This is a genomic window from Variovorax sp. Root434 (genome assembly GCF_001426595.1).
Lineage (GTDB): Bacteria > Pseudomonadota > Gammaproteobacteria > Burkholderiales > Burkholderiaceae_C > Variovorax.
This window is the reverse complement of record NZ_LMEK01000026.1, coordinates 111,627-167,601: the sequence shown is the minus strand read 5'-3', so window position 1 is coordinate 167,601 and position 55,975 is coordinate 111,627. Positions and strand designations below refer to the sequence as shown.

Below are 55,975 nucleotides of genomic sequence, written 5' to 3'. Positions count from 1 at the left end.
GCCGGCTCGCAGACCAGTGTCGCTGCCGAGACTCCCTATTGCACACGGCGCGTGACGCCAGCAGCTCGGCACCCTTCCAACCAAATCAATCAGGAATCTGGACATGAAAGAGAGTTACGGAAGATTTGTTGTTCGCAAGCCCGGCGCACCGGAGGTCTTGGAGTGGATCCAAGAGCCTTTGCGCGAAATCGCGGCCAATGAAGTGCGCATTCAAAACGAAGCCGTTGGCGTGGATTTCATTGACACGATGATCCGGTCCGGCCAAGTGCCCGCGACCCTGCCTACCGGAATCGGCTACGCCGGCGTCGGCATCGTCAAGGCGACCGGTGCAGACGCTAGCGGATTCGCGAACGGCGACCGAGTTGCCTACATGTACTTCGTGCCGGGCAGCTATGCGGAGCAACGCTACGTTCCGGTCGATCGCGTCTTCAAGTTGCCCAATCAATCAATGGCGCCCGACGTCGCGGCGGGCGCCCTCTTTCGCGGACTGACCGCTTGGTATCTCGCAACGCGACTGCATCAGTTCAAGCCGGGCGATACGGCCTTGGTCCACGCTGCCGCAGGCGGCGTGGGATTGCTGCTGGTGCAATGGTTGTTGAGCCTCGGCGTGCAGGTGGTCGGCACGGTCGCGACGCCGGAAAAAGCGGAGATTCTGAGGCAGTACGGCTGCAAGCACGCCGTTGTGCTGCCGTCGGAGGATTTTGTTGCAAAGGTGAAGGAAGTCTCCGGCGACGCAGGTGCGGCCGTGGTGTACGACAGTGTGGGCGAAGCAACCTTCGCTGGCTCTCTGGACAGCGCGCGCAAATTCGGCCTCATCGTGTCCTTCGGCTGGCCGTCGGGTGATCCCGATCTGTCATTGATGACGCTGCGGGCCAAGGGGTCGCTGTTCATCACGCGTCCGACAGTGACACACTACACGGGCGACTCTGCGGACTTCCTCGAGGGTGCGAGGGCCTTGTTTGACTTGGTCGGCAAGGGCACGCTTCGCGTTCGGGTGGACGATGCCTATCCGCTGGCGAAAGCGGCTCAGGCCCACTCGGACATCGCCGCCCGCAAGACCACCGGATCTGTCGTCCTGGTTGCCTGATGGCTCGGCTAGGCCCGCCGTCCGGTGGGCAGAGTTCCTGTGGCCCGGCCTGCCTACCGAGGGCGGCGCAGGACCCGCGAGGTATAGCGCTCCGGCGATTCCATTCAGCTGGCTGTGACGTCACCCGTCGTCGCGACGCCTGCGGCCAGGTAGCCGCCATCAACCGGCAGCCTCGCGCGCTTTGCACAGCCGTGTTGCGACTTCTCGCAGATGTTTCAGGGCGGCGAGTGAAGCACGCGTGGGGTCGCTGCCCACGGCCGACTGTGCCCGAAGCTAGAACAGGTTGCCCTGCCCTGCCCTACCCTGCCGCGCTGGATGGCCGGAACGATGAGGTCCCGCGCAATGCGCGCGCGGTTGTAGCCGAGGCGGCTGGCCTGTCCGCGCCGAAACAGAAGTGAGCCACCGGGGGCGCGGCGGCAACATTGATGTGTGTATCGAGTGCATCTCATCCCCCTTCTGCCCACGACATGCTATCCGCCCGACCTTACCCCGATGTGTTGTCTTTTGTCTCAGGGATACCAGGCCAAGCCCTTGGGCGCACTGGAAAACCCGATGGCACGAAGCGCGGCGCACAGAGGGCTCTTATGAGGCGTTTGATCATCCACGCGCTCCAGGGTGAAGGTCGCGAGCTTTTCGCGCTTCAGTGCGGCAGCCAGTGCCGTGAGGCCGATGGCTAGCGGCCTAGCCATGGCAACGGCGTCTGCATCGCCGTAGCTGAGCAGGTGGCGCCCGCCCTGGGCGAGATAGAACATCAGACGCCCGTCGACCAGAACAACGAAGGATCCGGCACGGCGAACTGGGCGCGCGCTCGATGGATGAGACGGCCAAGGCATGAACGTTCCGAAGGGATTCGCAGGGTCTGCGGCTGACAAGGACACCGCGACAGGCTCGGCCGGCGGCGCACCAGCAAGTTCGCGCAACCGGTCGACTGTCACGCGCTCGGCGAACTGAGCCGCCCCCAGGCCTTCGACGAAGCGCCCGCGTAGCACCCGGCCCACGTCCTCCATGCCGCGGAACACCGGCCGCAAAGCCGGAAAGCCGCCAGGGATGTCCTCGGTCACTGCCGCGCTGCGGGTGACCACTCCGTAGCGGTCGAGAAGGCCCTCAACGCGTGCCAGCGCCCGGGCGGTGTCGGTCACCGGCTCGGGGTGCAGTAGCGACCAGCGGCCTGCGAGTGTCGGATCGCTGAGTGTCGGGTCAGAAGCCGTGGACATGCGCTCGTCGGAGGACAAACCGCGAAGACCTCTACGCCGCCGTGAGACGTGGACGGGGCGGGAGCGCCGCGTCGGGCGCCCGCCGTAGTAGGCCCGCAGGGGCGACCAGGTATCGGCGGTGACATAGCCGCTCCAGGCGAGCGCCCAGAGTGCGGCGTGGATGTCCGAGGGCGTAGGCGCTGGCTCTCCGGCCTGCAGACCGGACACCGCCAGCGCCGCGAGTTGGCGCACGAAATAGGCGCCGCCATTGGCCAGGCTACTGAGGATCTGCTGTTGCAGGACCGACAGATTGGCTGCCGAATCGTTGCCGGGTAGAGGCGACAGCGTCTCCGAGGCGAACTCCTGAAGGTGCAGAGCCACCAGTCCGTCGTCCTCGCCGAGCTGTCCATGGCCGGACCAGAGCACCGTGCCCGTAGCAATCAGTTCGTCGAGCATGCCCGGGGCGTAGTCCCGCACGCGAGCGGGAAGCACCTGGCTTTCCCACAGAGAGGCTGGCAGGGGGACGCCGGCGAGTTGTTCAATGACGCGGGTCACCCCGCCGCCCCCTTCCAGCGTACCGTCGGTCGCGTGTCGGGCAGGAACAGCGGCATTCCCCACGGCTTCGGGTACCAGGCCCTGGCGTTCCAGCAGCAGGCGTGCATAGGCTTGCTGCGGAACCGGCCGGGTCGCCTCGCGCGCGGCCTGCAGGGAGCGCAGCCGCAAGCGCTTGAACACGTCGTCGCCTATCCATTCGTGGCGTGCCACTGGGTAGATGCCGGCATCGGGGGTCTGTGTTTCGATGCGGCGCTCGACGCCGAAATTGCCCTTCAGGAGCTTGCCTTGTTCGCTCAATTGCTCCAGCACCTCGTCCGCCACGGCGACACCGAGGCCAAAGCGGTCGGCCGCTTCGCCGGTACTGAAAGGCGCATGGGTGCGTGCGTAGCGCGCGATCAGATCGCGCAGCGGCGTCTGCGTCGGCTCGAGGAAGACCGCGGGCAGGCCGACTGGTAGCGTGACGCCAAGGGCATCGCGCAGGCGGGCGGCATCCTCGACGGCGGCCCAATGCCCTCTGCCGGCGATCAGCACTCGAATGATGCGTCCCTGGCCCTCCAGGTCGGCAAGGTAGCCCCGGGCCTGTTCCCTGTCGCTGAGCCGCCGGGCCACCTCCTCTGTGGTCAATGGCCCGAGCTGGCGCAGGAAATCTGCCACTCCTTCCAGGCCCTTGGCCTGATGGCTGGGCACGAGCCGCTGCAGTTCGCCCCCTACGCGATCGACGATGACCGGATCGAGAAGTTCTCCCAGGTCGACCTGGCCGAGTAGATCGGCGAGCAAGCCGCTGTCCAGCGAAAGAACCGAGGTGCGCCGCTCGGCCAGCGGTGTGTCGGTCTCGTACATGAACTCCGCCACGTACCCGAACAGAAGGCTCGCGGCGAAAGGAGAAGGTACTTCCGTGGTGACCTCGGCAATCTGCACCGCACCGTCCTGCAGGCGCTGCATCAGTGCATCGAGTGCGGGCAGATCGTAGACATCCTGCAGACACTCGCGCGCGGTTTCGATCAGGATCGGGAAGTCGGGATAGCCCTGCGCAATCTGCAGCAACTGCCCAGCGCGCAACCGTTGCTGCCACAGCGGGGAACGGCGCCCCGGCATACGGCGCGGCAGCAGGAGCGCCCGCGCCGCGCATTCGCGGAAACGCGCGGCGAACAGCGCCGAGCCAGCCACGGCATCGGTAACGGTCTTGCGCAGGGTCTGCGGATCGCAGAGAAACAGTTCGGCGCCGGGCACGCGGCCGGCGGTGTCAGGTATGCGCGCGATGATGCCGTCGTCGCTGGCGACGACCGAAGGATCGACCTTCCAGCGCTGGCGAATGCGCTCGGCGATGGCCAGCGCCCAGGGGTCATGGACGCGCCGTCCATAGGGAGAGTGCAGGATGACTCGCCAGTCACCCGTCTCATCGCGGCAGCGCTCCAACACCAGGGTGCGGTCGGTGGGCAACACGCCGGTCGCCTCGCGCTGTTCGCCGGCCAGCCTGAGCAGATTGTTCATCGCGTGGCGGTCGAGCCCGGCCTTCTCTAGGCGTTCCTTCAGCCCGGGGTCGATGTCCAGGCTGCCGTCGACCCCGGCAGCGTCCTCCAGCAGCGCGAGGAAGGCGCCGATGGCCTCACCCAGCTCGGCCGGCCGGCCCATTCCGTCGCCACGCCAGAACGGCAGCCGGGCCGAACGGCCCGGTGCCGGCGTCACCACCACCTGGTCGTTGGTGATTTGCTGGATGCGCCAAGAAGATGTTCCCAGCGTGATGATGTCGTTGACCCGGGATTCGTAGACCATCTCCTCGTCAAGTTCGCCAACCCGGCGCGAGCCGGCCTGTTCCTCGCCTTCGGGCAGGAGGACGCCGAACATGCCCCGGTCCGGGATGGTGCCGCCGCTGGTGACAGCCAGTTGCTTGGCGCCTGGGCGCGCGGTCAGCTGGCCCGTTTCACGGTGCCATACAAGGCGCGGGCGGAACTCGGCGAAATCGTCGGAGAGATAGCGCCCGGACAGCATGTCGAGCACCGCGTCGAACACGTTGCGCGGCAAGGTATGGAACGGCGCCGCGCGACGCACCGTGGCATACCAGGCGTCAACGTCGACCGCCTCCATGGCGACCGCCGCCACCGTCTGTTGCGCCAGGACGTCGAGCGGATTGCGGGGGGGATCGATGGCCTCGATGCGCCCGGCCAGCATGGCGTCGATGGTGACGGCGGCGTCGACCAGGTCGCGTCGGGTGCGCGGATAGATCAGCCCGGCCGAGGTGCCGCCCACCTGATGACCAGCTCGGCCGACCCGCTGCAAGGCACTCGCCACCGACGGGGGGGCGGCGACCTGGATCACCAGCTCGACCATGCCCATGTCGATGCCCAGTTCCAGGCTGGAGGTCGCCACCACACAGCGCAGTTCGCCCGACTTGAGCGCCTGCTCGATTTCGCCGCGCTGCTCCTTGGAGACCGAGCCGTGGTGGGAGCGGGCGATCAGTGGCGCGACACCCGCGGACCGGGCGTCGGTGCCGCCAACGGACGATGGGTAGTAAATGGCCGTATCGCCGGGCGCTGCCGCTGCGGTGGTGTCCTCCTCAGTCAGGCGCTCGGCATAGAGTTCATTGAGGCGCGCGGTCAACTTCTCGGCCAGGCCGCGCGAGTTGGCGAACACGATCGTCGAATGCTGGCGTAGCACCTGGTCAAGGATGCTGGCTTCGATATGGGGCCAGATCGAGCCTTGCCTGTCTTGGGGGCCTTCGCTGGCAGCAGTACGGTTGCGGGGCGGGATGTCGGCCATGTCCTCCACGGGAACGACGATCTGCAGGTCGAATCGGCGGCTGGAGGGCGGATTCACCACCGTGACCGGCCGTTGGCCTCCCAGGAATTGCGCGATCTTTTCCACCGGACGCACCGTCGCCGACAGGCCGACTCGCTGCGCCGGCTCCGACAGCAAGGCATCAAGGCGCTCCAGGCTGAGCGCCAGATGCGAGCCGCGCTTGCCGCCCGCGACCGCATGGACCTCGTCCACGATCACGGTCCGGACGCCGCGCAGGGTTTCCCGCGCCTTGGACGTGAGCATCAGGTAGAGCGACTCGGGCGTGGTGATGAGGATGTCGGGCGGACGACGCAGCAAACTCGCGCGTTGGGCCGGTGGCGTGTCGCCGGTGCGCATACCGACCTTGATCTCTACGGCGGGATCGCCACGATGCTTGCGCTGCGCGGTGATGCCCTGGAGCGGGTCGCTCAGGTTGCGCTGTACGTCCGTGCCCAGCGCCTTGACCGGCGAGATGTAGAGGATGCGTGTCGCGGCTTTAGCGACGCTAGCCGCGCTCCCGTCTTGCGCCTCGCGTTCCCGAAAGAGCTGGTCGATGGCTTGCATGAACGCCGCCAGCGTTTTGCCCGAGCCAGTAGGCGCGATCACCAGCGCGTTCTGGCCGTCGCCAATAGCCGCCCAGGCCGCCGCCTGTATGGCAGTGAGCGACGGGAACGCGGAGCCGAACCAGGCGCGGGTGGCGGGCGTGAAGTGTTCGAGCGGGTCAGCCTTCGCTGCGTCAGGGAGCACCATCGCCGTGGGTCAGGCCTTTGCGCTCTTGACCGCCGCCTGGTAGGCCCGCTCGGCCCACTGCTGCAGTTGTTCGCGATCCTCGACCACGTCGGCGGGCACTTCCCAGTAGGACTTCAGCGCATGCTCCTCGCCTTCACTTACATACCCCAGTGCATGGGAGCCCGCGGCCTCGTAGTCCTTGCGTGAGTCGTCATCCACCTTGAAGTACAGGCCGCCATGCCAAACCATAGCGAAGACGTGGTCGTGCCGGTAGAGCGCTACGGCACCGAACAGCGGTCGCGTGGTGGTCTTCGCCCAGGGCGAGAGCTGGTCGACGTAGTGATCTGCAAGTGCTTGGGTCTTGCGGGATTGCTGGGTCATGGCTTAGGTCCTTTCCTTGAGATGGTCTTACGGGCCTGTGGCCGGGGGTGGGTCGTCTTCGATGATCCTGTGGCGTCGCGCAGGTAGCGCCCGGTCACCGGTTTGTTCTTGATCACGTTCCTCCTTCCTTCGATCCACCCTCCTTGGGCCGATCATGTGCCGACATCGTCTCGACGACCGACTGGTAGGAAGTCTTGACCAATTCGGTGACTACCTGCCGGGTGATGCCCCGGCCCGCGCCAACGGAGATCCAGTGTCCCTTGTCGAGGTAGCGTCCGGCGGTCACCGTGTCGAAGCGTTCGCGCAGCGCCTGCGCCTGCTGCGGATCGGCTTTCAGGGTGATGATCTGCTCGTTGGGGTCATCGGTGACGATCATGAAAACCTTGTCGGCGACCTTGTAGACGTCCAGCTTCTCCACGAAGGGGCGGCCATGGCTCACGTCCGGCAGCGACAGCGCCACCTTGCGGGCGAGTGGCTGGAACTGCCGCTCAGAGAGCTTCTTCTCACCGGGCTCCTGACCTTGGGCGACGCGTGCCTTCACCGGAAGCCCCTCCTGAACCAGCCGGTAGGACTCACGCACTTCGCTCTCGATCAGCGCCCGGGTGATGGTGTTGCCGGGTGCGATGGAGATCCAGTGGCGCTTGCTCAGCCGGTGTCCGCCCGCAGTGATGTCCGGATGCTGCAGGCGCAGTACTTCCGAGCGAATCGGGTCGACCTTGACGATCACCCGAACATCATTCCCCGGCGCGGCACTCGCCAGCATGAAGACCCGACCACCCACCTTGTAGGCTTGCCAGTCCGCGCCAAACGAGTCATCAACGAGTACCCCAGGCCGTGGCCGGGCGGCCTTGTCGGCCCAATCGAATAGTGCACCGGAGTCCATGCCGCGTCTCCCAGTCGGTTGGCTCCCCATCAAGTGCGACAGGGGGCCGATCCTGCGTTCAGGAGGCCGAGGCCGTCGTCATCGACTGCGTGATGGCCCAGTTCGAATGCACGATGCGCCAAGCACCTGCAATCCTGCGGTAGACCTCTGTCGCATTCCAGGCACGCAGCAGGGTCTCGCCGCCGTGCTCGGCCGCAACATAGGTCCGCAGGTTGTAGCTCAACACGGCCAGGTCGCCGGCATCGCTCGCGAGGACATGGGGATTGAGATATTCGTTGCGCACGATGTGCGGGTTCTTGTAGAGCTTCTGGATGTGCTCGACGACGGCATCGCGCCCAACCAGCAGCCTCTCCAGCGCGGGGTCGAAGTAGCTGATGTCCGCGTGGTAATTGTCCAGGTAGCCGTGGCTGTCGCCGACGCTCCAGCGCTCGTTGAGTGAACGCTCCAACTCAAGCACTTCCTGACTGATGGTTTGAAGGTTGCTGCTCATTACGGATTTCATTCCCTAGCTGAAAATGGTATTTTTCAACAAGCAATCCACGGTATCAAGGCAATATCTGCCTCTATTTGGATACTTTTCGGACAATGCTTAAAAGTTATGGCACATGATTCACCGCTGGCTAGAGGCGAAGCGATGGAAAGATCGGGACGCCCCATACAGGAAATCCGCTATCAGCCCGAAGGTTCGTACCCCTACGACCTGGAGGTCTTCCGGGTCTCGGAACTCCGTCGTAGAACCAGCCCTGAGGGGATGCGCAGAACGTATGGCTATACGTTCTACATGCTGATCCTGGTGACCGAGGGACGGTGCATCCAGTTGCTGGACTTCGAGCCCTGCCCCGGCCAAGCCGGGAGCCTGGTCCTGGTTCGCCCCGGACAGGCCCATAACTTCGGAGAGCGCGAGGATTGGGACGGCTGGATACTGCTGGTGCGCCCGGAGTTTCTCCGGCCCGCGTCATCGCACGAGAGCCTTCGTTCAGAATTCAACATCGAGCGCTTGCCAGCGTGCCTCCAAGTCGATGCCGATGGCCTGGAGCGCGCGATAACCACCATCGAGTGGATGCGTGAGGATGCCGCACGTCATGACTCGCGCGGCCTGGGTCCAGCGCGGCGAAATCCTGACCGGTCTGCGGAATGGGTCGAGGACGTGCAGGCGCATCTGCGCCACGCGTTCTGTGCGCTGGTGTCCTGGCTTGTCTTGGCCTTTGGCCACAAATACCTGGAGGAGCCGCACAAGCGGCCGGCACTCAAACGCTTCCATCTTTTCAAGGACCTGGTTGAGCAACATGTCGCCGAGTGGAAAAGCATCAGCATTTACGCCGCTGAAATGGGCTGCACCGAGAGGAGCCTGACGCGTGCAGTACTCGATGCCGAGGGCATAAGTGCCAAGGAATTCGTTTTGAGGCGGCTGGGTCTGGAGGCCAAGCGTCTGCTCATACACACCGATTGGCCCGTCGGCGTCATTGCCGACAAGCTCGGATTCAAGGAGGCCACGCATTTCAGCAAGTTCTTCCGACGCTTGGCTGGATGCACGCCCTTGCAATTTCGATCCGACAACGGCTATGGGTGAAGTTAAGCCGGGCGTGTCCCCTACTTGAATCCTATTCGCTCGATTCACCAGCCCAGCGTACGTCCGTGGGCACGTACGCGTTGATCCGCATCGACACGTTGTGGTTGTACTCCCAGCCACAGGAAATGCGCTCCGGCGCCGACCGGTTACTCAACATCGCGGTCGTGGCGCATGCACACCACGGCCACCTCTTCGCCGACCTGTGGGGACACGTGCATCAAGTTGCTTGTGCACGACGGCTTCGATGTGTGGTGCGCCACGCGCCGCTTGCACGCGGGAGGCTTCGTCTAGGTGTTTGATCCCAGGGTTTGATGGTGCATTCTTTTCCCCTCAATGGAAGGAGGCACTATGGGCCAGATTCTTCACGGCTGCGCCACCACGACAGAGGCGGTCCGTCGAGCAATACAAGGGAGTCAAGAGAGCCTGAGGGCGTTATCCAAGCGCCATGGGGTCAATCAGAAGACGATCGCGAAGTGGAAGCTGCGTGGGTTTACGGCCGACCTGCAGACTGGCCCAAGGCAGCCCAGATCCACGGTCCTGTCTCCTGAGGAGGAAGCGATCATCGTGGCCTTCCGGCGGCATACGCTGCTTCCCCTGGACGACTGTCTGTACGCGTTGCAGCCGACCATCCGCCATCTGACACGATCGTCACTCCATCGCTGCTTGCAACGTCATGGGATCAGCCGACTGCCTCATGTCGAAGGCGACAAACCGGTGCGCAAGGCGTTCAGGCATTACCCGATCGGCTACTTCCACATCGACATCGCCGAGGTACGCACCGCTGAAGGCAAGCTGTATCTGTTCGTTGCCATCGATCGCACCTCCAAGTTCACCTTCGTGCGCCTGGAAGAGCAAGCCACAGTAGAGACCGCCGCTGCGTTCTTACGGGCCTTGCTCAGCGCCGTGCCCTACAAGATGCACACGGTACTGACCGACAACGGCATCCAATTCTGCGACCTTCCGGCCCGCAGGAATGGGCCGACGGCCAGGCTACGAGTGCACATGTTTGATCGCGCATGTGCTGCCGCTGGCATCGAGCACCGCACGACCAAGCCCAACCATCCCTGGACCAACGGTCAGGTCGAGCGCATGAACAGAACGATCAAGGAGGCCACCGTCAAACGCTACCACTACGACAGTCACGACCAGTTGCGTCAGCACCTGCAGGACTTCATTGACGCCTACAACTTCGCTCGGCGCTTGAAGACACTCAAGGGCCTCACGCCCTATGAGCACATCTGCTCTTGCTGGACTTCACAGCCGGATCGATTCATCATCAATCCGATCCATCAAATGCCGGGACTGAACACCTAGCTCCATCGGGCTAGTGTGCGAGATCGGCGACATCCACCGCTTCGCCAGCGCTCGCCAGCTTATGGGTTACCTGGGACTCGTACCGTCGGAGTATTCCAGCGGCGGCAGCGTACGTCGTGGTTCGATCACCAAGACCGGGAACGCTCACGCGCGACGCCTGCTGACAGAGGCGGCGTGGAACTATCGCTTCCCGGCACGCATGAGCCAGGAATTGCGTGACCGCAGCAAGACGTTGCCGCCAGACATACGCACCCACGCGTGGAAGGCACAGGTGCGCCTGCGCGGACGGTTCGCTCGGCTGTCGAGCCGGGGTGTGCAGGCCAACAAGGTCTGTGTGGCGGTCGCGCGGGAGTTGACTGGCTTCATCTGGGCTATCGCGCAACTGTCCGCAGCCGAATCGACATCGCAGCAATAAGCAATGGGCTACGCAGCAGGCGCCATCGGGTGATGCGTCACGGCATCACGATGGGAAGAATCCTCATTCACACTATCGCCAGAAGGCCTTCGGCAACCTGCGTCACTAGAGCGAGGCAGCTTCCATGACGGATCGATGCACGGTGGTAACCAACCCACGGATATCAGTCTGATCCATCGACGAGGCAGCAAACGCGTGGCGCATCACCCTATGCCGCCTGCATGAACCCAAAAAGGATCCGTTGACGCGAGCGACCATATCAGTGTGATGTCTCAATAGGTTGTTCACCCGAATGGGTCTGGCAAACTGGAGTTACCTCGCTTCAGACAGCCTCGCTACGCAGGTTTTGGACACCACCCCGAGGAAAGCCGTAGAGTCGTTCAGGATTTGATACCAAAATCTTGTCGAGGGTCTCTTGGTCATCTACCCAGGAAAGCAGTTTCCGAATAAAACTGTTCGTATCCGTCGGATTTTTGAGGGATGTATGGGGCCAGTCGCTACCCCAAACAACACGGTCGGGCGCCACGTTGATCCAATGCCGGGCTATCTGATCGACGTCTTGGTAAAAAGATTGTTCGCCAGTTTTGGAGTCTAGATAAGGCGCAGAAACCTTCATCCATGCTCTGCCACTACGCAAGAGCCGCTCGATAATCGCAGCTGCAGGGTGCTGAAGACCTTGTTTCACAGGGAGCCTTCCCAAGTGATCAAAAACGAGTTCGACCGGTAACTCATAGAGCATGCGTTCATACTGTACGATTTGATCAGCAGTCCAATGGAGCTGCAAATGCCAGCCAAACACCTTGATCCGCTCTGCCAACGGGGCAATCATGTCAAAGGAGGTTGGCGCATTTTCCGGCGTATACAGCGTAAACCGTATGCCTCGAATTCCCTGCTTATCCAGCGAAGCCAACGTCGAATCACTCACGTCTGGCCGAAGCACAGCTACCCCGCGGGCGCGGTGAAGGCCCATTTGTGCGATTGCGTCTGCGGTGACAGCATTGTCAACGTCGTAATTCCGCGGCGTGACGATGACAGCCCGGTCCGTCTGCAAAGCTTGTTGAACGGATGTGTATGCGCCAACGGTGCACGGAATAGCATCCATATCGTCAGCGCGCAGAATTTCACGAAAGCGCGGATCGAAAATATGCAAATGTGAATCGCATGCGTTGTAGGGAATCACAAGATCGGAAGCCATTTTAATCTTAATAAAGAAAAGGGATCACTTAAACAGCAGCTTTACGCTGTAGGTATTTGACGCCGGCTGACGCGCAAACGCAGATGACGAGATAAATTGCTGCAGCGAAGACATAGAGTTCTACCACCCTCCCGTCTCGTGCGCCCAGCTCCGATGCGGCGCCGAAAAAATCGGTTAACGACAGCACGTATACAAGTGACGTATCCTGGAATAGGACGATAATCTGCGACAGAATCGTGGGCGCCATGTTTTTGAGAGCTTGCGGCAACACCACCAATGTCATGGCCTGGCGGTAGTTCATGCCGAGCGCGAATGCCGCCTGCACTTGTGGTTTGCGAACAGAGCCTATGCCAGCTCGCATGATTTCGCAGAAATAAGCGCTCTCAAACAAAATGAACGTAACGAAAGCCGACGTGTAGCCACCGACCTGCACAGGCTGAGTCGCTCTCAACACCCACCCCAAGATATACGGCGACAAAAAATAGATCCAGAATATCACCAGCAGTAGCGGTACCGACCGCATGGTGTTGACATAAACCTCTACAACTTTGGAAAGAAAGCGGACATTTGCAATGCGAATAAGTGCCATGCCTGTCCCGATGAGCATCCCCATCACCGCGGACGCCAGGGTCAGCTCGAGGGAGAAACGCATGCCGGTCGCAAAAAGATACTGAAGCTCATTGCCTGAGCTCGCGCTGTCGAAAATATTCATGGTCGATACCGCAAAGATTGTTGTGAACTACATCGCTATCCTTAGCGCTGTAGCACCTCCAGTCGACGCATGCCCCGGACCACAATAATATTTAACAAGAGGTAGATGATCGTGGCCGCACTGAATGCTTCGAAAACGTGAAAGCTAAATTCTTGCATCGATCGAGCCGCACCCGTGAGCTCAATAAGGCCGATCGTCATTGCAACCGATGATGATTTGACCGTCGACATAAACTGTGAGGTCAATGGCGGAATCACCATTCTGAAAGCTTGAGGCAAGATGACATAACGGTACATCTGTACGGCGTTAAACCCCACGGCAGCGGCTGCGTTTTTTTGGCCGCGCGCTACCGACTGAACGCCGGATTTGATGATTTCCGTGACATGCGCGGCTTGATAAAGACTCAAGCACAGCAAAGCCGGAAAAAATTGCGCCCATGGTGCTGGTAAACCTTTGATGGCATTCCCCCAGGCGCTCGGGATTATTTCCGGAAAAACAAAATACCAAAGAAACATCTGAACCAGCAGCGGAATTCCACGAAAGAATTCCACGAAAACGGCCGAGATGCTCCTCATCGCTTTGCTCGGAACCGTTCGGCCTATGCCAAAAACCGACCCCAGGCAAAAGGCAAAAATCCATGCGGAAATGGCCAGGGATAAAGTCCACACAGTTCCGATTAGCAAAGACTCATAAAATGTGTGGACACCATCGAGAGACATTTCGCCAAAAATTGACCAACTCCATTTGTAATTCATGGCAAATATCCTCTCGACGATTATTAATACCCTACGCCAATCTAGACGCGGTTACTCGTAGGCTTTGGGGTCTGGAGAATCGGTCGGATTGGCCAGTGCCTTTTTGAGTTCAGCGCTCATCGGGTATTTCAGATTGATACCGTGCGGCGGTACAGGAGCGTTGAAATATTTGTCATAAATCTTTGCGACTTCACCGCTTTTAATCAGTGACACGATCGCAGCATCGACCGCCTTTTTGAAGCGGAGATCATCCTTCGGTATCACAATTCCGTAAGGCGCGACGACGAGCGCCTTCGTGCCGATGACGTAATCGTCAGGCGCGCCGGACGTGGCGACGAGTGCATATGCCATTCCGTCGTCGGCCACTGTCGCCGCAGCTCGCGACGTTTTCACAGAAAGAAAGGATTCAGGAGCGTCCTTGACCGGAACGACTGACATACCGAGCTTTTGCTCCGCATTGATTTTTTGAATCACCGCGAGGTTCAGCCCGCCCGAAAGACTAGTGACGGTTTTACCCTTGAACGCTTGCACGTCGTTCATATCCAGTTTGCTATCTTTTTTGCCCAAAAGAACAACTTTGGCGACAAAGGTCGTCGGTGCGAAATCGACAAACTGGTGGCGCTCCGCCGTGTTGGTGGTATTTCCACACTCCAGGTCGATGGTTCCATTGGCGAGTAACTGCAGACGAGTGGCCGAGGTCACCGGCACATAGCGGATGTCTACTTTGGGAACGGCGAGAGAAGACTTGATGATGTCCGTCACCCGTTGGCAAATCTCGATCGAATACCCCACCATCTTCTGGTTGCCGTCCATGAACGCGAATGGCAGCGAGCTGGTGGGAGAGCCTATGGAGATGGTTTGCTCAGCCTTGATCTTGTCAAGGCGGCTGGGCGTTTGCGCGTGGGCCGTCACGATAGAAGCAAGGAAACTCGTTGCGACGGCGGCAACTGCATGAAGGCTATTAAGTTTCATCTCATTCTTTCAAGGTTGGAAAAGGAAATTCTCTGGATCGGCTGATTTAAGTTTCAAGCCAAATTGACGCCTGGAGCCAATGCAACTCAGCGGGGCTTCAGACGTTCAATTTCCTTCATTTCGGAAGCAAAAATCGGTTCATATTGTTCGCCCGCGGTACCAAGCGACAGATCGTTCAGATTGTTCTTGTGCACGTATTCGGTGAAAACTGCGCCCGACCGTGCTTTCAACATGCTTTGTTGAAGTTCTTGGTAGGCCTTGGGGTTTTTCTCCGCGAAAGCGGCCGACACCACGTAGACGCCGTACCGCGCCAGAAAATGCGGCGAAGGCATCTTCACTCCATAGCCCGTCAGCAGGCTTTCGAGCGTCGGGGCCTCCGGCCAACGCGGGCTCTTCTTGTCGGAGCCGATGAACAGGGCGGTGGTCTTCGTGCGCATGATCGAACGAACGAAGTCGTCGCCCAAGTTTGCCGTCACGTCGCCGGCGAGCAGCGCGTTGATGGATTCGGACCCGCCTTTGTAGGGGACGATGGTCGCGTCGATCTTGAGGTGCTCGATCAGCCACTGCGCCATGGTTTCCTGGGCCGAGCCTCCGGTGACCGAGATGGACAGCTTGCCGGGCTTGGCTTTGGCCTGCGCAACGAACTTTGCGAAGGTATTGAGCTCTGAATCGTTCTTGACCAAAAACACACGCGGCTCATGCAGGTCGGCCATGATGACGCGGAAGTCGGTTATCTTGAAGTTCGCGCTGCCTCGTGCGACCGCTAGGTTCAGGTCCGGCTGGTTGATGGCCAGCACCGTGGAGCCGTCCGCGCCTTCACGCAGCAACGTGGTCGCGGCGATCTGGCCGCCGGCGCCGGGGACATTTCGCACGAGGATATTGCGACCGTTCAGGGCGGTCGAGAGCGGAACGGAGATCAGCCGTGCGAAGGCGTCAGTGCTGCCGCCAGGGGGATAGCCCACGACGATCGACAGCGGTTTGTCGCCCTGGGCGTGGGCGAGGCGCGGCGCGGCCATCGCCAGAACTGCAGAACCCATTGCCGCGGAAAATTTGCGGCGGCTGACTGAAGCTTCACTCATGACTGCTCTCCTTCAAGAGATTCGACTTAGCCCAGTAGGCGGTCGTCGTAGGGGGTGGTATTGAGTTGCTCGACGCCGGTTGCGGTCACAACAACGACGTCTTCGAGGTGGGCGCCGCCGACGTGCGGTTGGTCCGGTAGGACCACGCGCGGCTCCAGGCACATGACCATGTTTTCTTCGACAACGAAGTCCACGCGGCGGTCCACCAGCGGCTCGCCATGCAGGCCGTAACCCAACTGGTGCCCGGTGTTACCGGTGTAGACGTAATCGCCCCAGCCGTGGTCTGCGATGACTTCACGGGCGCGGGCATCGATGGCCTTGCCGGTCACGCCCGGGCGGATCATCTTTTTGGCTTCCTGCAGCGCCTCGTACGTAGCGCGGTAGATGGCGCGCTGTGTATCGGTCGGCTCGCCGCCGCAGAGGACGGTGCGGCCCAGGTCGGCGGTATAGCCCTTGACCACGGCACCCAGGTCCAGGATCACCATCTCGCCTTCGCGGATGATCTTTTCGGTTGCGATGCGTTCGAACATCGAGGCGTTCGGGCCCGATGCGATCAGCGGAATGAAGGGCTCGAATTCAGAGCCGGCGCGCCGCATCGCGGCCACTGCGGTGGCCGAAACGAAATGCTCGCTCACGCCCGGCTTGATCGCTTCGATGGCGGCCAGCGCGCCCAGGTCCGCAACCTTCAGCGAGTTGCGGATCAGTTCGACTTCGAGCGGGTGCTTGACGGCGGTGAGCTGCAGCCACATCGGCGCGACGTCGCCGATCTGCAGTGCCGGCAGTGCGCGGGTCAGGCCTTGATAGACCATGTGCGGCATGATGTCGGTGCCGATGCGGCCAGTCGAAACGCCATAGTCGCTGAGCATCTTTTCGATGACCTCGTGCCACTTCGAGACATGCGGCAGACGGCGTGCATCTTCGATGTCCGACTTGAACTTGATGCGCAGGTCATCGCTGCCAGAGATGTAGCCAACGATTGGCGACTTGCCCTTGACCACCAGAGCGACATATTCCGGTTCCAGAAAGGGACGGAAACCCTTCACATAGAAATCGGTGACATAGCGCACGGCTTCAGCCTTGAAGAAGAGGAAGGCATCGAAGCCCGACTCTTCCAGCGCCTTCTGCAACTTCTGCTGCTTGATCGAATGCAGTTCGTCGCCGGCGTAAAAGCTCGGGGGTTGCTTTTCGAACTGGATTTCTTTGTTCATGAGAGCCTCTTTGGTTGGATGAAAAACGCGGCGTCTAACTTGGCTATTCAGGCCTCTGCTTTGGCTGCAGTAGCAGTCGCGGCCACAGCGCGGAAAGCCTGAACTGCAGAGTCGACAGATGCAGAATTGATGTGACGGTGGGTCACGCACCGCAGGAGCGCTGGGCCCCAGGGGCGTACCAGCACGTTGCGCACGCGAAGCTCGGCTTCCCACTGCTTCGCGTTCAAACCGGTGCCCGACAGGTCGAGCTGAACGATGTTGGTTTGGGGGTGACGGATGCGCAGTCCCTCGATGGCAAACAGCCCCTCGGCCAGCGCTTTTGCCTGGGTGTGGTCTTCGTGGAGCCGGTCGATCATCGAAGTCAGAGCCGTGACGCCCGCAGCAGCGGCAATGCCGACCTGGCGCTGCGCGCCGCCAATCAGCTTGCGCAGCCAGCGAGCGCGCAGGATGACTTCCTTGGAACCCACCAGGACAGCACCCATCGGCGCGCTGAGCCCCTTGGAGAGGCATACCGAGACCGTGTCGGCATAGGTGCACAGTTCCGCAGCGGGCACGCCGAGGGCCAAGGCCGCATTGAACAGCCGAGCGCCGTCGAGATGCACGTGGACGCCTGCAGCGTGCGCCGCTTCATAGACCTGGCGCATGTGGTCCAGGGATGCGACCGAACCGCCTTCGTTGTTGTGAGACGTTTCCACGCACACAAGGCCCGGTCTGAGGTTTCCCTTGGTCGAGCTCAGCGTTGCCTTCAACACGTTCAGATCCATCGCGCCATTCGGATCAGGGATGGGCTGATAGAAGGTTCCGGTAAAGGTGGCTGCACCGCGTTCAGCGGTGTAGATATGCGAACCACTGCCAGCCAACACCGTATCAGCCCTGTCCACCTGCGCAAGGATCGACAGCAAGTTGGCCATGGTGGCGCTCGGCGCATACATGCCAGCTGCCTTGCCGAGGAGCCCGGCAGTGAAGCGTTCAAGTTGGGCAGCTGTCGGGTCACCGTCCAATCCGTCGTCACCCAACACCGCCCCGCGCATGGATTCGTACATGGCTTCGGTCGGAAGGGTGACGGTATCGCTGCGAAGGTCAACCGTAGAGGTCAGAGTTGAAGGATTCATGATTCGCTGTCTTGTGGTTTGCTGATCGAGGACTGCGTCGTCCCCCTTGTATGGAGCGGATTTTGGCAGTACGTGCCTTATCGAGAATTGATATATTCACATTTCAACTTTGAGTTGAACTCATGAATATCAGCTCCTTGAACACCCTTCGTGCCATCCTGGTGCATGGCACTTTTACCGCCGCTGGTGCGGCGGTCGGCTGCACTCCCAGCGCCGTTAGCCTGCAGGTCCGCCAGTTGGAAGAGTTCTTTGGCCAACCGCTTTTCGATCGCAGCACGCGAGTGGTCAGGCCCACTCCGTTCGCACGAGAAGTCGCGGCAGCTGCTTCCGATTTCAGCAACCGTCTGGATGCCCTGCGGGCCAAGCCGACGATGGTGATCGAGGGGCGGTTCCGGCTCGGCGTCATCACCAGCATGCAGAGCGACCTGATGCCTCCGGCGCTGCAGCTTTTGCGGGCACGTCACCCGGGCCTCGACGTGCGCATTCCGCCCCTCAATGACACCGACGAGCTGCTGACCGAGCTACGCGCCGGGCGGATCGAAGCCGCGCTGCTGGTACGTCCTGGAGCGGGAGGCTCTACGCGGATGGTTTGGCATGACCTGCACAAGCAGCCCTATGTCATGCTGGCTCCGCCCAACGCTACGTCCACCGACCCCCGTCGGCTGTTGGCCGACCACGGATGGATTGGTTACGACACCAGCCTGCCGGGTGGAAAGATCGCCGCCAGGCATGTTCGTGCCCTGGTACCTAACATCGCCTGCAGCATGGAATTGCGTTCGATGGATGCCATCGTGTCGATGGTTTCTCTCGGTATGGGGGTCACGGTGGTACCCCAGCCGCGGCATCAACTCCTGCAGGCATATGAGTTGCAGGAAGTCAGCCTCGGCAAGCAGGCACCGTTTCGTCGTATCTCCTTGGTTTGGAGACGCACGGATGACGGAAACAGAAAGGTGATCGAGGTGGCCAGTGCTTTCGCAGAGGTTCAAAACGCCAGGGTTATCACCGTCTGAATCGGATGGCGCGGTATCACGATTGGGGCACCGCACCCCCACTGGGTCACTTCTGGATGGAATTCAACCCTACGGAGTCAGTTTGTCGCCCAAAATTTCGCGGGCCGGTCCGTCCGAGCTACTGGGAGCGCGACTGACTGAACTGTTGCCGTGGACCAAGGTCATCAGCATCTTCATGAAGTCCGCTTGCTGGTCAGCCGGCAAAGGCGCAAGGAGTCGTTCTTGCGTGCGAAGCAGGCCAGGCTCCACCACCGAGAGTAGGCTTTCGCCTTCGGGCGTGATGGTCAGTAGACGCACCCGCCGGTCATCGGGACTTGCGTTCCGGGTCATCAACCCACGGGCCTCAAGACGGTCGACCACACTGCCAATGGTTGAGGTGTCAATGCCGATCGCACGAGCTAGACCTCGCTGGTCGATTCCCGGCTGAGCCGCAACCGCCGCTAACGCCCCGTATTGAACCGGGGTGATGCCATGCAGCTTTGTCTCCTCGAGAAACAAAGCAACCGCGATTTGGTGCAAGCGCCTGACTTGGTATCCGGGAAGGTGCTCGAATTCGGCAGTCATCGTTTCGGGGAGAACTAAGGGTTAACACGGGGATTTTGCAAGAATTATAAGCCTACACTTATCGTCAGCACACTCATTAACAGTACACTTATCACTATAGAAACCATGGCAGAAGCTCTCACCATCGATGTTTCGCGGTTGATCGACGATCGCCGCATCAATCGCTTCAACGTCAAGCTTTTGGTGATCTCCTTTCTGTTCGTTCTGCTGGACGGCTACGAGCTCACTGCTGCAGCGTTCGCCGCGCCTTACCTTGTGAAGGAATGGCAGATCACGACCTTGGCTGCGCTCGGGCCAGTCTTTAGTGCGAGCCTGGTCGGCGTTGCGCTCGGCGCCCCGTTGTTCGGCTACGTCGGCGATCGATTCGGCCGCAAGGTCGCGATCATTGGCTCGTGCTTGCTATTCGCCGTGTTCACACTTGCCTGCATCAAGGTCAGTTCATCCACTGAGCTGCTCTGTCTGCGCTTCCTCGCCGGGATCGGCATCGGGGGGCTGCTCCCAAATATCACGGCACTGAATGGAGAGTTCGCGCCGCGCCGGGTCCGCGCGACGCTGATCATCATCATGTTTACGGGCCTCACCTTCGGAGGGGCGCTGCCGGGGCTGATTTCCGCGACTCTCGTGCCCGCCTACGGATGGCGGATCCTCTTCCTCATTGGCGGTATTGCACCAATTGCGGTTGCCATCCTGGCGGTCTTTTTCCTGCCTGAATCCCTGAAATTTCTTGTATTGAACGAACGCAGCCGGAAATCAATCGTCGGCATCGTGCGCGCTCTCAACTCGGCCCTTGTGATTGGTCCGAACACGAAATTCGTCGTTCAGGGGGAATCGGGCTATTCGGGATTTCAGCCAAAGCTACTTTTTACTGGCCGACTTGCTTACCTGACTCCCCTCCTCTGGGTCATGTTCATCTGTTGTCAGATGGCCTTCTATTTCACCAACAGCTGGTTACCCACTGTCCTCGCCTCTGCACAAGTGACCGCCTCACACGCGGCTATCGCCACATCAATCTTCCAGATCGGGGGCACCATTGGTGGCCTGGCGCTTGCGCGACCCCTTGATAAGCACGGATTCAAGCCGGTCGCTGTTTTGTTCGCGCTGTCTCTTCCCATTGTCGGTTCGCTGGGATTTCTTACCGGCGAGGTTCCGCTGCTCATGGTGGGAGTTTTCTTCGCGGGTTTCTGCCTCCTCGGTCTCCAACTAGGACTCAACGCTGCATCGGCACTCATTTACCCAACTGCCTTCCGAGCAAACGGCTCCGGTTGGGCCTTCGCTATCGGTCGCGTTGGAGCGGTGAGCGGGCCGATCCTCGGCGGAGCCCTCCTGGCGATGAACTTGCCACTTCACCATGTCTTTCTGATGCTGCTGATCCCGCTCAGCTTTGGGACCGCAGCAAGTGTCGCGATTACCCGGTTGAGCGGCAGCGGCTTTCAGGACGGCACGCGGATACAGGCGACCACGCAATAAAGCCATCGAGAGTACTGGAGCGTGATCGAAGCAGGTCGGTCCACATGGCAGCCGTCCATTTGACGCGGTGCCAATTTTTCAAGCTTGTTATCTAAGGATGGTCATGAAGAACGATATTTCCATTGGGTCCGTGGTCGACGCGGTTGTCGTTGGCGCCGGGTTCGGAGGCCTTTACGCTGTCAAGTCTCTACGCGACGCAGGCTTCAAAGTCCAGGCGTTCGAAGCTGGTGACGGTGTTGGCGGTACCTGGTACTGGAATCGTTATCCAGGTGCGCGCGTTGATCTTGAATGCTGGGACTACTCATACTCGTTCTCCCAGGCGCTGCAGGATGAGTGGAACTGGACCGAGCGCTATCCCACAGCTGGAGAGCTGATGCGCTACCTCAATCATGTAGCTGACCGCTTCAGCCTTCGTGAGTCCTTCCGCTTCAATACGCGGGTGGAGTCGGCCATCTTCGACCAAGAGCGCAATGTTTGGACGATTGCAACTTCGGACGGCAACACCACCACCGCCCGCTTCTTCGTCCCGGCGACCGGCGTGTTGTCCGTCCCAAAGCCCCCGGACATCCCTGGAGCGGAAAGCTTTCGAGGAGAAAGCTTCCATACGGGTCGCTGGCCGCAGCACGACATCGACTTCTCTAACAAGCGAGTGGGCATTATCGGCACCGGTTCTTCGGGTGTGCAAGTCATCCAGGCAATAGCCGGGACGTGCAAGCACCTTACGGTTTTTCAGCGTACGGCAGTATTCGTGCTTCCTGCGAAAAACTACGCCCTCACACCGGCAATGCGAGCGCGGGTGCGCTCGGGCTACAGCGAACGTCGAGCGATCAGCCGGTTGACCCGCTTCGGCAATTCAGTTCCCGCCGCCTACGAGTCCGCGCTGGAGGCGAGCCCTCTTGAGCGCCAGAAGAAGTACGAAAACGCGTGGGAGAACAGCCACCTTCTCGCCTTTCGCGCTTGCTACGGTGACATCCTGTCAAACGAGGAAGCGAACGAAACCGTCGCCGAGTTCGTGCGCGAAAAGATTCGCACGACCGTCAAGAATCCGGAAGTAGCGAAGAAGCTGCTGCCCTATGGGTTTCCCTTTGCCACCAAGCGACCATGCCTCGGGGACACTTACTACGACGTCTACAACCGCGAGAACGTCACGCTCGTTGACCTCCAGTCCACGCCGATCGAGGAGATCGTGCCGAATGGCGTGCGCACTAAGGAATGCGTGCACGAACTCGACGTCCTGATCTACGCTACAGGATACGACGCGCTCACTGGTGCGCTTAACCAAATCGATGTGCGCGGGCTCGGAGGGCGCGCGCTCAGCGACAAGTGGGCGGAAGGCGCAAAGACCTATCTGGGTCTCATGGCCAGCGAATTCCCGAACATGTTTACCGTCACCGGGCCAGGCAGTCCAGGGCCGTTGGCCAACATGTCGATGGGGATCGAGCAGCACGTCGATTGGATAACGCGCTTGATGAAGTACATGCGACAGCACAACTTCGAATGCATTGATGCCAACGCGAACGCTGAGCACGAGTGGATGCAGCATGTGCAGGATCTTGTGTCACGCACGCTTTATCTGAAAGCGAACTCGTGGTACCTCGGCGCCAACGTTCCCGGAAAAGCGCAAGTCTTCCTGCCTTATCTCGGGGGGCATGGAAATTACAGAAAGAAGTGCGACGACGTGGCCGAAGCCGGTTACGAGGGGTTCCATCTGACCCGCTCGAACACATCGACCGCGAAGCAGTTGGCTAGTGCGGGTGCGGCGCAAGAGGCGCAGGCCGGTCTGGCCGGCGGAGGCGTCTAAAAGCGGCGACGGAGTCACGAGCCTTCGATCGCCTCAGATGAAACGTCTTCAGGTGTTCAGCCGAACGCGGCGTAGCTCGATGCGCAATGGCAGCGAAATAAGCCGCCGTTTTGCGGGCGTTGGCCAGGCCGCTTCTTTACTTTTGCCGAGTGAACGCTCGGCCTGCAACGAGGCCAGTAAGTCGCGTTGTTTTTAACCGGTCATCTCCAAGATGACATCCTTCAGGAGAAAACTTGAACCTCGTGGATCAAGACAAACGTGGCCGACGCTCGATCGGACGTGCGGATGAGTCGGCAACCGTAGACATGGTACACATCGAGCATGCCCTTCTAGATGTCGGAGGTGTGCATACCAGCTACTACACTGCCGGCGACCCAAGTTCGACACCGGTCCTCTTGCTACACGATGGCGCCTGGGGCGCCGACGCGATGTTGTCTTGGAGGGACGTCCTGATAGATTTGGCAGCCGATCACCGCGTGGTCGCGCCCGATCTTCCCGGCTTCGGCCAAACCGACAAGGTCGTGATGTTCGGCGCATCGCCCTTTGAGCATCGGTTGCGTCACCTCGCTGGCTTTCTCAAGCTTCTGCAGCTAGGTGGCCCACCGCACGTGGTGGGAACTTCCTTCGGCGGAACGTTGGCACTTCGCGCCGCTGCGGTCTCTGCCTTTCCTATGGCGAGCGCGACAAGTGTCGCAGGCACCGGTGGACCGTGGCGGGTCGAATTTGCCAAGCAACTCCTCGCCGACCTGGAGCCCGGACGTGAGTACATCTCACGAGTCGTGGAGGTGTTGACGAATAGGACCTCAGGACTGGACGAGCATATCGACCGCCGCTACGAAAACTCTTTGGCTCCCGGCCATTACGCGGCCATGGTCTCACTGAGACTCAAACACCCCGCCGCGGCGCCTGCCGTCATCGAGGACAGGTACCCCAACAGTTTGGCTGACGCTGCCGTTCCAGTCTCGGTGATCACGACCGCCCAAGACCAGCTAGTGGAGCCGGACTGGCCGAAGCACGTTCGACCTGTAGCTCCGAATGTGGTTTTCCACCAGATGGACGGCCCCCACTCCCCTAATATCACTCATCCGCAGGAACTAGCTGCGATTTTGAGAGACATCATGCGCAATCAAGGGTGATCGCATACACGTACCGAATAGGCGCCGCTGGGGTCGCCGGTAAGCGTCAGCTCATGGCCCTCTTGACCGCGGCCGTTCGCTCAGATGTCGAAGACCTGGCGCAGCATGTGGAACGGCCCTCGCCATGAATGCCCGTTGCCGGTGTTGACTGTGCCCTCAAAGCCATCGATCGCGTGAATCCTTGCAAGGAGAGCATTGAGATCCTGGGTGTCCCCCGTTCGCACCTTCAGGATCATGGCGGTCTCACCTGCCACCGAGTGAATCTCCTCGACCTCCGGAAATTGCTCTAGAGGCAAAAACTGCTGGGTTACTGCCCAGCTTCGCGTGTTGACGTGGACGAACGCGAGGACTGCCCGCCCCACGGCGGCGCCGTCGATGTCGGCGGTGACAGCTTTGATGACGCCGTCATATTTCAACTTCTTCACGCGCTCGTGCACGGCGGTGGCAGAGAGATTCAGGGCTTTCCCAAGGTCGGCATAGCTGCGAGTCGCATCCTCGGCCAGTGGAGTATTTCCTCTGCGGGCTGCGCCCCTCAGTTAAACGAAGCCGAGCGACGGCTACGAGATCTTCGGTCTACAACAGCTTTGCGAAGTCCGACGCAAACAAGTGCGTCGTCCTTGAAACAAGCGGCGCACCCCTCTATACAGTCGCCAGAAGCGCTTCCTTTTCCTTCAAGTGCGCGCGAAGCCGGCTGGCATAGTCTTGCGTGACGGCGGCCTGGATGCTCGGACGCCGAGCCAAGGCGAGACGCCAGTTTGCCACCCGTTTCAGCCCATCAAACACATGATGGGTTGGCTCGAAGTCGAAGTCGAGAATGTCGAAGTATCGAAAGATCGGAGCCATGACGGCATCCACCATGCTGAAGCTTTTTCCAGCGAAGTAAGGGCCGTCCAACATCTCGCCCTCAAACCGTTCCAGCTTCTTCCTGAAGGCAGCAGCTTTGGCACAGGCTGTCTCGTGGTCGGTGGCGTTCAGAAGGCCCCAGGCATCCGACAACGCAGCAGAAGCGAATTCGATCCACGCACGATGTTGTGCACGAAGCAGCGCATCCTGCGGATGCAATGCCGGACTGGGTTGCAGATCCTCGAAGTATTCGCAGATAGCGACGCTTTCGAATAGAACGGAATCGCGTCCGTCGGCGTGCAAAACCTTGAGCAAAGGAACCTTGCCCATTGGAGAAATGGCGAGAAACCAGTCTGGCTTGTCGTGAAGATCGACATTGACCCGCTCGAAGGCGATCCCTTTTTCGTGCAACACGATGGCGACGCGCTGGACGAAGGGGCAGAGGGGATGACTGATAAGTGTCAACTGCGTTTGTGACATTGGAAGAAGCCCTGTAAAAACAAGGCCCCCACGAATGGGGGCGGTCGCGTGGCGATTCGTTTGGTTTTACGACTTCAAGAACTCTTGGGTCGAAACCGCATTGCCGTAGAAAGGCAAGATATCCGCCAGGAACGAGGCCTGCTGCTCCTGCGTGAAGGCCGCCGACGCGTCGTAGATGACGTTGGTGTGGTAGCCAAGGTCGTGCGCATTGCGCAGCGTCGATTCCACGCACTGGCGCAAGGCATAGCCCATCAGGTAGATATCTTCGATCTTGTTGTTGCGCAAGTAGCTGTCCAGCGTCGTGGCGGCAAAGGCGCTGCTGCCGCCGGTGCGCTCGGTGATCACATGCTCACCGGCAACTGGCTCGAAGCCTGGGAAGAACTCCGTCTGCTCGCCGAGGAAGGATTTGTAGGCGGGGATCATGGTGCGCAGACCGTACCTGCCCTGGCCCATCGCCTTGTAGCTCGGCTCCAACACCATGGCGACGTGAATCACCTCCATGCTGCGGCGCCGGGCCTCGGCAAGCACTTTCCCGGAATTCACGACCGAATCGTCGAACTGCTTGCGATCCTGGAATTGAGGATTGATGCTGCCGGTAGATGCCACCCAGTCGTTTTGATATTCGATGAGGATCAGCGCACTTTTGCGGGATTCGGTGGTCTGCGGGGATGTGGAAGGCGTGTTCATAGGAGAGTTGCCCGTTAAGGATGGTTTGAGTGTGGTTTGCAATCAGCCGTTGAGCGTGCGGCCGCCGTCGACGATGATTTCGGAGCCGACCGTCCACCGGGACTCGTCCGAAGCCAGGTACAGCACCGCCTTGGCGACCTCTTCCGGCGTGCCGAAACGTCCAAACGGAATGGTTGCGGCGATGTCCTTGTTGGCCTGCTCGCGATAGGCATCGGGAATGCCGAGCTTGTCGTACAGCGGCGTTTCGACCGGGCCGGGGCTGACGGCGTTGACGCGAATGCCGCGCCCGAGCAGTTCGCTCGAAAGCGTCTTCGACATGTTCAGAAATGCGGCCTTGGTTGCGGCATAAACCGACGAGCGCACCGCGCCGACGTGCGCATTGATCGATGTATTGAGCACCACCGATGCGGGGCTCGCGAAGACAGGCAGCAAGGCCTGAATCAGGAAATACGGCCCCTTGACATTGATGTCGAACGAGCGATCGAACATTTCTTCTGTCCACTCTTCGATCGGCATCCAGACGGATACGCCAGCGTTGAGGAAAGCGATGTCGAGTTGACCGTAGTGAGCCTGGACGGCTTGTGCCAGCTCCTTCTGCGCGGCCACGCTGGCTGAATCGGCGCGCAGCACCAGAACTTCGCTGCCCAATTCCGACTGGGCCTTGGCGAGGGAATCGGGATTGACGCCGGTGACGATGACACGCGCGCCTTCGGCGAGGAATTGCTTGGCCGTTTCAAGGCCAATGCCGCTGGTGCCGCCGGTGATGAGAGTACGTTTGCCTTGCAAGCGGGACATGAAAATTCTCCTGAGGGGTTGATCGTGGGCAGCCACTTGGCTGCCCTGCCGTGTGAAGAACTATGCACTCATGCCAGAATCTTTATAAGATCGTATCTTTGAATATTATTCATGCTCCACACGCATGAATTGGAGGTTCACTTTGGATCGATTCCTGTTGATGAATTGCTTCGCTCGCGCCGTGGAGACGGGCAGCTTTTCCGCTGCGGGTCGCGACCTGGGCTTGGGACAACCGAATGTCAGCCGGTACGTGGCGGCCCTGGAAGATCATTTGCAAACCAGGCTGCTGCATCGATCAACGCGCAAACTTGCCCTGACACCGGAGGGGGAGCGCTACTACGCGGAAGTCCGGCGGATTCTTGACGCCGTGCACGAATCAGAGTCGTCGTTCAAGGAGAACGTCGATCCGTCCGGATTGCTACGCGTTGCCTGTCCGACCGCGCTGAGCTATGCATTTGTGTTGCCGCATGTGCCCGCATTCCTGGAGCGTTATCCAGGATTGACGCTGGATCTCCAGACCAACGATCGATATGTCAATCTGGTCGATGAAGGGGCTGAACTCGCGATTCGGATCGGACATTTGGCAGACAGCGCACTGCGTGCGCGCCGCATTGGTTTGTTCGACCGCGTGTGCGTTGCCAGTAAAAAATACCTGGCTCAACGCGGAGTCCCCAGTACGCCCGATGACCTGCGCGGACACGATTGCGTGATCTACACCCTGCTGTCGTCCGGTGCCACCTGGCGCTTCCGGGATACCGAAGTTCCGGTCACCGGCAGGCTTCGGGTCAGCTCACCTGAGGCCGCGCGCGAATCTGTTAACGCGGGGCTGGGAGTCGGGTACGGGCCGGAATGGCTGTTCGAGGAAGGGCTGAGGAACGGCAATTTGCAGTTGCTGCTGACGGCATATGCCAATCCGCCCGTGCCTATACAAATCGTTTATGTGGCGAACAGACTTCTTCCGAAGCGGGCCATCGTATTCATGGATTTCATCGCCGAAGAATTTTCGAAGGTTCCAGCATTCAACGTCCGCGATTGATTGCCTCAAATGCAATGAACCTGGTGTCAAGCGACATCAGGATCTGCCCCCCAGGGGGGCAGTTTGTCGTGTCGCCTGACACCTGGTAAATAACTCCGGGTCAGGATTCCATGGAAATCAGTCCTCGTACCTGTTGATTTCCATTACAAGGCACCCCACTGGGTCAGAGGTCCGCCGATCAACATTCCCAGAACCTCGCTTGTGGAAAATCAGCCACATCCGTCAAGGCAGATGGATTCGCCGGTATTTCTGTCGGTATTTCCAAGGACCGAGCGCGGAAAACCAAGTATTCATGCGCCTGCTGACAGAAGATTCGATCCCCTCCGGGGAATGGGCATCCGCATCGCCCCGCTGCGCGGCAGGGCCGCCAAGAACAGCCTACTCCCGCAGCGTGAACACCACTGACAGGTAAGAGACCGGCTGAGTCTGAATGGCCTCGATCCCATGCAGTGCGGTCGCATCGAACAGCAGCGAGTCCCCTTCCCTCACATCCACAGTCCTGCCGCCATAGCTGTACCGGACCTCGCCGGACAGGAAGTACAGGAACTTAAGACCCGGGTGCTGGAAGGTCACGTAGGGATCGGCGCCGGGCAGCAGCGTGACCAGGTAGGGCTCGACGAACAGGTTGCCCGAGAGTAGGTGGCCCAACAGCTCATAGCGGTAGTCCGCCACCGCGCCGATGCGATCGACCAAGACACCATGTCCTGCACGCACATGGCAAAAGTCAGTGCGCCGCGCCTGATCACTGAAGAAGCGTGAGGTCGGCACATGCAGGCCCTGCGCGAGGCGCTCCAAGGTCTCGACCGAAGGCGAGACCAGACCGCGCTCGATGCGAGAAAGCATCGAGGCAGAAATCCCCGAGGTCTTGGCCAGTTCGCCACCAGACATCACGGCCGCCATGCGAAGCGCCTTCACCTGCGCGCCGATGCGAGCCGCGGACAGACTGCGCACGACAGGCGCGGGTTGCCTCGGTCGGACACGCGTCACCGAGACCGGCAGCCGCAACGGGCGAACTGTTGGCAGCGGCGAAGCCCGCTCTCTATCGGCCATCTTGAATCTCGCACATGAGAATGGTCAGTTAGCACCTTGCACAACACATCCGAGAACGACTGCGAAAACGCAATAACTAGTCATATACTTTGTAGCTCTATGCCATTCTATATGCGGCAATTAAGCGGTGCCAAGCCGCCGTGCTCCTCCTGTTCCGCCACCCAACTTTCCGCGTGCCTTTCGGACTGTGCGGGTCGCGGTAGGCATCCCGCAGGAGGCCTTTGACACAGTCTCATCTCGGACCTATGTCAGCATTCTTGAAAGAGGCGTGAACGTCCCCACGCTCACGAAGATCGATGCTCTGGTTCGGGTTCTGGGCCTGCACCCGTTGACCGTGCTCACGCTCGCCTACGCGAGTTCACCGTCGTTCGAAGAAATCAGCAAACTCCAAGAACTGGTGGCGGGAGAAATCGCAGGTCTTGGGTTGTCGGGGTTCTCTCCAAACTCGTTGCCCAGAGGCAAGACTCGCAGCACCACATAAGAGGTTTGGGCTTGAGGTTGTCGGCGTCCACGAGGCGTGAATTCTTCGTCGTGGAAACCCTTGACCCTCAGAGCCCCCAGCCATATACCCGCGTCGCGAGCAGCCGCCGAAGCACTTAGAGCGGCTAACAAAACATGTCATCGCCAAATAACTGTTTGGCGTTTGACGATTCATGGGTCGAAGTAAGAACAGGGAAATCAGCGTTGCGCTTTGGAAGAAGGTCGAGCCACTGCTGCCGCAGGTAGTGCCCTCGCTCAAGGGAGGCCGCCCAAGGGTCAGCGACCAGATGGCACTCAGCGGTATCGTCTTTGTGCTTCGCACCGGCATCCCTTGGGAGGAACTGCCCCAGGAACTCGGCTTTGGCAGTGGCATGACCTACTGGCGGCGTCTGCGCGACTGGCAGGCCACGGGAGTGTGGTTTTCTTCAAGGCGGCCGACGCGCTGGACACCTCTCCGGCCAACGTGACACGCTACGTCAACGAACTGGAAGCCCACTTGCGCACGCGGCTGATCAACCGCACATCGCGCCGCTTGTCGCTCACCGAAGGCGGCGAAGCATTGTTCGACCGGGCGAAGTCGATTCTTGAAGAGGTCGCAGAGACCGAGGCGCTGGCGACCACCGCGTCACTGCAGCCGCGTGGGCGCCTGCGCATCAACGCGCCGCTGAGTTTCGGCAGCCTCGTGCTCGCGCCGCTGTGGCCGAGATTCATGGCGAAGTATCCCGATGTCGAGCTCGACATCGCGCTCATCGACCGCGTGGTCGACATCGTCGAGGAAGGCTACGACCTGGCCATCCGCATCTCGCGGACCACGTCGGGCAACCATATCGCGCGTCGCCTGGGCAGCTCGGAGAACCTCGTCTGTGCCTCGCCCGAATACATTGCGGCCCACGGCATGCCCGAGGTTCCGGCGGACCTTTCGCGGCATCCGTGCCTGGGCTACACGTACGGCGCGACATCCGATGAGTGGCAGTTCGCCGGCCCTGGCGGGACGCTGGAATCCGTGCGGGTTCGCTGGGCGATACGGGCCAACAATGGCAACACCGCCCGCGCCGCAGCAATCGCCGGCGCCGGTGTGATCTGGCAGCCGAGTTTCGTGATCGGCGAGGACGTGCAGGCCGGTCGGCTGGTCGAGGTCATGCCCGGCTATCGCATGCCCCCCATCGACATCCTCGCGATCTACGCAAGCCGCCGCCACCTCAGCGCAAAGGTGCGGGTGATGGTTGACTTTCTGGTGGATGCCTTGCAGCACACAGCGCTGCGGGAGGGCGCGTAGGCACCGGTTTGCAAGAGACCGGCCGTTGTCGCCATCAGGGTTGCCTTGGGTCCGTTCCCGGGCTTTCGGTCCACCGGTCACGGGCAGTACGTCTTCCCCAGCCTTCTCACTGGCGAGCTACCCATGAGTGACGACACCGTGAACACCGCGCTACGACGCATCGGCTTCGACAACACCGAGATGATGGCGCATGGCTTCCGCGTGATGGCGCGCACCATCATGGTCGAACAGATGGACGTCGAGCCCTAGGTGATCGAAGCGCAGCTCGCGCACGGGAAGAGCGGCCCGCTGGGCGCTGCCTACGATCGCGCAGAGTTCGTGGTGAAGCGCCGCAAGATGATGCAGCTGTGGGGCCGACCACCTCGACGAGTTGCACCAGGGTGCAAAGATTTTGGCTTTCAAGGCGGCCTGAAGGCCTCCCTCAAAGTGACGCCCCTTTCGTGCCCTCGCGAACACCAGCAAGAAGTGAGGCGCGATGCGGGGTTGTGGCCGGCTAGCGGGATCTTCCAGCATCCTTGTTCGGATATAGCGACCGAACCGTCGGTTTCAGCGCGCGGCAAGGATCTTTGATGCTTCCTCCGCTTGAATGCGCGCTACCTCTTTGCGCTGCTGGTTGTACTGGCCCCCATGTGATCTTGCCTATGTAAAGGGCCAGCGAAGCCTGATCGAGACGCGCTGAGGCCCCTTCTGCGGAAGTCGCGATGCCCATCCCTTTCGTTCCGCTGTGTGCACGCATGGCCGCGAGCCACTTCGAATTGAATCCAGCGACTTCAGCGCGCCAAGCGGAGAAAAGCGCTTTGTCTTGTGCGGCCAGAAATGATTCGTCAGCGAGTTGCTCAAGCGTGATCTCTTTTGCCTGGCACGCTGACTTCTGCATCATCCGTTGCATTGCAGGGCCAGCGCACATCGCCTCCGACGCTGCTTGCAGAGCCTTTCCGGTCTCTGCCAATGGGCTGCTCGGCGGAAGAGGCACGCCATCTGGGCCAGTTTGAACGCGCGTCAGCGTCCAGCCTTTAGAGTTCATGCACGCGTCGAAAAGACCGCCGTTCATCGCCATTCCACTGGAGGCGGCGCCACCGTCCTGATTGAAGAAAGCCGTTTCGGATTATTGCTGCGCACCTTGCAAGCAGGCGTAGCGGTCGCTCGCGAAATCGTCCTTCGATGCACCCGGCTTGTTCCAAAGATTTTGGGCGCACCCACCGTGCAGCACGACCATGGCGGCCGCGCATAGAAGAATTCTCATGTTCGCTCCTTTTCGTTGTTAGACCGCAAACAGGACGCCCTTCCTACTGCTAGAGGACTTCTACCGAAGTTCAGTGGGCAGTGAAATATACATTCAGCTACATTTATCCGAGGGCATACTCGGCTTTCGAGTTCAGCTGCAGAACAGACTGAACTGAGTTTCCAAGTGGACTACCATCTGCGCGATCACGGGGCCGGCATCGAGCAGTTCGACTGGCGGCACCTTCATCGCCCTCGCCTCCTCTGCAGTGCAACAGTGCATGGCAGCCGGCCAACTTGAGAGCAACTCATGGGACACATTAAATCCATCGGTATCCTCGCAACGGCATTTCTGCTAGTTTCGTGCGGCGGAGGAGGGGACGGCTTCACGGGGTCCGCGTTCCCTGGTGCTGGTAGTGGACAGCCAACAAGCCCACCTACTACACCCACACCACTCCGAGGGTCGCTGATCGAAGCATCGGGCGGAATCGCGCTTCTAACGGGTGACACCATCAACGCTGCAAGCGCCCGGGGCGGGTATCAAGCGGTCGCTGGGAAGGCAAAGTGCAATGTCAAAGTGATGCCGATTTACTACCATACGATCGGGCCCAACGGGGAATCCACAAATGCCTCGGGAGTCCTTCTTCTGCCATATGGACCAGTAGGCAATAACAACAATGTCCCAGAGTGCATGACCGCATCGTCCCTTGTAGCGTATGCCAAGAGCACTGACGTTCAAAAGCCGCGCACCCTGGCGAATCCGCAAGACCCTGAAACCCTTCTCCTGGCCGCCATATATAGCTCGCAAGGGTACGCAGTGGTTGCGACTGATTATTTGGGCTACGCTCGATCAACATTTCCATACCACCCCTACCTCAATGCTGACTCAGAGGCCAGTTCCGTCATCGACTCGATCCGAGCTGCGCGACAAGCTGCCGCCGAGCGAAACTTAGGGGGTTCCCTTTCCGGAAAGGTGATGTTGCTGGGCTATTCTCAAGGCGGTCACTCCTCCATGGCCGCCCAGCGTGTAGGCGAAAGGGATGCCGCGTCGGAACTGAACATAGTGGCTGCCGCACATCTCGCGGGCCCCTATAACGTATCAGGCCAAGTGAAGTCTCCTGATGCGATTCTCGGATACCAGTTCATTGTTCCGTTCATGGTTACCGCCTATCAAAAGGTCTATGGCAACGTCTACTCCGATGTCAATACCGCCTTCAAACCGCCCTACGCATCGAACATCGCGAGTTTGCTGCCAAGCCCGACGCTGAACTACGCCACGCTGGTGAGCACGGGCGCGCTGCCGGGTGCCAATAACGAGACTCCGAACCAGGCGCGCGACGAACTGTTTCAGGGCTCGTTCCTAGCGGACGTGCAAACCAACCCGAGTAATACTCTTTACCTCGATGCAAAAAAGAACGACCTATTTGGCTGGAGCCCCAAAGCCACAACGCTGTTATGCAGTGGCGCTGGCGACCCGACCGTACCTCCAGCGCTGCACCTCATCCCATTGAAGGCGAATTTTGATTCTCGCGGCGTCACCACCGTAAGCACCCTGGATGTCGATGCCCAGGTGCAGGCTACCTACGGCCCTGGCGGCCATGCGCCCACTGACTCCAGCTCTACGGCCTACGCCACCTACTACAGCAACTATCACGGCATATACGAACCTCCCTTCTGTCATCTTGCCGCACGGCAACTATTTGATTCAGTGAAATAGCAGAAGCAATCCCTGCTCCAGCCGGAAGCCGAAACAGGAGACTACTAAGGCAGCGCTGGACGCTACTTCGCGCCAGCCTGCTCCGCGATATTGCGCACCGAGTCACCCGCACGACGCAAGCCTGCGGACGATCCCAGCCAATAATTGCAGACTTGCCCGAAAGCGATGGGGAGAGCGCCGAACATAACATTCAACAACTGGCAGGCGTTAGCGGAAAAATCGGCCTGCACAATGAAGAGCCGGCAGATGCAGAAGAAGTAGCCTGGCACGATGAGCGTGGACACGACAGGTGCACCCCAAGCGACGGATGACTGCTCTTTCGCAAGGTCCACTGTCTGCTAGCGTGCGCTCTGGGTGTCCTGCAGCCATGCCGCTTCGCGCGCCTGGTCGATCCGCGCAAGTTCGACGGTCAGTGCATTCTCGGCTTGCTTGACGGCGACGATCTGCTCCGGACCGAGGCGCCCAGATGCGAGTTCGCCGGCTATGTCGGCTTCGGTGGCGCCCCGGTTGAACGAAATGAACCCAATTGCATCGCTGTCGGCGCGCTCTGTGACCACGGCCAGCAGGTCAGTGCTGAGGTGTGCCCGAGTCAGTTCGACCTGACCTCACCCCACCGCCAAGCGCTGAGTACAGCTCGAGCTTGCCGCCAAGCTCTCGTATGCCGGCCGCCCTGAGCGGTGCAGCGCTCAGCGAACCGATGCCCTCCCCCGACTTCTGGGTCTCGTCGGCCTGGTGCAGCTTGCGTAGTTGCCGCGCCCAGGTTCGCATCCGGGCGCGCTACCAAGTGACGATGTAGACCACGCCCCCGACTTCATCCCGCGGCTCGTCATCGCCTCAGGCATCGGGCGTCACTGCATCCGGGTAGATCGGATCGAGCGGCTTGGTCAGCCCGAGAAACAAAGGGTGGCGACGGCTACGAGGTTCAAGCATGTGCTTTTCTAGCGCGGATCCTCGGAAAGCTTGAACACGGGCTTTTCGGTCGTGTTCTTCATGTCTGGCAGCGAGCGATCTCACGCCAGTCCCCATTTGCCTCGCAGACTAACGTCAGCATGGTATTTGTAGCGGTCACAAGATTGCCGTTCAGCCGAAGATTCCCCCCATCATCGACAACGGTGAGCGCTGCCGCGAACCTCATAGAAAGCGTGTGTCCGGGGTACGTGGGTGGAATGCTGTTGATATTGGTCGTACCCGTCACGAAGATGTAGCTCTTCGAGATGGACACGACCATAGTAGATGCTGAAGCAGTCTCGAAAGGAATGGAGTCCTTGTTTGCACCCGCCGCCCCAACCAATGCGGCACTGGCCAATGAAACACCGCTTTCAAATTGACATCCCGAAATCGTGACCGTGTTTGATGCGTTGGACTCAACCCTTACATCCGCCGTCCCGGTCTTGCGAAACTTACAGCCGGAAATTCCTACGCGCTGCGCGCCCTGGCTTGCCGAATAGGGCGTGTTTGGTGCAACATGAATCCCGAAGCGATTTGTAGCCGATTTCGTGCCGACGTTATAAAAGCTGCATCCGCTGAAGTTAAAGTCCATCTCTGGCGTCAAGATGCGCACATCAGTTCCTGACTGGCTAATCCAACGGCAGCCGGTGAAATTCAGGTCTTCATAGTGTCCCGTGTTGTCAGCTAGAACACCAAAACAATCCGTTACCCCGTTAGGCATATTCCCAGCCCCATTGAACCAACAGCCGGTGAACTGAAACTGCATCTTCATGCCTGCCCCCGTCAGATAGACATTGTGTCCATCTCGAGTACCGTCGAAATAAGTCTGCACAAAATGCAAATTTGCGCATCGATACGCTGGGCTGACCAACATGATGTGATCGCGAAAATTTCCCATGTCTATATTGACCATGAAGACGGCTTCAACGTCGTAAATGGCCAGTGCAACCGCGCCGATGGGCGTGCTGTTCGGCTGCAGATCATCGGTGCCGCGAAGGAAGCAGTCGATGATGTTTAGGTTGGCTCCTAGATTAACGTCCGGCGCAGTCACCGGATAACCGCAAGTAATCGCAGTCCCTGCACCCGTTGGGTTCACGATGAAGACTTCTGACAGTGTGGTTTGTTCAAAGCCACGGAAGTTGAATCCGCCGTGATGGCGCTGAAGTCGCAGACGGCTGAAGAACCCACGTCGTTCGAACTCGAAGTCGAAGTAGGCCCCTGACGTCCTGGCCGGCGCACTGGTGATGGAGAAATTTTCGAATGCTCGGTAGATCGTCGATCCATCAGCGTAGAAGACAGAGTCATTCGCCGACGAAGTCTTCAACACAGTTGCATCAATCCCTTCGCCGTAGATGCGCATGTTGTTAGCGCCCGTCGTATCAATCCGTGCGCTGAGAACATAGGTTCCTCGCGGCACAAAGATCGAGCCTCCCCCAAACAGATTTGATGTAGTTGACGGCCGCTTGGAACGCGGCCAGATCATCAATGACGCCATTTCCTAACGCTCCAAAGTCCTTCACGCTCACCTGATCTGCCAGCCAAGCGCTCAGCGTTCGTGTTGTTGCTCCCGTGAATGGCGCCGCGTAGTTGACAGTTGTCGCATCAGTTGGCATTGGGACTCCCTTTGGCATGTTGAGGAACTGAGGTCCAACAAGAAATTCCCCGGCGGCAGGTTGTGCGATTCCATGCGCTTATCCAGTGTGGTGGCCAACGGGCGCCGCTTGTTGCCGTTTGGGGACAAAACGTTCCGCCGTGAAGTCACTGCAAAAGCTGCGCCGCACGCGCACATGAGCAGTTCGCACCTTCCGTATCGAGAGGAGCGCCCCGCCGCTGCCACTACCGCTCATGACAAAGCGCCTGCCATAGGCAGGAGCGCCCGCCGGAGCTGAACTGAATCTTGGCCGCGGCCACCTGCAGGAAGTCGAGCAAAGGAATGCGAGGAATACCTCTTGGGCCAATTCGCGCGATCAGGCCCCCTTCAGGCCGCCTTCACGCCGCCTTTCGCATCGTCGTGCAAACCCGGTTCCGCCCCCCCATCTTGGCCTCGTACAGCGCCTTGTCGGCTGCCTGGATCAACGCCTTCGGCGGCCCCTTGGTGATTGCAGGGCTCAGCGCATCCACGCCGGCACTCAGCGTCACGAACCCGTCGGGCGTACCGGCGTGCACGATTTCCAGGCTACGAACCGCGCTGCGGATTCTTTCCGCGAGGATGACGGCGCCAGCCACATCGGTATGCGGCAACAGCACCGCGAGTTCCTCTCCGCCGTAGCGGGCCGCGAGGTCTCCCGGACGGCGCGAAGCGAGGCTGGCGATCGTGCGGCTGATCGTCTGCAGGCACTCGTCGCCGGCCGCATGTCCATAGATGTCGTTGTACTGCTTGAAGCAATCGACATCGATCATGATGAGCGCCAGGGTGCTCGCATCGCGCATGGCCCGGCTGAATTCGCTGTCGAGCGTCACGTCGAACTGGCGGCGATTCGCCAACCCGGTAAGGCCGTCCTCCATGGCGAGCGTATTCAAGGTCTTGTTGAGCGTTTCCAGCGCGTCGCGCGCCCGCCGCAGTTCGGCCTCGCTCTTGTTTCGCAGTTCCATCTGCTTCACCAACCGCCATCCGACGAAGCCGACGATCGACGTCATGAGAATGATGCCCGCCGTATGCCAGAGCGTGTCCTGCCACCATGCGGCCAGGATCTCATCCTTCGAAAGTGCTGCAGTCACGAACAGCGGATATTTGTCGAGACGCCGAAAGCTGTTCAGGCGCGTGACGCCGTCCTGCGCTGATAAGACTTCTGTCGTTCCTACCGGACCTTGTGCAAGGTAGGCGCGGAAGAGCCCGGTCTCCCGCATGTTCCGTCCAACTATGTCGGCGCTGTATGGCCGGCGAATCATCATGGTCCCGGTTTCGAGGACCAGACCGATCGCGCCGGCACGGCCTATGTCGAGGCTGTCGTAGAACTTCGTGAAGAAGTCGATATCGATCGTCGCGAGCACCACGCCGGCGAAGCTGCCATCCGCATTGTTGATGCGCCGGGAGACGGGAACGAGCAGCTTTCCGTTGGTTCGGCTTTTCACCGGAATGCCGATGTGCGGCCCCCGCTCCTCGTGCTCTCGATGAAATAGAAAGTACTCCCGGCTCGCATTGTTCAGGTTCAGATTCTGCGACGTCGTCTGCCTGGAGTTCGCGACCCAGTTTCCATCCTTGTCATAGATGTGGATTGCATCGAGCTGAGGGAGTTCGGCCACCCGCATGGCAAGCACCTTGCGAAGCCGTTCGACGGCCGCCGGCTCCGTGCCGTCGTGTTCGACGCGCTCGACGATGCCGACCAGCGCCGTATCGGCCTGCTTGATCGTGTCTTCCGCCTGCTGTGCCATGGCACGCGCGAGATTCGACGCTGCGACGCTCATCTGCTGGAGCAGGACCCTGCGTGCGTGCCAGCTGTTCCAGCAGTCGAGCGCCACGAGGGTGAGGCAAACCACGGCCACGAAAGCGGTCGTCCGGAAGATGATGGATGGCCGGCGAAACACTATGTGTCTTCGGCGCAATGATGTCTGGAGCCCATACCCGACTTTGGCACATCCTTGGTTGAATCGGCCACTATCACCACCAGCCATTGGGCCTGTTCGGGCAGGCAAGCAGGGGCCGCCGACAGCCGATCGCGCGCAAGATAGCCCGGCCGCAGACAAAAATCTCCGGGATTAACCCTCGCCAGGGCCTGTCAGAGTGCCCTCTGTGCGCCCTCTGGAATCAATGGCGACAAAGGCTCGATAGCCTCGCCCGTCTCCACGTAGTTGAGCTCGATCGGGTGGACGACGGCTGCTGCGGCCTCGCCGTCGAATTTCACCAGCAGGTACTCGCCGCTCGCGCCGGAGATGATCCCGAAACGGCCATTGAGTTCGACCCTGCTGCCGCGCCGCGCCGGCACCTTGAAGCGCATTCGAATGTAGGGAAGACCTACGCGGAAATACTCGACCATGTGAACTCCCAGTCTTGTTGTCGGTTCGACGGGGAAGCACGCTGCAGGCCCGTGCGGATCTGCGCAAACTCCCTGGCAGTGATCTCACCGCCACCCCTTGGGAGGGCGTGTCAGCCAAGGCCTCTCCTCGATGACAGCCGCCGGATGTTCAGATGGTGGAGCGCTCAAATGACAAGCCGAAGAAGCTGCAGAGAACGGCATCGCCGGAACACTACGCCCCTTCGCGCAACAGGCCTTCACAGCCCGATGCGGGATCGACGATGCTCAGGGCATGCCCACTGCAAATTCACGGCCACCAGCGCGCTTCGGATGGCGCATCGCCGCGCTGATCTACACGGTCACCGGCGTCGCGTGCATCCTGGCCTGCGCCGCCGTGCCCGAGAGCGAAGCGGGCCTGCTCGCCGCCGTCTTGGGCGGGCTGCCATGGTCGATGAGCTTGCTGACGCTGGACCTGTCGCCCGGCGTGGCGAACACGGCGCTGATGCTGCTGGCCGGCAGTTGGGCGATCAATGCCGCGCTTCTGTGGTGGCTGGCGCTGCGCCGGCCAACGCATCACGGACCAACGCATCCGGCGTAGGGACATTTCCGCCTCCGGCGTCCTGCGCCAGGCTGGCATTCAGTGCGATCATTCGCGCGCGAAATACTGGCTCATTTTTCTCGCCCCCTCCCCTTCAAAGGCTTTTCCCGATGCCCCAAGACCTGCTGCAAGTCAACGCGCCCCTGATCGGCGTTCCCGGCGGCCGCCACCTGCTCGACACGCCCGCCCTGCTGATCGACCTGCCCGCAATGACGCGCAACATCGAACGCATGGCCGCCTTCGCCAAGGCGCGCGGCATCCACCTGCGACCGCATGTGAAGACCCACAAGTCGGTCGAGATCGCGCGGCGCCAGGTTGCTGCGGGCGCCATCGGCGTGAGCTGCGTCACGCTGGGCGAGGCAGAGGTGATGGTCCAGGGCGGCATTCCTGGCGTGCTCATCACCTCGCCCGCCGTCACGCCGAGCAAGATCTCGCGGCTCATCAAGCTGGCGCAGCGTGCGCGCCCGGGCGACGTGATGGTGGTGGTCGACAACCCGCAGAACCTGGCCGACCTGGCACGTGCGGCGAGCGAACTCACGCACCCCCTCGACGTGCTGGTGGACTACGGCGCGGGCTACAACCGCACCGGTGCAGCCACTCAGGCGAAGGTGCTCGAACTCGCGGCACTGGTGGCCGCCGAGCCGCGCCTGCGGCTGCGCGGGCTGCAGTCTTATGCGGGCAACCTGCAGCACATCGTGTCGCGCGAGGAGCGCAGCGCGGCGGCGGCCGGTCTGCGCGAAACGGTGGCGGACATCGTCGCGGCGGCGAAGCGGCAGGGCCTGCACTTCGACATCGTCACCGGTGCAGGCACCGGCACGCACGATCTCGATTCGCAGGAGAACGCGTTCACCGAACTGCAGGCGGGCTCGTATGTGTTCATGGATGCCGAGTACACGCAGGTGCTCGCCAGCGACGGGCAGCCGTCGCCCTTCGAGGTCTCGCTGTTCGTGCAGACGGCAGTGGTCAGCACGAATGCAACCGGCTGGGTGACGGTCGACGGCGGCACCAAGTGCTTCTCGACCGACAGCGGCGTGCCGCTGGTGGCCAAAGGCGTCGACGCTGCGAGCCGCTATGCCTTCTTCGGCGATGAGCACGGCAAGCTGATGCCGCCCCAGGGCTCAACGGCGCAGCGGCCCGCGCTGGGTGCGCGCGTGGAGTTTGTCACGCCGCATTGCGACCCGACGGTCAACCTGCATGACGCGTTTCACGTGGTCGAAGGCGGCACGCTTGTCGCCATCTGGCCGGTGGACGCGCGCGGCAGGCGCTAGGCGTCCCGGGGCCGACCGCAGCAGCGTCAGACGCGCGGAAGCGCCGCAAGGAAGGTGGACACGACGATCGCGGCGGCGCGGTCGAGCTGCAGGATGTCTCCCACATCGAAAGCGTGCGGCGCTGTGCGTCCACTCGAACCGAGTGGCTTGCGGATCTCGACAAGAACTTCAGCCGCCAATTCGCGGTCGCTGCGCGGCCCGCCGTTGGGATGCATCACCCATTTATCGACTTGATCGAATGGAATGCTGCGGAAGACCCCCACGATGGGGATGTACTTGTAGCGATCCTCGCCCACCAGGATGGGCACGCTGAGGTTGCAAAAAAACGTGGTCGTCGACATGCAGGATCGCCGTCGCTAAGCAAAGCGTTCAATTGTTAATTAGTGCACTGTCAACAACCACCCTATGCGGAGCCATCGGCGGGGAAGACGTGACCTTCTGCACACAAACTGCCTCCATTCTTTCTTCTTCTCCCCTTAAAACAAATACTTTATTCTTACACAAGGACGCCGAAAAAGGCACTCGTGTGTTGTCGGCTGTTTGGGTGCGACTTGGGGGGAGCTGCCCACGGGCAGCGGCAGGCGCAGAGGATGGGGGATGCGAGGTTGCGCGAAGTTCGGCACCCAGCGGGCTGGGGATTACCCGTCCGCCCGCACATGGGGCAGCGAAGCGAGCAGCCCTGCACCAGGGCCGCAAGCCTGTTGTGGATCAGGCCGGAGCGCTGAATCGCGGCATACGCCGCTCGATGTTGGCCTTCACGGCCTCAAGCTGGTTCGGGCTGCCGATCAGGGCCTTCTGCTCGACCGATTCGGCCATCAACAGTTCGGCTGCGCTCTGCGAGGCCGACGCATTGAGCAGCCGCTTGCCGGCACGGATCGCGTCGGGGCTCTTGCCTGCGATCTCGTGCGCCATCTGCAGCGCATCGGCCAGCGGATCGACCGCAATGCGGGTGGCGAAGCCGATCCGAAGAGCCTCCTCGCCGGAGAAGATGCGGCCCGTGAAGGTGAGTTCGCGCACCACGTCGCTGCGGGCGAGCTCGCGCATCAGCACCATGCCGGCCATGTCGGGCACCAGGCCCCACTTGATTTCCATCACCGAGAGCTTGGTATCGGGCGCCACGATGCGGATGTCCGCGCCCAGTGCCACCTGCAGCCCACCGCCGAAGGCCACGCCATGCACGGCCGCAATGACCGGCACCGGCACCTCGCGCCAGACCATCGCCACCTGCTGCGCGGCGTTCGAGATGCCATGCGTGCGCGCCAGCAGGTCGGCGCCGGCCGCGCCCTCGCCCAGCACATCGGAGCCCGCGCCCTGCTGCATGCGCTCGAAAGACGCCATGTCCAGCCCCGCGCAGAAGGCCTTGCCGCGGCCCGAGATCACCACGGCCCGCACCGCCTTGTCGTCACGCAGCGCCTCGCCGGCTTCGATGAGTGCATCGAACATCGCGGGGTCGAGCGCGTTCATCTTGTCGGCGCGCGCGAGCTGCAGTTCCACCACGCCGTCGGCGTGGCGGGTCGTTTCGATGCGGTCGGTCATTCGATGTCTCCGGGATGGGTCCTGCGCCAGTATCGCCGGGCCTGGCACTCGGCGATGATGGCGCCTGTCGCCTGCACAACACCCTCTGCCATGCCTCTGGACCGCCGCCACTTTCTCATTCAATCGGGTTCTGCTGCCGCCGTGGTGGCGCTGTTCGGCCAGGGCTGTGCCGCGCCTTCCCCGTCCGCGCCCCATGGCGACGTGCTGGGCTTTACCGGCGTGCCAGCCTCCTTGCACGACGGCGTCGTGGTGCCGCCCGGGTACGAATGGCAACTGCTCTACCCCTGGGGCACGCCCACCGGCATCGCGGGGCGGATGCCGGCCTTCGCGCCCGACGCCGGGAACAGTGCCGACGACCAGGCCGCGCAGGCCGGCATGCACCACGACGGCATGCACTTCTTCGCGCTCGACGCGAGCGGCGAGCGCGGCCTGCTGGTGATGAACCACGAATACACCGACGAGCAGTTGCTGCATACCGACGGCGTGAAGGTATGGACCGCCGAGAAGGTGCGCAAGTCGCTGCACGCCATGGGCGTCTCGGTGATCGAGATCCGGCGCAGCGCACAGGGTTGGCAGCAGGTGCAGCCCTCGCCCTTCGCGCGCCGCGTGCACGGCAACACGCCGATGCGTATCACTGGTCCGGCCGCCGGCACGCCGCTGATGCGCACCGCCGCCAACCCGGCCGGCGATGCGGTGTCCGGCACTTTTGCCAACTGCGCCATGGGCGTCACGCCGTGGGGCACCTACCTCACGTGCGAGGAAAACTTCCATGGCTACTTCGGCGGACCGAAGGAGGCGGCCCAGAACGCGACGGCTGCCCAGCGCCGCTACGGCACGGTGGCCGGCTCGCAGTGGGTGGAGTACTGGCGGTACGACGAGCGCTTCGACCTGAGCCGGCATCCGAACGAGCCGCACCGCTTCGGCTGGGTGGTCGAGATCGACCCCTTCGACCCGACGGGCACGCCCATCAAGCGCACCGCGCTCGGCCGCAAGCGGCAGGAAAGCGCCACCTGCACCGTCGCCCAGGACGGCCGGCTGGTCGTCTACATGGGCGACGACTCGCGCTTCGAATACATCTACAAGTTCGTCAGCCGGGAGAAGGTGCGACCCGGTACCGACGCCGCCGCGCGCGCCGCCAACCGCCACCTGCTCGACGATGGCACGCTCTACGTGGCGCGCTACGACACCGGCGGCCGCGGCCGCTGGCTCGAGCTCATGCACGGCCGCGACGGCCTCGATGCGGCAAACGGCTTCGCCGACCAGGCCGCGGTGCTGATCCACGCCCGGCTGGCGGGCGACATCGTCGGTGGCACAAAGATGGACCGGCCCGAATGGATCGCGGTGCACCCCCAGTCGGGCGAGGTCTACGTCACCCTCACCAACAACAGCCAGCGCGGCGATGTCGGCAAGCCCGGGCCCGATGCAGCCAACCCACGCGCCAACAACCTGTTCGGCGGCATCCTGCGCTGGCGCGAAGATGGCGGCGACGCTGCCAGCACCAGCTTCGCCTGGGACCATTTCGCGCTCGCGGGCGACCCCGCGCAGTCCGGCAGCGGCGCGCGCTATCCCTCGAACGAGGCCGACATGTTCGGCGCCCCCGACGGCCTGCACTTCGACAAGGGCGGCCTGCTGTGGATCCAGACCGACCTGAGCGGCCAGGTGCTGGGCAAGCCGCCCTACACCTCTCTGGGCAACAACCAGATGCTGTGCGCCGATCCGGCATCGGGTCGCATCAAGCGCTTTCTCACCGGACCGAGCGGCTGCGAGATCACCGGCTGCGTGGTCACACCCGACCGGCGCACGCTGTTCGTCAACATCCAGCATCCGGGCGAGGCGCGCGACGACGGCGACACGAAACCCAACAGCGCCTGGCCCGACGGCAAGGAGCCGGGCAGCGCGCGGCCGCGCTCCGCGACGCTGGCGATTCGCCGGCGCGACGGCGGTATCGTCGGCACCTGAGACAAACAGAGAAAAGGGAAACCCACCATGAGCATCCGCATCGTCCGCCTCGGCACCCCGCGCGTGCCCGACGAAGGCCTGCGCGTAGGCACCGTACGCCGCCCGCCGCGCGGCGTTCCGAAGACCGAGTTCGCTTCGCAGAATTGGTACGACGTGTGGTACCCGAACCTCGCGCCTTCCGTCGAGACGATGAAGCAGGCGCAGGAAGGCCAGAAAGCCGATTCAGCCGCGCAGTGGAACGCCTTCGTGCGCAAGTTCAAGGCCGAGATGGCCGAGTCGGACGCGAGCCGCAGCCTCGACCTGCTGGCCGCGCTGTCTCACACCACTTCGCTTTCGGTGGGCTGTTACTGCGAGGAAGAATCGCACTGCCACCGCTCCGTGCTGCGCAGCCTGCTGGCGGAGCGCGGCGCGGACATCGCGGACTGAGCGGGTCGAGGCACACCCCGCAGGCAAGGCGTCAGCGCTGCGCCTTGTCCTTCTGGTTCTGCGCCTCGATGCGTTCGCGTGCGGCCAGCCAGTCGGCGTCGCTCCACTGGCGCAGCTCGTAGAAGTTGCCGCCGGTGGCCAGCGCGTTGCCGCCGTCCATCATGATGCTCTGGCCCGTGAGCCAGTCACACTGGCCCGGCGCCATCAGGAAGGACGCGAGGTTCTGCAGCTCGCTCATGCGGCCGGTACGCGCCATCGGGTTGTGCTGCTTGCTGCGCGCGCCGGGCTCCTCGCCGGGGTTCAGGCGCTTGCTCATGCCTTCCGTCGGAATCTCGCCTGGGCCGACAGCGTTCAGGCGGATGCCATGCCGCGCCCACTCCACCGCCAGCGACTTGGTCATGACCTCGATGCCGGCCTTGCTCATGGCCGAGGGCACGACGTAGGGGCTGCCGTTGTCGACCCAGGTGACGATGATGCTCATCACGCTGCGGAAGGCATCACCCGGCTTCCACTCACCCGACTTGGCCTGCGCCACCCAGCGCTTGCCCACCGCCTGCGTCACGTAAAAGCTGCCGTGGAACACGATGTTGGCGATGGCGTCGAAGGCGCGCGGCGAGAGGCTTTCGGTCGGCGAGACGAAGTTGCCCGCCGCGTTGTTGACGAGCCCCGTGAGGCCGCCGCTCTGGAACAGGCTCTCGACCATCTCGTCGACCTGCTGCGCGATGCGGATGTCGACGCCGAAGGTGTCGATTCGCCTGTCCGGGAACTGCTGTCGCCACTCGGCCGCGGTCTCGTCGCAGACCGACTGGCGCCGGCCGCAGATGGCCACGTCGGCGCCGAGGCTCAGGAAGCGCTCGGCCATCGCGCGGCCGAGGCCCGTGCCGCCGCCGGTCACGAGGATGCGCCGGCCGCTCATGAGGGAAGCTTCAAACATGGTTCGTCTCCTTGTCATTGAGGCAGCGGCAAGGGAGGTGGCTGCCACCCGCGGATGCTACGCGCGAGACGCGGCGGCGGCTTGCGGGAAGTGGCTTCGGGCCCCGGGGGTGAGAATGCGCGGAACGAGTTTCCCGGAGACAAGACGCCGATGCCGAGTTCCGCCAGCCCCGCCAACGACCATGCCGCGCCGCTCGAGGGCGTGCGCATCGTGAGCCTCGCGCTCAACCTCCCCGGCCCCGCCGCGCTGCTGCGCTGCCGTGAAATGGGCGCCACCTGCCTCAAGCTGGAGCCGCCGGGCGGCGATCCGATGGGGCTCTACGACCGGACCGCGTATGCCGCGCTGCATGCGGGCATCGAGATCCGCGCCGTCGATCTCAAGACCGAGGCCGGGCAGCAGCAGCTGCACGCCGAACTCGCGGCGACCGACGTGCTGCTCACCTCGTTCCGCCCTTCCGCGCTCGGCAAGCTGAAGCTCGACTGGGCCACGCTGCATGCGCGCTACCCCGCGCTGTCGCAGGTGGCCATCGTCGGCGCGCCGGGCGCGCGCGCCGAGGAGCCGGGCCACGACCTGACCTATCTCGCCGAAAGCGGGCTCGTCACCGGCACCGAGCTGCCGCCGACGCTCTATGCCGACATGGGCGGCGCCCTGCTCGCGAGCGAGGCGGTGCTGAAGGCCATGCTGCGGCGGTCCCGCAAGGCCGGCGGCGCGTATTTCGAGGTGGCGCTGAACGCCTCGGCCGACTGGCTCGCCCTGCCCCGCACCTGGGGCCTCACGCAGCCCTCGGGCATGGTCGGCGGCGCGCACGCCGGTTACCGCGTCTATCCCTGCGCCGACGGCCGCGTGGCCGTGGCCGCGCTGGAACCGCATTTCGCGGCGCGGCTCTGCGAGGCGGCGGCAATCGCTTCGCGCGACATGACGGCGCCGGCCACGCACGAGGCGCTTGCCGCCTGGCTCGCGACCCGCACGCGCGCCGAACTCGAAGCCATGAGCCGCGCGCGCGACGTGCCGCTGCTCACGATGGCCGGCTGATTCAGCGCGCCGCGCCGTCGCGCTGCCGGTCTTCGCGCTTCAGTGCGAGATAGGTATCGAGGTCCACTTCATGCAGCTGGCGCGGGTACTGCTCCACCGCTGCGAACCAGCGGCGCTGGCGGCGCTCGGCCTGGTCGGGGCCCGGCGCGGCGAGGTAGGCGTCGAGCGTCAGGAAGTAGCGCATCGCGTTGCGCTCCACCAGCCCGCGCAGGCCCTGGATGTATTCCGGCTGCCCTTCCGGCGTCTTGCCCACCACGGTGAAGCCGACCTTGTCGCTGCCGAAAGTCGCCAGGTAGGCCATGGTGCCCAGCCGCACCATCGCATTGTGGTCGTAGCTGTAGCTGAAATGCAGGAAGCTCTTGCGCTCGTCGAGCGCCACGGCCTGCAGCGTGACGCGGTAGTTGCTGGTGCCCAGCGGCCCGCTCTCGGCTGTGAGCTCGACCGACATGTACTCGGGCGTGGCACTGGCCAGTCGGTAGACGAACGGCAGCTCGAAGGCCTGGTCGATCGGCTTGTCGTAGCGACGCACCACGTAGAGCGTGAGCATTTCGCCGCCTTGCGGGCCACTGGCCGTGCGGCAGCGCCGGTTGTTGATGTGCAGTGTCAGCACGCCGCACCAATGGGCCGATCCCTTGAGCGTGGCGCTGATCGCCGACAGCGGATGCTCGACCACCGCGTAGACGTCGCCCTGCAGGCCGTCGGGCGTCTCCATGGAATCGAGCTGCACGGGGCGCCCGAAACTGCTGTGATCGAGCTTGTCGCTCATCCGCTGGTACGTGGCGCGCAGCGCCTGGGCGGAAGAGTTTTCAGGTGCGGCGGCAAGCACCTGCAGCGAGGCCGCGAGCAGCAGCGCTCCGGCCAGGGTGCGCGTCCATGAAGCCGGCAGGGAGGGAAAACTGCTCATGGACCACACCATACAGCGGAGTGCCCCGCCCTTGCCTTAAATCGGACGATTCAATCGGACAACAAGGGCTTGCTGCGCCGCACCAACAGCAGCATCGCACCCCCCAGCAGCAAGGCTCCGGCCCACTGGCGCGGCGTCATCGGCTGCGCGAGCAGCGCCGCGGCCAGCAAGGCGGCCACCAGCGGCTCGATCAGCGTGCCGACCACCGCCGCAGTCGGCGACAGGCGCCGCGCGCCCCATGCGAAGGCCAGGTAGGCCACCGAGGTCGTCACCACGCCCGTGTAGCCCACGCCCAGCCATTGCGCGCCACCGGCCGGCCAGGTGATGCCGGAGGGCCACGCGACAGCGAGCATGCACAGCGCCGCCACCGTCATGCCCCAGGCCGAAGCCCTGACGGCGGGCACCCGCGCAGGCATGCGCGCGTTGCCCAGCACCACCATCGCATAGCAGAAGGCCGAGCCCAGCGACCAGGCCACGCCGCCCGCATGTCCCGGCGCCAACGGGCCCCATCCTCCGGCGAGCATCACCAGCAGCAGCACACCCGTCAACGCGAGCAGCAGCCCTGCGATCAGCCTGCGGCCGAGGCGCTCATAGCCTCGCAGCACCGATACCAGCGCGACGATCACCGGCGCGCAGCAGATCGAAATGACGGTCGGCAGCGCCGCCCCCAGATGCTCGATGCCTGCGAACCAGCAGCTCACGTTGAGCGCCATGGCCGCGCCGGTGGCCAGCATCTGCAGGCGCTCCCGGCTGCTCAGATCGGCCCAGCCGGCAACGGGCATCGCGGGCGTCCGCCAATGCAGCCACCAGAGCAGCGGCAGCCCGAGGGCGAAGCGCGCCAGCGACAGGCTCTGCGGCGCGATGCCGCCATCGATAAGGAATTGCGCCACCAGCGCACCCGCGCCCCACAGGGCGCCGGCCAGCAGCACGCCGCCCCAGGCCAGGGCGGCAGACGTTCTTGCGTTCATTGTGAAAGTTCTTTCTCCATGACGCCCGCCATGGCCGATCGGTTCGGGATCGGATTCAGGGAGCGGGCGTGACCATCCGAGCCACCGGCCGGCCCAAGGGGCACGAACGGCGGCGACCACTTGCGGGTCTGAGCGCGGCGCTTGAAAAGCGCGCGTCAGCTGCGGGTCGCGGAGGGAGGAGAACGGTGCTGGGCCATGTCGCGTATCTTAGGCCCCCACACTTCTTTCGAGGAACAGCACATGCCACTCGTTCGGATCGAGCTTTCCAACAACGGCCCCGAAGCCCTTGGCCCAGCCATCGGCGATGTCGTCTACCAGGCCATGCGGGACACCATCAACGTGCCGGAGCACGACAAGTTCCAGGTCATCACGCGCCACGCCGCGCACGAGCTGGTGCATCCGGCGAGCTACCTCGGCGTGGTGTATTCACCGGGCTTCGTGCTGATCCAGGTCACGCTGAACCAGGGTCGCACGACGGAGATGAAGAAGGCTTTCTACAAGCGAGTGGCCGACGACCTGCACGGCCAGTTGGGCATCCGGCGCGAAGACGTGTTCATCAACCTCATCGAGGTGGTGAAGGAGAACTGGTCGTTCGGGAACGGCGAGATGCAGTACGCATAGCAGCGAGAATCCCGCCGATGAAACGTCAGGGCACGCTCGTTCGATGGGAGAAGGAACGGGGCTTCGGCTTCATCCGCTGCCCCGAAATTTCCGCCGATGTGTTCGTGCACCTGCGCGACTTCACCGACCTAAGCTCCGCGCCGCAGGTCGGCATGAGGCTGAATTTCGAGGAGATCCATGTGGGTGGCAAGGGGCCACGCGCGGTAGCGGTTCAAGCGGCAGGCGCACAACAGAAGCGTTCACAACGGCGGCCACAGCAGCAACCGCAACGCCGTTCTTCCTCTTCGGTCTCTTCCTCGCTGCCGATGACACTGCTGCTGATCGGCTACGCTGGGCTACTAGGCTACGGCGCGTGGACTGGGCGAATCCCGCCGATCGCGCTCGGCGTGTTGTTGTTGCTCAGCCTGCTGACCTTCTTCGTCTACGGCTTCGACAAGAACGCGGCTGAAGCGGGTCGCTGGCGCACTGCGGAGAACACCTTGCACCTGCTCTCGCTGATCGGGGGCTGGCCGGGCGCGTGGATCGCGCAGCAGTTGTTCCGCCACAAGGTGAGCAAGACGAACTTCATGGCGGTCTATTGGACCACGGTGCTGGCGCACATGGCGGCCGTGGGAGCCTGGGTCGGCAAGCTCGTGCCGGCTCTGTAAGGTTGCTCAGCGCGGCTTGCGGATGCTGCCGCGCACCGGGCCGGCGGCTTTGCGCGAGGCCGGACCCGTGCCCGAGCCGTTGTCGCGCGGCGGCAGGCCGGTGTGCTGGGTGAGGATGCGGCCCTTCGAAGGCTTCACCGGCGTCAGCTTGACCGGCGCGGCCTTGGCCACGGCCGGTGCGGCCGTCGAGTTCTTGCGCCGCGCACTGGTGTAGCCGCCGTCGGTCAGCGGCTGCCACGTTGGAATGAGGTGGTGCTTGCCATTGCCGATCAGGTCGGCGCGGCCCATGCTCTTGAGCGCCTCGCGCAGCAGCGGCCAGTTGTTGGCATCGTGATACCGCAGGAAGGCCTTGTGCAGGCGGCGGCGCTTGTCGCCGCGCACGATGTCCACCGTCTCGCTCTCGCGCGTGATCTTGCGCAGCGGGTTCTTGTTGGTGTGGTACATCGTTGTCGCCGTGGCCATCGGGCTCGGGTAGAACGTTTGCACCTGGTCGGCGCGGAAGCCGTTCTTCTTGAGCCAGATCGCGAGGTTCATCATGTCCTCGTCGCTGGTGCCCGGATGCGCGGCAATGAAGTACGGAATGAGGTACTGCTTCTTGCCAGCCTCGGCCGAGTACTTCTCGAACATCTGCTTGAACTTGTCGTAGCTGCCGATGCCGGGCTTCATCATCTTGGTGAGCGGGCCCTGCTCGGTGTGCTCGGGCGCGATCTTCAGGTAGCCGCCGACGTGGTGCTGCACCAGCTCCTTCACGTACTCGGGCGACTGCACGGCCAGGTCGTAGCGCAGGCCGGAGCCGATGAGAATTTTCTTGATGCCCTTCAACGCACGTGCCCGGCGATAGATCTTGATGAGCGGGTCGTGGTTGGTGTTGAGGTTCGGGCAGATGCCCGGGTACACGCAGCTGGGCTTGCGGCAGGCCGATTCGATCTCGGGCGACTTGCAGCCGATGCGGTACATGTTGGCCGTGGGGCCGCCCAGGTCGGAGATGGTGCCGGTGAAGCCCTTGACCGAGTCGCGGATGGCCTCGACCTCCTTGATGATCGAATCTTCCGAACGGCTCTGGATGATGCGGCCTTCGTGCTCGGTGATCGAGCAGAAGGTGCAGCCGCCGAAGCAGCCGCGCATGATGTTCACGCTGAAGCGGATCATTTCCCACGCGGGGATCTTGGTCGCGCCGTCGTGGCTGCCGTTCTCGTCGGCGTAGCGCGGGTGCGGGCTGCGCGCGTACGGCAGGTCGAACACGTGGTCCATCTCGGCCGTGGTGAGCGGAATCGGCGGCGGGTTGATCCACACGTCGCGCGCCGTGGCGCCCTCGCCGTGCGCCTGCACCAGCGCGCGGGCGTTGCCGGGGTTGGTCTCGAGGTGCAGCACGCGGTTGGCGTGCGCGTAGAGCACCGGGTCGCTGCGCACTTGCTCGTACGACGGCAGGCGGATGACCGAATGGTCGCGCGGCGGAACCTTGATTCGTGCCCGCACGGCCAGCGCCGGGTTGGGCACGAAGTTCAGGGGCTTGATGGCGGGGTTGACGATCGAACCGGCAGCGGAGCCGGCAGCTTCTGCTGCCTTGGCGACGGCTTCGGCCTCGTCTTCCTTCGCGCAGGTGGCACCGTTGGCCTTGGCCTGGTCGGACACCATCAGGTACGGGTTGACATGCGCTTCGACGCGGCCGGGTTCGTCGACGCTGGTGGAATTGATCTCGAACCAGCCTTCGGGCGTTTCGCGCCGCACGAACGCGGTGCCGCGCACGTCGGTGATCTGCTGCACCGGCTCCTTGGCGGCCAGGCGGTGCGCGATCTCGACGATGGCGCGCTCGGCGTTGCCGTACAGCAGCAGGTCGCACTTCGAATCGACGACGATCGAGCGGCGCACCTTGTCCGACCAGTAGTCGTAGTGCGCGATGCGGCGCAGCGAACCTTCGATGCCGCCGAGGATGATCGGCACGTCGTTCCAGGCTTCCTTGCAGCGCTGCGAATACACGATGGCCGCGCGGTCGGGGCGCGAGCCGCCGACGTCGCCGGGCGTGTAGGCGTCGTCGCTTCGGATCTTCCGGTCCGCGGTGTAGCGGTTGATCATCGAATCCATGTTGCCGGCGGTCACGCCGAAGAACAGGTTCGGCTTGCCTAGCGCCTTGAAGGGCTCTGCACTCTGCCAGTCGGGCTGGGCGATGATGCCCACGCGGAAGCCCTGCGCCTCCAGCATGCGGCCGATGACCGACATGCCGAAGCTGGGGTGGTCGACGTAGGCGTCGCCGGTGACCACGATGATGTCGCAGCTGTCCCAGCCAAGCGCTTCCATTTCCTTGCGCGAGGTCGGCAGGAACTTGGCCGTGCCGAAACGGGCGGCCCAGTACTTGCGGTAGCTGGTCAGCGGCTTGGCGGCACGTGCAAAAAGGGAGACGTCGACGGGGGCGTTCATCGGTGGGAGTTGACAGCGCCATGCCGGCGCCGTTGTGGGCAACCCTCGATTTTAGGGTTTTCCACCATGTCTGTCGCGATAAACATCCTGTGACCCGGCCGTCGCAAGGCCTTCAATTGATTGCCCAAGTCAAATAATTTGATGACAATGGCAATCATGTCCATCCCATCTCCAACCGTCGATCCCGCCGCCGTCAAGGCAATCCGGCAGTTCAACCGCTTCTACACGCGCCGCATCGGCGCCCTCGATCCTTACCTCGGCAGTGCCATGTCCCTGACCGACGTGCGCGTGCTGTACGAGCTGGCGCACCGTGAAACGGCCGTCGCCAGCGAGATCGGCCGCGACCTCGGGCTCGATGCGGGCTACATGAGCCGCATCCTGCGCCGCTTCGAGAACGAGGGCTGGCTTTCGCGCGAGCCGCATCCGCGCGATGCGCGCCAGAGTGTGTTGCGCCTGACCGACGCCGGCCATGCCGCATTCGCGCCGCTGCAACAGAAATCGCGCGAAGAAGCCGCCGCCCTGCTCGCCCCGCTGATGCCGGCCCAGCGCCAGCAGCTGGTGCAGGCCATGGGCACGATGCAAGCGCTGCTCGACTCCGAGGCGCCGCCCGCGAAGCTCCAGGCGGCCGTGCTGCGCGACCCGGCGCCCGGCGACATCGGCTGGGTGGTGCAGCAGCACGGCGAAATCTATGCGCGCGAATACGGCTGGAACAGCGAGTTCGAGGCTCTGGTGGCCGGCATCGCGAGCGAGTTCCTGCTCAAGTTCCAGCCCGAGTGGGAGCGCTGCTGGATCGCCGAGCTCAACGGCGAGCGCGTAGGCGCGATCTTCGTGGTGCGCAAGTCGGCCACGGTGGCGCAGCTGCGCATGCTGATCCTGGCGCCCGCCGCGCGCGGGCTGGGCCTGGGCGGCAAGCTGGTGGACGAATGCATCGCCTTCGCGCGCCGCAAGGGCTACAGGAAGATGGTGCTGTGGACCAACAGCTGCCTGTCGGCCGCGCGCGGCATCTATGCGAAGCGCGGCTTCCAGCTCGCCAAGTCGGAGCCGCACGAAAGCTATGGCCAGCAGCTCGTGGGCGAGACCTGGGAGCTGAAGCTGTAGCGCTTGCCTTGCTCCTTCCCCCTCTGGGGGAAGGCTGGGATGGGGGCAGGCCGTCGATCAAGCGCCACGCTTGAATGGGCGCCCTCGTGCCCCCACCCCGGCCCCTCCCCCAGAGGGGGAGGGAGAAAAAATCACTGCATGAACCAGCCGTGGCTCACCACCAGCGACTGGCCCGTGAGCGCATTCGTCGGAAAACCCGCGAACAGCAGCGCCACGCGCGCCACGTCCTCCGTGGTCGTGAACTCGCCATCCACTGTTTCCTTCAGCATCACGTTCTTGATGACTTCCTGCTCGCTGATGCCCAGCGTCTTGGCCTGCTCGGGAATCTGCTTCTCCACCAACGGCGTGCGCACGAAGCCCGGGCAGATCACGTTCGCGCGCACGCCGTGCTTGGCGCCTTCCTTCGCGACTGTCTTTGCGAGGCCGATGAGGCCGTGCTTGGCTGTCACGTAGGGCGCCTTCAGCAGGGAGGCTTCCTTCGAGTGCACCGAGCCCATGTAGATCACGCTGCCGCCGCGGCCTTGTGCATACATGTGCTTCAGGCAGGCCTTGGTGGTGAGGAAGGCGCCGTCGAGATGAATGGCGAGCATCTTCTTCCAGTCGGCGAAGCTGAACTCCTCCACCGGGTGGACGATCTGGATGCCGGCGTTGCTGATGAGGATGTCGATGCCACCGAAGGCCGCAGCGCCCTCTTCGACCGAGGCATTGACCTGGTCTTCATTGGTCACGTCAACGGCCACACCGATGGCCTGCGCGCCCGTGGCCTTGAGCTCCGCCGCGGTAGCGTCGGCCGCTTCCTTGTTGAGGTCGGCAATGATGATCTTCGCGCCTTCCTGCGCGAACAGGATGGCGATTTCCTTGCCGATGCCGCTGGCCGAGCCGGTGATGTAGGCGACCTTGTCCTTGAGTTGCATGGTGAGTTCCTTGGATGAGGGTTGGGTGGGAAAAAGGCTGAGGAATCAGGCGAGATAGTCGTGTTCGACGGTGCCCAGCGCCAGCGTCATGTCGGCGATGTAGTGCACCGCGGATTCAACCTTGCGCACCGGCAGGTCGGCCACCGGCGCCAGTGCATGGGGGTGCAGTTCGAGCGAAGCCGGGCCGGCCCACGCGCCGTGCAGCGTGACGTCGACCATGTGATAGCGCACCAGCTCGCAGATGCGGGCCGTGCCGTCCACATGCGGAATGATCTTCAGCAGGAAGTTCGGCTGCGCGATGCCCGCAAGAATGGGCTCGGGGTCGAGCGCGCGGTGCTTGAAGCCCATCGTGGCCTTGGCCACGCGCACCTTGCCGTAGTCGAGCGTGCCGACCACCACGTCGGTCTCGTAGTCGAGCACCGGAGAGGCGAGCTTCTTCGGAAAACCCCAGAGCTCGCGGCCTCCCGCAATGGGCGGATGGTCGTCGAGGTACATCGCGTGCACGTACGAGCCCTTCTCCACGCCCCTGGCGGTGCGCAGTTGCACCGGGATGACCTGGCCCGACTCGGTGTAGTCGCCAAAGCCGGTGGAATCGGGCATGCGGATGAACTCGTACTTCACGAGCGGCTCGACCACTTCGAGCGGCTCGGGCACCACGGCGCGCAGGGCATCCATATCGGTGCGGTAGGTGACGATGAGAAATTCGCGCCGCACGAACCGGTACGGGCCGGGCGGAAAAGCGGGACTGGTCAGCGGCATCGCGAATGCCGTTCGCCGCACGTCTTCAATGTTCATGGACATTCCTCCTGTTGAAGTGGCAGCCAGTCTGGCGCCGGTTTCTTAGCCGCGGCTGAATCGAGACATCTTCGTCGTCATGGCGACAGGCCCGGCCGCTTGACGCGCCCCGCGCCGTGTTCGCCGAGGTCGAAGGTGGTCACGCCGTTGACCGTGGCGTCGGCGCGCAGGGTTTCGGGGTGGGCCAGCGTGTTGCGCATGTCGCGTGCGCCCGATTCCCAATGCTCTTCCACCGCGGCGCGCGAGAACTCGTAGTCCTTCGACTCCAGCTCGTAGGGCTTGTCGCGGTAGATCAGATGGAAGATGTCGATCGGCTGGTGCGTCAGCTGCGACTGCACCGCGAGCACGCTCGGGTCGTTGCGCAGGCTGGCCGGCAGCTTGGAGATCAGGTCGGCAATCGCCTGCTGCAGGTTCATGTTGGCGGCCAACGCATCGGTGTTCATGCGGGTGCGGCTCGAGTAGGTGATGTCCTTTTGCCGCTCCATCACGCCCGCCATGGTGCGCGGCATCTCGCCGCGCGCATTGAACAGGTCGACCTGCAGCACCACCAGCGGTTCGGAGCGCGGGTGCGTGTCGAGCACGTACTGCAGTGGCGTGTTCGACACGATGCCGCCATCCCAGTAGTCGTCGCCGTCGATGCTCACCGGCGCGAAGCCCGGCGGCAGCGCGCCGCTGGCCATGATGTGCTCGGGGCCGATGCGCTGGCGCGTGTTGTCGAAGTACACCGAGTTGCCGGTGCGCACATTGACCGCGCCCACGCTGAAGCGCGCTTCGCAGGCGTTGATGCGGTCGAAGTCCACCAGCCGTTCGAGCGTGGCCTTCAGCGGCAAGGTGTCGTAGTAGCTCAGCAGCGGCGCCGCGCCGCCCATCAGGAAGGCCGGCGAGTAACGCGGCTCGAAGAAGCCCGGAATGCCGAGCAGCGAAGCCATCGTCGCGCTGTACTGGTTCTGCGTGGCCCGGTCGCCGAGCCATGAAGGCAGGCGCTGCGAAGGACCCGAAGACACCAGGTGCCAGAACTCGCGCAGCCGGTCGACCCGGCGTTCGGGCGCATTGCCCGCGATCAGCGCCGCGTTGATGGCGCCAATGGAAACGCCGGCGATCCAGTGCGGCTGCAGTTCGGTTTCGCTGAGCGCTGCATACACACCGGCCTGGTAGGCGCCGAGCGCACCCCCGCCCTGCAGCACCAGCGCCTTGCGGGCGGTGCGCATGTCTTCGCGGCGCGAAGCGAATGGGTCGAGGGGTTTGGAGGCGGCACGGATTTTCTTCTTGGGTGGTGTCGTCATTCGTTCATTTGACACCAGCCCCGCGACGCCAGCCTGACCAGGGCTTGCCGCCCCGGAACGATGTCACATCTTTGGCAGCATCTGTCCGCGGATCTCGCCGCCCGGGTTGGCGGCGGTGTGCACGTTGGCGTACCACTTGCCCGCAGCCAGGTCGGCGGCCTGTGCCGGCGTGAGCGTG

Annotated in this window: 54 protein-coding genes and 2 pseudogenes (1 of these 56 running past the window's edge); 22 read left to right on the top strand and 34 right to left on the bottom strand. The window is 62.4% G+C overall.

What is annotated here, in order from left to right; genetic code table 11:
• Nucleotides 1–103: 103 nt before the first annotated feature.
• Nucleotides 104–1,087 carry a quinone oxidoreductase family protein gene (locus tag ASD05_RS25550; protein WP_056598304.1) on the top strand — a complete coding sequence of 328 codons (984 nt, stop codon included), beginning with the start codon at nt 104–106 and terminating at the stop codon, nt 1,085–1,087.
• Nucleotides 1,088–1,596: 509 nt separating this feature from the next.
• Here ASD05_RS25550 and ASD05_RS25545 read toward each other — a convergent pair.
• From ASD05_RS25545 to ASD05_RS25530, 4 genes are all read right to left on the bottom strand, one after another.
• A complete protein-coding gene (locus ASD05_RS25545; protein WP_056598302.1) occupies nt 1,597–6,360 on the bottom strand; it encodes an ATP-dependent helicase in 4,764 nt (1,587 codons plus the stop codon).
• A gap of 9 nt (nt 6,361–6,369) precedes the next feature.
• Nucleotides 6,370–6,720: a TfoX/Sxy family protein gene (locus ASD05_RS25540; RefSeq protein ID WP_056598299.1), complete on the bottom strand. Its 351-nt coding sequence runs from the start codon at nt 6,718–6,720 to the stop codon at nt 6,370–6,372.
• Nucleotides 6,721–6,832: 112 nt separating this feature from the next.
• Entirely contained in the window at nt 6,833–7,603 is a 771-nt protein-coding gene (locus ASD05_RS29760; protein ID WP_082572336.1) for an MmcQ/YjbR family DNA-binding protein, read from the bottom strand.
• Nucleotides 7,604–7,661: 58 nt separating this feature from the next.
• Nucleotides 7,662–8,093, bottom strand: coding sequence for a YybH family protein (locus tag ASD05_RS25530; RefSeq protein ID WP_056598296.1), 432 nt, complete (start codon nt 8,091–8,093; stop codon nt 7,662–7,664).
• Nucleotides 8,094–8,237: 144 nt separating this feature from the next.
• Between ASD05_RS25530 and ASD05_RS25525 the strand changes: the two genes are divergently transcribed.
• The 3 genes and pseudogenes from ASD05_RS25525 to ASD05_RS25515 form a co-directional block, all read left to right on the top strand.
• Nucleotides 8,238–9,173: an AraC family transcriptional regulator gene (locus ASD05_RS25525; RefSeq protein WP_056598291.1), complete on the top strand. Its 936-nt coding sequence runs from the start codon at nt 8,238–8,240 to the stop codon at nt 9,171–9,173.
• 348 nt (nt 9,174–9,521) lie between these two features.
• Nucleotides 9,522–10,487, top strand: coding sequence for an IS481 family transposase (locus ASD05_RS25520; protein WP_056598288.1), 966 nt, complete (start codon nt 9,522–9,524; stop codon nt 10,485–10,487).
• A pseudogene (locus ASD05_RS25515) lies at nt 10,480–10,902 on the top strand (transposase); the annotation flags it as partial. The gene ASD05_RS25520 and the pseudogene ASD05_RS25515, both read left to right, overlap by 8 nt.
• Before the next feature lie 322 nt (nt 10,903–11,224).
• Here the strand turns inward: ASD05_RS25515 and ASD05_RS29755 are convergent.
• From ASD05_RS29755 to ASD05_RS25485, 7 genes are all read right to left on the bottom strand, one after another.
• On the bottom strand, nt 11,225–12,097 hold the full coding sequence (locus ASD05_RS29755) for an amidohydrolase family protein (RefSeq protein ID WP_082572332.1): 873 nt from the start codon (nt 12,095–12,097) through the stop codon (nt 11,225–11,227).
• Between the two features lie 28 nt (nt 12,098–12,125).
• The gene (locus ASD05_RS25510; RefSeq protein ID WP_056598283.1) at nt 12,126–12,809 is read right to left on the bottom strand and encodes an amino acid ABC transporter permease; all 684 of its coding nucleotides are present in this window, start codon (nt 12,807–12,809) and stop codon (nt 12,126–12,128) included.
• Between the two features lie 41 nt (nt 12,810–12,850).
• Nucleotides 12,851–13,564 carry an amino acid ABC transporter permease gene (locus ASD05_RS25505; protein WP_056598280.1) on the bottom strand — a complete coding sequence of 238 codons (714 nt, stop codon included), beginning with the start codon at nt 13,562–13,564 and terminating at the stop codon, nt 12,851–12,853.
• Between the two features lie 51 nt (nt 13,565–13,615).
• A complete protein-coding gene (locus ASD05_RS25500; protein WP_056598274.1) occupies nt 13,616–14,536 on the bottom strand; it encodes an amino acid ABC transporter substrate-binding protein in 921 nt (306 codons plus the stop codon).
• 86 nt (nt 14,537–14,622) lie between these two features.
• Nucleotides 14,623–15,615, bottom strand: coding sequence for a Bug family tripartite tricarboxylate transporter substrate binding protein (locus tag ASD05_RS25495; protein ID WP_082572330.1), 993 nt, complete (start codon nt 15,613–15,615; stop codon nt 14,623–14,625).
• A gap of 26 nt (nt 15,616–15,641) precedes the next feature.
• Nucleotides 15,642–16,823, bottom strand: a complete 1,182-nt coding sequence (locus ASD05_RS25490) for a M24 family metallopeptidase (RefSeq protein WP_056598271.1) — start codon at nt 16,821–16,823, stop codon at nt 15,642–15,644.
• Nucleotides 16,824–16,870: 47 nt separating this feature from the next.
• Nucleotides 16,871–17,935 (bottom strand): threonine aldolase family protein, encoded by a 1,065-nt coding sequence (locus ASD05_RS25485; RefSeq protein WP_056598269.1) that lies wholly within the window; start codon nt 17,933–17,935, stop codon nt 16,871–16,873.
• Nucleotides 17,936–18,057: 122 nt separating this feature from the next.
• Between ASD05_RS25485 and ASD05_RS25480 the strand changes: the two genes are divergently transcribed.
• The gene (locus ASD05_RS25480; protein ID WP_056598267.1) at nt 18,058–18,945 is read left to right on the top strand and encodes a LysR family transcriptional regulator; all 888 of its coding nucleotides are present in this window, start codon (nt 18,058–18,060) and stop codon (nt 18,943–18,945) included.
• A 69-nt stretch (nt 18,946–19,014) separates the two neighbouring features.
• Here ASD05_RS25480 and ASD05_RS25475 read toward each other — a convergent pair whose 3' ends face one another.
• Complete coding sequence (locus ASD05_RS25475; RefSeq protein ID WP_056598265.1) at nt 19,015–19,509, bottom strand: MarR family winged helix-turn-helix transcriptional regulator; 495 nt, start codon at nt 19,507–19,509, stop codon at nt 19,015–19,017.
• Between the two features lie 105 nt (nt 19,510–19,614).
• On the opposite strand from ASD05_RS25475, the gene ASD05_RS25470 reads away from it, so the two are divergent.
• From ASD05_RS25470 to ASD05_RS25460, 3 genes are all read left to right on the top strand, one after another.
• Nucleotides 19,615–20,976, top strand: coding sequence for an MFS transporter (locus ASD05_RS25470; RefSeq protein ID WP_056598263.1), 1,362 nt, complete (start codon nt 19,615–19,617; stop codon nt 20,974–20,976).
• A 103-nt stretch (nt 20,977–21,079) separates the two neighbouring features.
• Entirely contained in the window at nt 21,080–22,777 is a 1,698-nt protein-coding gene (locus tag ASD05_RS25465) for a flavin-containing monooxygenase (protein ID WP_056598792.1), read from the top strand.
• 242 nt (nt 22,778–23,019) lie between these two features.
• The gene (locus tag ASD05_RS25460; RefSeq protein ID WP_235508107.1) at nt 23,020–23,913 is read left to right on the top strand and encodes an alpha/beta fold hydrolase; all 894 of its coding nucleotides are present in this window, start codon (nt 23,020–23,022) and stop codon (nt 23,911–23,913) included.
• A gap of 80 nt (nt 23,914–23,993) precedes the next feature.
• On the opposite strand, the gene ASD05_RS25455 is transcribed toward ASD05_RS25460, so the two are convergent.
• The 4 genes from ASD05_RS25455 to ASD05_RS25440 all read right to left on the bottom strand — a co-directional run bounded on the left by ASD05_RS25455 (nt 23,994) and on the right by ASD05_RS25440 (nt 26,718).
• On the bottom strand, nt 23,994–24,416 hold the full coding sequence (locus ASD05_RS25455) for an Lrp/AsnC family transcriptional regulator (protein WP_321165889.1): 423 nt from the start codon (nt 24,414–24,416) through the stop codon (nt 23,994–23,996).
• A gap of 136 nt (nt 24,417–24,552) precedes the next feature.
• Complete coding sequence (locus ASD05_RS25450; protein WP_056598251.1) at nt 24,553–25,236, bottom strand: glutathione S-transferase family protein; 684 nt, start codon at nt 25,234–25,236, stop codon at nt 24,553–24,555.
• A gap of 66 nt (nt 25,237–25,302) precedes the next feature.
• Nucleotides 25,303–25,923 carry an isochorismatase family cysteine hydrolase gene (locus ASD05_RS25445; RefSeq protein WP_056598248.1) on the bottom strand — a complete coding sequence of 207 codons (621 nt, stop codon included), beginning with the start codon at nt 25,921–25,923 and terminating at the stop codon, nt 25,303–25,305.
• Nucleotides 25,924–25,965: 42 nt separating this feature from the next.
• A complete protein-coding gene (locus ASD05_RS25440; RefSeq protein ID WP_056598245.1) occupies nt 25,966–26,718 on the bottom strand; it encodes an SDR family oxidoreductase in 753 nt (250 codons plus the stop codon).
• Between the two features lie 142 nt (nt 26,719–26,860).
• Here ASD05_RS25440 and ASD05_RS25435 point away from each other — a divergent pair, with 142 nt between their 5' ends.
• The gene (locus ASD05_RS25435; protein ID WP_056598789.1) at nt 26,861–27,754 is read left to right on the top strand and encodes a LysR family transcriptional regulator; all 894 of its coding nucleotides are present in this window, start codon (nt 26,861–26,863) and stop codon (nt 27,752–27,754) included.
• Between the two features lie 378 nt (nt 27,755–28,132).
• Here ASD05_RS25435 and ASD05_RS25430 read toward each other — a convergent pair whose 3' ends face one another.
• Nucleotides 28,133–28,705, bottom strand: coding sequence for a helix-turn-helix domain-containing protein (locus tag ASD05_RS25430; protein WP_056598787.1), 573 nt, complete (start codon nt 28,703–28,705; stop codon nt 28,133–28,135).
• A 367-nt stretch (nt 28,706–29,072) separates the two neighbouring features.
• Here ASD05_RS25430 and ASD05_RS30845 point away from each other — a divergent pair, with 367 nt between their 5' ends.
• The 4 genes and pseudogenes from ASD05_RS30845 to ASD05_RS31000 all read left to right on the top strand — a co-directional run bounded on the left by ASD05_RS30845 (nt 29,073) and on the right by ASD05_RS31000 (nt 30,809).
• Nucleotides 29,073–29,285 carry a hypothetical protein gene (locus ASD05_RS30845; RefSeq protein WP_235508091.1) on the top strand — a complete coding sequence of 71 codons (213 nt, stop codon included), beginning with the start codon at nt 29,073–29,075 and terminating at the stop codon, nt 29,283–29,285.
• A 172-nt stretch (nt 29,286–29,457) separates the two neighbouring features.
• Nucleotides 29,458–29,703, top strand: a pseudogene (locus ASD05_RS29750) (transposase); the annotation flags it as partial.
• The gene (locus tag ASD05_RS25420; RefSeq protein WP_235508089.1) at nt 29,700–30,560 is read left to right on the top strand and encodes a LysR family transcriptional regulator; all 861 of its coding nucleotides are present in this window, start codon (nt 29,700–29,702) and stop codon (nt 30,558–30,560) included. The pseudogene ASD05_RS29750 and the gene ASD05_RS25420, both read left to right, overlap by 4 nt.
• Nucleotides 30,561–30,683: 123 nt before the next feature.
• Nucleotides 30,684–30,809, top strand: coding sequence for a hypothetical protein (locus tag ASD05_RS31000; protein ID WP_321165888.1), 126 nt, complete (start codon nt 30,684–30,686; stop codon nt 30,807–30,809).
• A gap of 244 nt (nt 30,810–31,053) precedes the next feature.
• Here the strand turns inward: ASD05_RS31000 and ASD05_RS30305 are convergent, their stop codons facing one another.
• Both ASD05_RS30305 and ASD05_RS30300 read right to left on the bottom strand, forming a co-directional pair.
• The gene (locus ASD05_RS30305) at nt 31,054–31,611 is read right to left on the bottom strand and encodes a hypothetical protein (RefSeq protein WP_157610279.1); all 558 of its coding nucleotides are present in this window, start codon (nt 31,609–31,611) and stop codon (nt 31,054–31,056) included.
• Between the two features lie 54 nt (nt 31,612–31,665).
• Complete coding sequence (locus ASD05_RS30300) at nt 31,666–31,803, bottom strand: hypothetical protein (RefSeq protein WP_157610277.1); 138 nt, start codon at nt 31,801–31,803, stop codon at nt 31,666–31,668.
• A 669-nt stretch (nt 31,804–32,472) separates the two neighbouring features.
• Between ASD05_RS30300 and ASD05_RS25415 the strand changes: the two genes are divergently transcribed.
• Nucleotides 32,473–33,498, top strand: a complete 1,026-nt coding sequence (locus ASD05_RS25415) for a lipase family protein (protein WP_321165887.1) — start codon at nt 32,473–32,475, stop codon at nt 33,496–33,498.
• Between the two features lie 62 nt (nt 33,499–33,560).
• Here the strand turns inward: ASD05_RS25415 and ASD05_RS25410 are convergent, their stop codons facing one another.
• The 5 genes from ASD05_RS25410 to ASD05_RS25390 all read right to left on the bottom strand — a co-directional run bounded on the left by ASD05_RS25410 (nt 33,561) and on the right by ASD05_RS25390 (nt 38,420).
• Nucleotides 33,561–33,782, bottom strand: a complete 222-nt coding sequence (locus ASD05_RS25410) for a hypothetical protein (RefSeq protein WP_056598234.1) — start codon at nt 33,780–33,782, stop codon at nt 33,561–33,563.
• Between the two features lie 54 nt (nt 33,783–33,836).
• Nucleotides 33,837–34,055, bottom strand: coding sequence for a hypothetical protein (locus ASD05_RS25405; protein ID WP_056598226.1), 219 nt, complete (start codon nt 34,053–34,055; stop codon nt 33,837–33,839).
• A 431-nt stretch (nt 34,056–34,486) separates the two neighbouring features.
• Nucleotides 34,487–35,806, bottom strand: a complete 1,320-nt coding sequence (locus ASD05_RS30295; protein WP_157610276.1) for a hypothetical protein — start codon at nt 35,804–35,806, stop codon at nt 34,487–34,489.
• 629 nt (nt 35,807–36,435) lie between these two features.
• Complete coding sequence (locus ASD05_RS25395; protein ID WP_056598215.1) at nt 36,436–37,971, bottom strand: sensor domain-containing diguanylate cyclase; 1,536 nt, start codon at nt 37,969–37,971, stop codon at nt 36,436–36,438.
• Nucleotides 37,972–38,162: 191 nt separating this feature from the next.
• Nucleotides 38,163–38,420 (bottom strand): hypothetical protein, encoded by a 258-nt coding sequence (locus tag ASD05_RS25390; protein WP_056598213.1) that lies wholly within the window; start codon nt 38,418–38,420, stop codon nt 38,163–38,165.
• Between the two features lie 271 nt (nt 38,421–38,691).
• Between ASD05_RS25390 and ASD05_RS25385 the strand changes: the two genes are divergently transcribed.
• Nucleotides 38,692–38,997 carry a hypothetical protein gene (locus ASD05_RS25385; RefSeq protein ID WP_056598211.1) on the top strand — a complete coding sequence of 102 codons (306 nt, stop codon included), beginning with the start codon at nt 38,692–38,694 and terminating at the stop codon, nt 38,995–38,997.
• A 110-nt stretch (nt 38,998–39,107) separates the two neighbouring features.
• Nucleotides 39,108–40,265, top strand: a complete 1,158-nt coding sequence (locus ASD05_RS25380) for a DSD1 family PLP-dependent enzyme (RefSeq protein WP_056598209.1) — start codon at nt 39,108–39,110, stop codon at nt 40,263–40,265.
• A 26-nt stretch (nt 40,266–40,291) separates the two neighbouring features.
• Here ASD05_RS25380 and ASD05_RS25375 read toward each other — a convergent pair whose 3' ends face one another.
• Complete coding sequence (locus ASD05_RS25375; RefSeq protein ID WP_056598207.1) at nt 40,292–40,606, bottom strand: hypothetical protein; 315 nt, start codon at nt 40,604–40,606, stop codon at nt 40,292–40,294.
• A 367-nt stretch (nt 40,607–40,973) separates the two neighbouring features.
• Entirely contained in the window at nt 40,974–41,801 is an 828-nt protein-coding gene (locus ASD05_RS25370; RefSeq protein WP_056598204.1) for a crotonase/enoyl-CoA hydratase family protein, read from the bottom strand.
• A 90-nt stretch (nt 41,802–41,891) separates the two neighbouring features.
• Here ASD05_RS25370 and ASD05_RS25365 point away from each other — a divergent pair, with 90 nt between their 5' ends.
• Nucleotides 41,892–43,760, top strand: coding sequence for a PhoX family protein (locus ASD05_RS25365; protein WP_056598201.1), 1,869 nt, complete (start codon nt 41,892–41,894; stop codon nt 43,758–43,760).
• 27 nt (nt 43,761–43,787) lie between these two features.
• The gene (locus ASD05_RS25360) at nt 43,788–44,186 is read left to right on the top strand and encodes a DUF488 domain-containing protein (protein ID WP_056598198.1); all 399 of its coding nucleotides are present in this window, start codon (nt 43,788–43,790) and stop codon (nt 44,184–44,186) included.
• Nucleotides 44,187–44,217: 31 nt separating this feature from the next.
• Here the strand turns inward: ASD05_RS25360 and ASD05_RS25355 are convergent, their stop codons facing one another.
• Nucleotides 44,218–45,120, bottom strand: a complete 903-nt coding sequence (locus ASD05_RS25355; RefSeq protein ID WP_056598189.1) for an SDR family oxidoreductase — start codon at nt 45,118–45,120, stop codon at nt 44,218–44,220.
• 150 nt (nt 45,121–45,270) lie between these two features.
• Here ASD05_RS25355 and ASD05_RS25350 point away from each other — a divergent pair, with 150 nt between their 5' ends.
• Nucleotides 45,271–46,152 carry a CoA transferase gene (locus ASD05_RS25350; RefSeq protein WP_056598188.1) on the top strand — a complete coding sequence of 294 codons (882 nt, stop codon included), beginning with the start codon at nt 45,271–45,273 and terminating at the stop codon, nt 46,150–46,152.
• A 1-nt stretch (nt 46,153) separates the two neighbouring features.
• Here the strand turns inward: ASD05_RS25350 and ASD05_RS25345 are convergent, their stop codons facing one another.
• Both ASD05_RS25345 and ASD05_RS25340 read right to left on the bottom strand, forming a co-directional pair.
• Complete coding sequence (locus ASD05_RS25345) at nt 46,154–47,056, bottom strand: hypothetical protein (RefSeq protein WP_056598781.1); 903 nt, start codon at nt 47,054–47,056, stop codon at nt 46,154–46,156.
• A gap of 50 nt (nt 47,057–47,106) precedes the next feature.
• On the bottom strand, nt 47,107–48,024 hold the full coding sequence (locus tag ASD05_RS25340) for a DMT family transporter (protein ID WP_056598185.1): 918 nt from the start codon (nt 48,022–48,024) through the stop codon (nt 47,107–47,109).
• Nucleotides 48,025–48,264: 240 nt separating this feature from the next.
• Here ASD05_RS25340 and ASD05_RS25335 point away from each other — a divergent pair, with 240 nt between their 5' ends.
• Nucleotides 48,265–48,645: a tautomerase family protein gene (locus ASD05_RS25335; RefSeq protein ID WP_056598181.1), complete on the top strand. Its 381-nt coding sequence runs from the start codon at nt 48,265–48,267 to the stop codon at nt 48,643–48,645.
• A gap of 17 nt (nt 48,646–48,662) precedes the next feature.
• Complete coding sequence (locus ASD05_RS25330) at nt 48,663–49,292, top strand: DUF1294 domain-containing protein (RefSeq protein WP_056598179.1); 630 nt, start codon at nt 48,663–48,665, stop codon at nt 49,290–49,292.
• A gap of 6 nt (nt 49,293–49,298) precedes the next feature.
• On the opposite strand, the gene ASD05_RS25325 is transcribed toward ASD05_RS25330, so the two are convergent.
• Nucleotides 49,299–51,707: a YgiQ family radical SAM protein gene (locus tag ASD05_RS25325; RefSeq protein ID WP_056598176.1), complete on the bottom strand. Its 2,409-nt coding sequence runs from the start codon at nt 51,705–51,707 to the stop codon at nt 49,299–49,301.
• 147 nt (nt 51,708–51,854) lie between these two features.
• Here ASD05_RS25325 and ASD05_RS25320 point away from each other — a divergent pair, with 147 nt between their 5' ends.
• Entirely contained in the window at nt 51,855–52,805 is a 951-nt protein-coding gene (locus tag ASD05_RS25320; RefSeq protein WP_235508088.1) for a helix-turn-helix domain-containing GNAT family N-acetyltransferase, read from the top strand.
• 131 nt (nt 52,806–52,936) lie between these two features.
• On the opposite strand, the gene ASD05_RS25315 is transcribed toward ASD05_RS25320, so the two are convergent.
• From ASD05_RS25315 to ASD05_RS25300, 4 genes are all read right to left on the bottom strand, one after another.
• Nucleotides 52,937–53,719 carry a 3-hydroxybutyrate dehydrogenase gene (locus ASD05_RS25315; RefSeq protein WP_056598169.1) on the bottom strand — a complete coding sequence of 261 codons (783 nt, stop codon included), beginning with the start codon at nt 53,717–53,719 and terminating at the stop codon, nt 52,937–52,939.
• A gap of 45 nt (nt 53,720–53,764) precedes the next feature.
• Entirely contained in the window at nt 53,765–54,514 is a 750-nt protein-coding gene (locus tag ASD05_RS25310; RefSeq protein ID WP_056598778.1) for an acetoacetate decarboxylase, read from the bottom strand.
• 77 nt (nt 54,515–54,591) lie between these two features.
• Complete coding sequence (locus tag ASD05_RS25305) at nt 54,592–55,722, bottom strand: patatin-like phospholipase family protein (RefSeq protein WP_414930071.1); 1,131 nt, start codon at nt 55,720–55,722, stop codon at nt 54,592–54,594.
• A gap of 138 nt (nt 55,723–55,860) precedes the next feature.
• Nucleotides 55,861–55,975: the 3' end of a CHRD domain-containing protein gene (locus ASD05_RS25300; protein WP_007828331.1), read on the bottom strand. Its footprint extends 335 nt past the window's final position; the window shows 115 of its 450 coding nt (coding positions 336–450); its start codon lies beyond the right edge, outside the window — the gene reads right to left on this strand; it ends in the stop codon at nt 55,861–55,863.

Bases quoted from the DNA above. Each gene is read 5' to 3' on its own strand.
- ASD05_RS25550 (WP_056598304.1), top strand. From the start codon at position 104: ATGAAAGAGAGTTACGGAAGATTTGTTGTTCGCAAGCCCGGCGCACCG.
- ASD05_RS25545 (WP_056598302.1), bottom strand. From the start codon at position 6,360: ATGGTGCTCCCTGACGCAGCGAAGGCTGACCCGCTCGAACACTTCACG.
- ASD05_RS25540 (WP_056598299.1), bottom strand. From the start codon at position 6,720: ATGACCCAGCAATCCCGCAAGACCCAAGCACTTGCAGATCACTACGTC.
- ASD05_RS29760 (WP_082572336.1), bottom strand. From the start codon at position 7,603: ATGGACTCCGGTGCACTATTCGATTGGGCCGACAAGGCCGCCCGGCCA.
- ASD05_RS25530 (WP_056598296.1), bottom strand. From the start codon at position 8,093: ATGAGCAGCAACCTTCAAACCATCAGTCAGGAAGTGCTTGAGTTGGAG.
- ASD05_RS25525 (WP_056598291.1), top strand. From the start codon at position 8,238: ATGGAAAGATCGGGACGCCCCATACAGGAAATCCGCTATCAGCCCGAA.
- ASD05_RS25520 (WP_056598288.1), top strand. From the start codon at position 9,522: ATGGGCCAGATTCTTCACGGCTGCGCCACCACGACAGAGGCGGTCCGT.
- ASD05_RS29755 (WP_082572332.1), bottom strand. From the start codon at position 12,097: ATGGCTTCCGATCTTGTGATTCCCTACAACGCATGCGATTCACATTTG.
- ASD05_RS25510 (WP_056598283.1), bottom strand. From the start codon at position 12,809: ATGAATATTTTCGACAGCGCGAGCTCAGGCAATGAGCTTCAGTATCTT.
- ASD05_RS25505 (WP_056598280.1), bottom strand. From the start codon at position 13,564: ATGAATTACAAATGGAGTTGGTCAATTTTTGGCGAAATGTCTCTCGAT.
- ASD05_RS25500 (WP_056598274.1), bottom strand. From the start codon at position 14,536: ATGAAACTTAATAGCCTTCATGCAGTTGCCGCCGTCGCAACGAGTTTC.
- ASD05_RS25495 (WP_082572330.1), bottom strand. From the start codon at position 15,615: ATGAGTGAAGCTTCAGTCAGCCGCCGCAAATTTTCCGCGGCAATGGGT.
- ASD05_RS25490 (WP_056598271.1), bottom strand. From the start codon at position 16,823: ATGAACAAAGAAATCCAGTTCGAAAAGCAACCCCCGAGCTTTTACGCC.
- ASD05_RS25485 (WP_056598269.1), bottom strand. From the start codon at position 17,935: ATGAATCCTTCAACTCTGACCTCTACGGTTGACCTTCGCAGCGATACC.
- ASD05_RS25480 (WP_056598267.1), top strand. From the start codon at position 18,058: ATGAATATCAGCTCCTTGAACACCCTTCGTGCCATCCTGGTGCATGGC.
- ASD05_RS25475 (WP_056598265.1), bottom strand. From the start codon at position 19,509: ATGACTGCCGAATTCGAGCACCTTCCCGGATACCAAGTCAGGCGCTTG.
- ASD05_RS25470 (WP_056598263.1), top strand. From the start codon at position 19,615: ATGGCAGAAGCTCTCACCATCGATGTTTCGCGGTTGATCGACGATCGC.
- ASD05_RS25465 (WP_056598792.1), top strand. From the start codon at position 21,080: ATGAAGAACGATATTTCCATTGGGTCCGTGGTCGACGCGGTTGTCGTT.
- ASD05_RS25450 (WP_056598251.1), bottom strand. From the start codon at position 25,236: ATGTCACAAACGCAGTTGACACTTATCAGTCATCCCCTCTGCCCCTTC.
- ASD05_RS25445 (WP_056598248.1), bottom strand. From the start codon at position 25,923: ATGAACACGCCTTCCACATCCCCGCAGACCACCGAATCCCGCAAAAGT.
- ASD05_RS25440 (WP_056598245.1), bottom strand. From the start codon at position 26,718: ATGTCCCGCTTGCAAGGCAAACGTACTCTCATCACCGGCGGCACCAGC.
- ASD05_RS31000 (WP_321165888.1), top strand. From the start codon at position 30,684: ATGAGTGACGACACCGTGAACACCGCGCTACGACGCATCGGCTTCGAC.
- ASD05_RS30305 (WP_157610279.1), bottom strand. From the start codon at position 31,611: ATGAACGGCGGTCTTTTCGACGCGTGCATGAACTCTAAAGGCTGGACG.
- ASD05_RS30300 (WP_157610277.1), bottom strand. From the start codon at position 31,803: ATGAGAATTCTTCTATGCGCGGCCGCCATGGTCGTGCTGCACGGTGGG.
- ASD05_RS25415 (WP_321165887.1), top strand. From the start codon at position 32,473: ATGACCGCATCGTCCCTTGTAGCGTATGCCAAGAGCACTGACGTTCAA.
- ASD05_RS30295 (WP_157610276.1), bottom strand. From the start codon at position 35,806: ATGCGCATCTACGGCGAAGGGATTGATGCAACTGTGTTGAAGACTTCG.
- ASD05_RS25390 (WP_056598213.1), bottom strand. From the start codon at position 38,420: ATGGTCGAGTATTTCCGCGTAGGTCTTCCCTACATTCGAATGCGCTTC.
- ASD05_RS25385 (WP_056598211.1), top strand. From the start codon at position 38,692: ATGCCCACTGCAAATTCACGGCCACCAGCGCGCTTCGGATGGCGCATC.
- ASD05_RS25380 (WP_056598209.1), top strand. From the start codon at position 39,108: ATGCCCCAAGACCTGCTGCAAGTCAACGCGCCCCTGATCGGCGTTCCC.
- ASD05_RS25375 (WP_056598207.1), bottom strand. From the start codon at position 40,606: ATGTCGACGACCACGTTTTTTTGCAACCTCAGCGTGCCCATCCTGGTG.
- ASD05_RS25370 (WP_056598204.1), bottom strand. From the start codon at position 41,801: ATGACCGACCGCATCGAAACGACCCGCCACGCCGACGGCGTGGTGGAA.
- ASD05_RS25365 (WP_056598201.1), top strand. From the start codon at position 41,892: ATGCCTCTGGACCGCCGCCACTTTCTCATTCAATCGGGTTCTGCTGCC.
- ASD05_RS25360 (WP_056598198.1), top strand. From the start codon at position 43,788: ATGAGCATCCGCATCGTCCGCCTCGGCACCCCGCGCGTGCCCGACGAA.
- ASD05_RS25355 (WP_056598189.1), bottom strand. From the start codon at position 45,120: ATGTTTGAAGCTTCCCTCATGAGCGGCCGGCGCATCCTCGTGACCGGC.
- ASD05_RS25350 (WP_056598188.1), top strand. From the start codon at position 45,271: ATGCCGAGTTCCGCCAGCCCCGCCAACGACCATGCCGCGCCGCTCGAG.
- ASD05_RS25345 (WP_056598781.1), bottom strand. From the start codon at position 47,056: ATGAGCAGTTTTCCCTCCCTGCCGGCTTCATGGACGCGCACCCTGGCC.
- ASD05_RS25340 (WP_056598185.1), bottom strand. From the start codon at position 48,024: ATGAACGCAAGAACGTCTGCCGCCCTGGCCTGGGGCGGCGTGCTGCTG.
- ASD05_RS25335 (WP_056598181.1), top strand. From the start codon at position 48,265: ATGCCACTCGTTCGGATCGAGCTTTCCAACAACGGCCCCGAAGCCCTT.
- ASD05_RS25330 (WP_056598179.1), top strand. From the start codon at position 48,663: ATGAAACGTCAGGGCACGCTCGTTCGATGGGAGAAGGAACGGGGCTTC.
- ASD05_RS25325 (WP_056598176.1), bottom strand. From the start codon at position 51,707: ATGAACGCCCCCGTCGACGTCTCCCTTTTTGCACGTGCCGCCAAGCCG.
- ASD05_RS25320 (WP_235508088.1), top strand. From the start codon at position 51,855: ATGGCAATCATGTCCATCCCATCTCCAACCGTCGATCCCGCCGCCGTC.
- ASD05_RS25315 (WP_056598169.1), bottom strand. From the start codon at position 53,719: ATGCAACTCAAGGACAAGGTCGCCTACATCACCGGCTCGGCCAGCGGC.
- ASD05_RS25310 (WP_056598778.1), bottom strand. From the start codon at position 54,514: ATGAACATTGAAGACGTGCGGCGAACGGCATTCGCGATGCCGCTGACC.
- ASD05_RS25305 (WP_414930071.1), bottom strand. From the start codon at position 55,722: ATGCGCACCGCCCGCAAGGCGCTGGTGCTGCAGGGCGGGGGTGCGCTC.